Source organism: Pseudomonas paraveronii (assembly GCF_963681955.1).
GTDB classification, from domain to species: domain Bacteria; phylum Pseudomonadota; class Gammaproteobacteria; order Pseudomonadales; family Pseudomonadaceae; genus Aquipseudomonas; species Aquipseudomonas paraveronii.
Genome location: NZ_OY817130.1, coordinates 1825470 through 1878791, shown reverse-complemented (window position 1 = coordinate 1878791; position 53322 = coordinate 1825470). Strand labels below are relative to the sequence as shown.

The following is a 53322-nucleotide window of genomic DNA, read 5'->3' as shown; positions in this document are numbered from 1 at the left end:
TAGGCAATCAACTTTACTTTCTGACCTTGAGCCGATTTATTCGAGGATCGAATCGTCTAGGGATTGCTGATGCGTCTGCCGCAATTCGACACTAGAAGTGTCTCGATCGACGAGCGAGGGATGATGCTGAACCTCGACTGCAGGTAGACATAACGCGCCCTATGTTCAATAGCCCCCCACATCAAGGCCCGCTCCGGCGGGCTTTTTTGCATCCGATGGAAACCAGACTCCGGCAGGCTGGTCTACCATCACCGCTGCGCTTGGTCTGAGCGTGCTTGCTAAGAAAAGAGACTTGTCGATACCCATCACCGCACGGCAGATGAATGCGCTAAAGGCGCTGCAGCGCCTTGGTCGGGCCGACAAAAACCATATCCGCATGGTTGCGCCACGGTACTTATCGCCATTGCCTGTCGCCCCCAATCCCAACCCCCCATGTAAACGTCAATGTCTGACGCTGTGTGAGTGAGAGTGCGGGCGCGTGAACGTAAAGGTCGTAAGTACTGCGTAATTTCGCACGAAGGCTCAAAAACGGCCCGCCCTAGGCACCTCTCGCGTTTTCATGTTGACCCACGGGAAAGAGGTTAGGAGGGTTAGTTTTTTGCAGAGCGCCCTGAAAGCCTTGTTTGTTATGGCTTTTCGAGGGGTTGACAAGGTTAGCTTTTCGGTTAGGTCTGGTTATTTCCTAACCTTTATTAGTGTTAATTATTCAATATGTAAATTCCTTTAAAAACATGTACTTACGAATTACTAACCTTTAACCTAACCCAACCTAACCCATCAAAGTTAGGTCTCAAGCCCAACAAACACGGGCCTTCCAAGTCACAACACCCCCCTCAAAAAAAAACTAACCTTTTTCCCGAGGCACCTACTGAATTCAGTAGGTCTGTGCGTGCTTATAATCGTTGCGAAAAACATCAACCCTCGCAGCGTTCCGCAGGTTTCTACCCCCTCCAAAACGCCAAGCACGCGCCCAGCCTGAGCCGCCGAGAGTGGTGCGCAGGGGCGCAGAAAAAACGACCCATTTAGCCCGCAGGCGAGGTGGGGGGACGACGGCGCGCGCCAGATTAGAAAGAAGACAGCACCGGCTGAAGCGCACCAATACGGTGCGCCGCGATACCAAAAAGCGTGGGGATGATTGAAGGGTATAGGGAAGAAAAGTTCTAGGCAGGTATCCATTGATTCACCCACTACCGTATCCTCTGGGTGGAAGTGGCAGGCATTAGTCTTACATTCCTTGCGACATTGATTTAAAAGACAATCACTAAGAATCTTCTTTAAAGGACTAACTATGAAACCTGAAGAGGCTTGTACTAGTAGAAATATCCCGCTACCTATACAGAGGGAAGTTAGGCAGCGATGTGGGTTTGGCTGTGTAATTTGCGGTCTACCGCTTTACGAATATGAACATATGGAGGAATGGGCAACGGTAAAAAGGCACATCGCAGACGAAATAACACTTCTATGTGATCAGCACCACCGTGAAAAGACTGCTGGCTTGCTACCTAAATCAGTAGTAACAGCCGCAAACCAAAACCCATACAACTTTAAAGATGGAGTAAAGAAGCCCTACAATCTTCACTTTTCTGACAAGGAGGCCGAAATAATTGTAGGCGGCAATTCATTTACTTGCCAGGACGCGGGGCACGGCACGGTCATGATACCGGTGATGGTAGATAAGATCCCCCTAGTAGGTTTTATACTTACTGACGGCCACCTACTATTGAATCTAGTGTTATTTGATGAATTCAATCAAAAAATACTACACATAAAAAATAATCAACTTTTTTACACAACCATCCCATGGGACATTCAGCTCATAGGCACTACATTAACCATCAGAGAGGCACACAGAAAAATACTATTAGAAGTTGAGTTCTCCCCACCAAATAAAGTAAAAATCAACAAAGGTCGTTTTCTTTGCAATGGAGTTGAAATACTTATCCGGCCCGGCAACCTCCTGATCACAAATAATTTATTTAATATTAGTAACTGTCACGCGCACAACTGCCACGGAGGACTGATAATCGGCCAAGCCGACGTCGGACTCTCAGGATTTATGGCAATAAATTCTATTTCCCGATACAACTTCGATAGAGCTGAAGCGTTAGCCTTCGAAAGAGAGTGTCAAATATCCGACCAAGAAAAAGAGCTATAAGCATCTAACCCTGTTAAGCGGGGCCACACCCCGCTGAGGACAAATAAATATAATGATACTACCTAGTATCAGCGCAGCTCGTCAGATCTCCCCCGCAAGTTCATAGGGTTTAAACCTAACCACTTCCTCCCCGAGCCAGTCATTCACCTGCGCCATACGAGCCTGAATCGGCTCCAGCTCATTGGCCGCATAGATCTGCGCCGCCTCCCTGATCGACCCAAACCCGCCCGCGTTCTGCGGCACGATGCCCATCAGTTGCGGCGGAATACGCAAGCTGGCCAACACGTCGTCGCGGGTCTGGTTTTTGATCGAGTTGAATTCGTCCTTGGCCGTCACTTCGCTGACCGGGATGATCTGCAACCCGTCCTTTTTGCCGTTCGGCGAGTACACGAACAGGTTGCGGAAGTTGCCAGGCCCCTTGGAATCCTTGAGCGCTTTTCGCAAGGAGTCGACGTCCGCTTCGTTCTGCGCGGCGTCGGTCATGTAGAGGATGAAGCCAGCATGACTGCCGTTCTCGTAATACTTGCGCCGAAAGAGCGTGGCCGACTCGTTCAGCAATGCCGACTGCAAGGCGCTGATCCACTCAGGCAGGCCGTACACTTCCTGGTGCAGATCCGCCTCCCGCAGATGGAAAACGGTGCCCGGTTCAAATTCGTGCTCTTCCTTCCAGCCCTGGACCATGAACTGCCGGCCATCCTTGCCCGAGCGCATGTACTTCGCCAGCGGAGGCACCAGCTCGCGCACCGGGCCGAGCATCGAGCGCCGCCCTTCCAGATAGCCGTTGCCCAGGCACAGAAAGTCCAGGGCGAACTGTTCGAACGCCGCGCGCGACAACAGCCGGTGCGGGATAAAGGTCTTGCTCAACAGGTTGCGTTTGAACATCAGCCCCGAATGCAGATGCACGCTGGACCCGACCGACCGCGCCAGACCGTCCAGCGACAGCGGCGGCTCGTACCAGCGCCCGTTAAACCAGCACTCGAGATAATCGAACACCTCCCGGCCGCTCAGCACCGGTGACGGGTCGCCAAAACTGAACGCCTCCATCTTGGTGTCACTGCGCGGGATAAATTCCTGCGTCGCCACGACGGGCGCCTGGGCCAACTGCTTGGTATTTCTGCGGCGGTTCGACATCAAAAAATCTCCATTCGCCCGGTGTTGGCAGTGGTCTGCCCCTCCAGCGGTTCGTTGTGCAATGCGTGAAAGAGCGCCCATGCCAGGTCGGCGTGGCCGGTGTTGTCGTTGCGGCCGGCGGTGTAGGTGAATTGGCGGCCGCCTGCGGTGATGGTTTTGCGGATCGCCATCAGCGACTGCGCCATGTCGGTCCAGCCGGCGTCAAACTCCAGCCGGCCCCGGTGGATCACGTCGTAGGCCTTCAGCACCAGGCGGGTCTTAACCTCGGGCGAGTAGCTGAACGTGGTGACGTTGGGGAAAAATTGGCGCACCAGCTGCGCCACGCCGCTGCCCAGGCCGGTGACGTCGATCCCGATGTACGTCACCCAGTAGCGGTCGCAGACGGCCTTGATCACGCTGGCCTGCGCCGCGAAGTCCATGCCTCGGAACTGGTGACGTTCCAACACTCGGAACTTGCCCCCTGGCACCAGCGGCGGCGCGACCACCACCAGGCCCGAGCAATCGCCGGTTTCCGCCGGGTCATAGCCCACCCACACCTGACGGTCGCCAAACGGCCGCATGGCAAACGGCTTGTAGTCCTCGGCCCACTCGACCCAACTGTCGACCATGCACGGCTGCAACACCGTCAACGGAAAGATGCTCGCACCGTCGTCGACGAACTCGCACATCAGCAGGTTGGCGAACGCCTCGGGGCTGTACTCGCGGCGCAGCTCTTCAATGTCGAACAGGTCGCAACCACCCTGCTCCGCGTCGAGGATGGTGACGATCTGGCGCCACAACCGGTCCTCGCAGAACCGGCCTTGCTGGAGTGCGCCATGGGAAACATCGACCTTGGTGTGTTGCGCCGCCGGTTTGCCCTTGTTGAAGCGCTCACCCGTCCAGAATGTGTAGGCTTCGTGAGCCATGGTCGAGGGCGTGGAGAAGTAGGTTTTTCTCCACTTCTTGTGCATCGCCATCCCCGACGCAACCTTGTTCAGCTCCTCAAACTTGAACGTCCAGAAGAACTCGTCGAAGTAGAAATTGCCGTGGTAGCCCTGGGCGGTGCGCGCATTGGTCCCGAGGAAGAACAGCTCGGCGCCGTTCGGCAGGACGATGGGATCACCGGTCAGCTCGACGCCGATGACCTCGCGGGCAAACGCCTGGATGTACCCGCGAAACAGATAAGCCTGGTTCTTCGACGCCGACAGGAAGATCTGATTGCGCCCGGTCTCCAGCGCATCAATGAACGCCTCGCGGGCAAAATAGTAAGTGGCGCCGATCTGTCGGCTCTTGAGGATGACGCGGGTGCGCTGATTGCCCGCCCGGTGCCAGTCTTTCTGGTAGTCGAAGCACCCGTCGATAAACGCTTCGCGCAGCAGCTCGATCTGGTCTTCGCTGATGTCATTTTTCGGCGTTTTCTTCTTCGGCCCCTCGTTGCGCTTGGCAAGGTTGGGGTTGAGTTCGGTTTCGGTACCGCCGCCTTGAAAGCGCTGGATTCTGGCCTGGCGCTCCAACTGCCGGTGCAGCAGGTCGATCTCTTTGAAATCGCCGCCGCTCTTGCCTTCCTTGAGGATCAGTTGCACCAGCCGCGCTTCCAACGCCCCGCCGATTCGCTCGACGTTATCTGCCCGGTCCCACTCGTCGCGGGCCTTCCAGCTGTGTAGCGTTTTTTCCTTTTCGCCCGTAGCCTCGGCAATCTCGCAGATGCGCCAACCCATCCAATACAGAAACTTGGATTGTCGTCGGGGATCGATTGGGAGCAGTTCAGTCGTAGTCATGGCCGCGATGCTGCCGCCCGCGCTTGCGAGTCAGTAGCGCCGCCCCTTGTAGTCCCGCTCTCTACAATCCCGCCCCGTTGCCGCAACTCGCGCGCGTCACGACCATGCCCCTCATTGCAACGCACTTAGCGCCCAACGCATTGAGGATTCCCGGCATGAAGAAATTTCGCAGCAATTGGTTCCGCGTCGCCGTCGAGGGCGCTACCTCCGACAAGCGCACCATCAAACGCAGCTGGCTGGAACAGGCCGCGAAGAACTTCAACCCGTCCACCTATGGCGCCCGTATCTGGCTGGAGCATTTCCGCAGCCTGCTGCCCGACAGCCCCTTCAAAGCCTACGGCGACGTGCTCGCGGTCAAGACCGAAGAAGTGGAAATCAACGGTGCGAAAAAACTGGCCCTGTTCGCCCAGGTCGAACCGACGCCCGATCTGATCGCCATGAACAAGGCCAAGCAGAAGATTTATACCTCGATCGAAATCGACGACAGCTTCTCGGACACCGGCGAGGCCTACATCGTCGGCCTGGCGGTGACCGACTCCCCGGCCAGCCTGGGCACCGACGTACTGTCTTTCTCTGCGCAGAAGCCCGAATCCAGCCCATTCAAAGACCGCCACTATTCCGCGACGTCGATGTTCACCGAGGCGGTGGAAACCGAGCTGCAGTTTGAGGAAATCGAGGACAAGCCCAGCCTCGGCGCCCAGCTTTTCAGCAAGGTGCAGGCGCTCTTGGGCGGCAAACAGGCGAAGGACGATGCCGAATTCGCTCAGATGGGCCAGGCCGTGGAAGCGATTGCCGACCACGTCAAAGACCTGCCCGACCAACTGGCCGCTGAGAAGAAATTCTTCGGCGAGCTGAATACCAAGGTTGAGCAGCTCAGCAAAGACTTGGTCGATCTGAAAACCACCCTCGGCAAGACCCAAGACCACTCCCAAACCCAGCGCCCACCGGTAACCGGCGGCGGCAAACAAGCCCTGGCTGAGTTCTGACCTGCGGCCTTCACGCCCAGCCCAATATCGGAGATACCCATGCGTAACGACACTCGAAAACTCTTCACTGGCTACCTCACACAGGTTGCACAGCTCAACGGCATCGAATCGGCAACCGCCACGTTCAGCGTTGACCCAACTATCCAGCAACGCTTGGAAACCAAGATTCAGGAATCGAGCGAGTTCCTGACCAAGGTCAACGTCATCGGCGTCGACGAACAGGAAGGCGACAAAGTCGGCTTGGGCGTTGGAGGTACCGTTGCCAGCCGTACCAACACCAAGGTCAAGAAGCGTGAACCGAGCAGCATTGGCACCCTGTCCAGCGACAAATACCGGGCCGAACAAACCGACTTCGATACCTTCGTCAGCTACAAACAACTCGACGCCTGGGCCAAGTTCCCGGACTTCCAAACCCGCCTGTCCAGCGCCATTGCTCAACGCCAGGCGCTCGACCGCATCCAGATTGGTTTCTATGGCGTTTCGGCGGCAGAGCAAACCGACCGCACGGCGCACCCGCTGTTGGAAGACGTCAACATCGGCTGGCTCCAGCAGTACCGCACCCACGCACCCGACCGCGTGCTGAAGGAAGGCGCGGTCGCCGGCAAGATCACCATCGGCAAAACCGGCGACTTCAAAAACATCGACGCCCTGGTCTACGACGCCATCCAATTGCTCGACCCTTGGTATCGCCGCAACCCTGGCCTGGTGGTGATGACCGGCCGCGAGCTGGTCCACGACAAGTTCTTGGCCCTGGTCAACAAGGACCAGGACGCGACCAACACCCTGGCAAGCGACCTGATCATCTCGCAACGCCGCGTCGGTGGCCTGCCGCTGTATGAGGTGCCGTACATCCCTGAAGGCACGATCCTCATCACTACTTTCGCCAACCTGTCGGTGTACTGGCAGATCGGCGCCCGTCGCCGCTACCTCAAGGAAGAACCGGAGTGGAACCGCGTCTCCAACTTCGAATCGTCGAACGAGGCCTATGTGGTTGAGGAATACGGCCTCGGATGCCTGCTGGAAAACATCACTCCGGTCGAGGGTTAACCCATGGCACTCAGCATCGCCCAAGCCCACCAACGCCGCGCTCGCGCGGCAATGGAAGCGGCCAAAACGGCGCCGCAGCAGTCTATGGCCGGTGCCACCGCCTACGAGCATCAGTTGAATCAGTTGCTGCAGGACCGGCTGCGCTTGAAAGCCATCCAGTCCAACGAAGGCAAGGCCGCGCTCAAGCTGCAACTGCTGCCCGAGTACATCCCGTATGTCGAGGGTGTGCTTGAAGCCGGCAACGGTGCCCAAGACGACGTCATGACCACCGTCATGGTCTGGCGCATTGACGTCGAGGATTACAGCGGCGCCCTGGATATTGCCGACTACGTGCTCAAGCACAAGCTGATCATGCCCGACCGTTTTGAGCGCACCACCGGTTGCCTGGTGGCGGAGGAAATTGCGACCGCTGCACTGAAAGCCCAGAAGGCCAACGGCAGTTTCGACCTGGGCATCTTGCACCGCACCGTCGAGCTGACCGAAGCCGAAGACATGCCGGATCAGGCCCGCGCCAAGCTGTTCCTGGCAACGGGCCGCGCGACATTGCATGGCATCACCGCCGAAGAGCCAGGCCAGCCCGGACAGATTCAAGCCGGTATCGACCTGCTCAAACGCGCCATCGAGTTACACGACGGCTGCGGCGGCAAGAAGGATTTGGACGGCGCCGAACGCCTCCTGAAAAAACACGCTGCCCCCAGCAGCTAACCGAGCGTCCCCACGCACCCCGCCGGCTCGGGGCGGATCGGCCAGGCCGCTCCTCCTGAACGTGAAGCCCCGACCACCGGCGACCTATTTTCGAGTGCAGTCATGAACACCGCCTTTGCCAGCCTCTACCAGAGTGATTTCACTCCTACGGAATCCGAAAGGCGCCTGTCTGCTGCGGCTGAACGGTACATAGCCGAGACAGAGGCTTATGACCGCACCGTCTGCACTGGCCCAATCAAACACGGCGCCATCATGCCGGCCAATGCGCATGAGCATAGCCTTGCAAATCGCAACGCCATGCGCGCAATGGACCGTCTCTGTACGCAACACCCCGAATTCACCAGGAAGCAGATCCTGCGCGAAGTTTCCAAAGCAGAAAGCAGAGGACTTTCCCTGTGAGCGCATTTGTAGCCAGCGGCACCGTCGACAGCGGCCATATCAACACCGACCCGTTTTGGCCGTCGATTGACCTAGACGGCTTGCGCGCCACCCTGCGCATCGACGGCAGCGTCACCCCGGCCCGCCTGGAAACCGCCGTGATCGCCGCCGCAATCAACCTCAACAACGAACTGAGCGAATGGCGAACCGCGCAACAAGCCGCTGGCTACGCCACCCTGGTCGAGGTGCCGGGTGATCGCATCAAGGACGTGTCGGTAAAGGTCCACCTCTACCGCCGCGCGATCGAGGCCGGAACCGGTGCCGAAGTCTGCGAGCGCTACCGCGACTACAGCGCGACCAACACCGGCAGCGACAAAGCGGAAGCCCTCACCCCGAACATCGACGATTACCGCCGCGACCTGCGCTGGGCTGTGCGCGACTTCCTCGGCCGCACCCGCACCACCGTGGAGCTGATCTGATGTCCGTCGCCGTCCGCGCCAATCAAAACGACACCGTCGACGCCCTCTGCTGGCGGCACTACGGCCGCACCGCTGGCGTCACCGAGGCCGTGCTTGAAGCCAACCCCGGCCTGGCCGACCACGGTCCAATCTTGCCGCAAGGCCTTGTCGTCAACATGCCCGAAGCCCAAACCAGCGCGCCCCAACGGCAGATGGTGAACCTATGGGACTGACACCGCAGCACCAAGCCCTTGAACCCACCAACCCTGGACAACGGAATGAAGCGCATGCCTGAACGTCCCGACACCTGGGCCTGGCTCGCCGCCTGGCTCGAACAGAACTGGCCGACTCTTTACGCCGGAGTCCTCGCCTTGATCATCGCGGCCCTGCGGATCATGTACGGCGGCGGCACCCTGCGCCGCATGCTGATCGAGGCCCCGCTGTGCGGCACGCTGGCCCTGGCCGCGAGCCATGGCCTGGCCCTGCTTGGCATTCCGACATCCACCGCGCCGTTTTTCGGTGGGGTCATCGGGCTGCTCGGCGTTGAAGGTACCCGCGCGGCGGCCAAGAGGTTTTTCAACCGTAAGGTGGAGCAGCTATGACCACTCTTCGCCACGGCGACCGCTCGCAAGCGGTGCTGATCCTGCAAAAAAACCTCAACCGGCACGGCGCCAACCTCGTGCCGGACGGTGATTACGGCGACACCACTGAAGCCGCCGTCCGCGCCTATCAGGTCAAAGTCGGCCTGGTAGCCGATGGCATCGCCGGCACCAAGACCCAAACCAGTCTGGCCGGTGGCGACTGCGCCGCTCTGTTGCGCAACCACGATCTGGTGGTCGCTGCCGAACGCCTCGGCATAACGCTTGCGGCCATCTACGCGGTCAACGAAGTGGAATCCAAGGGCAAGGGCTTTCTCGACAACGGCAAGCCGGTGATCCTGTTCGAACGGCACATCATGTACCGCCAGCTCGCCACGGCCCGAAACGCAGGCGATAACACGGCCGAACTCAAGCGACACGCCGACCAGCTCGCCACCGCCAACCCTGCCCTGGTCAACCCAAAACCCGGCGGATACATCGGCGGTACCGCCGAACACCAGCGCCTGGCCATGGCCCGCTTGATCGACGACACCGCCGCGCTGGAGTCGGCTTCCTGGGGCGCGTTCCAGATCATGGGCTTCCACTGGAAGCACCTCGGCTATGCCAGTGTGCAGGCGTTCGTGGCCGCGATGAGTGCCGGCGAATCGCAGCAGTTCGACGCCTTCACTCGCTTTATCGAGACCGACCCAGCGCTACACAAGGCCCTGAAAGCCCGCAAGTGGGCCGAATTCGCCAAGCTCTACAACGGGCCTGACTATCTGCGGAATCTCTACGACACCAAGCTCCAGCGCGCCTACGAGCGGCACGCCGGCTGCGAGTGCGGACAAGGGGTGGCGGCATGATCGACTTCGAAGCGTTGCAAAAACTACGGGTGCAGGACGGTGACCTGCTGGTGGTGCCGGAGTCGACCGAACAGGACGACATGGAGCTGTTGGCTGAGGCCATCCAGTTGATGAACGGCGCGAGGGCCGTGATCGTGCGTGGGCCCATCAAGCAGCTCGACTCCGCAGCGATGAACAAACTCGGCTGGTACCGCGCGTGAGTACCTTGCGCCAGGCCCTGTACGGCATGGCCCTGCTCGGCGCCCTGGCGCTGCTGATCTGGGGCCAGCAACAGCGCATCGACGTCGCCGAAAGCCAAGCCGAGCTGGCAAACGCTACGGCCAAGACCGCCCGCGAAGACGCCGACCGCAACCTGCGGACCGCTAACACCCTCACTGCCACCCTGAAACAGGAACGCGACGCACAGAGCACCCTGCGCGCCCAGCAGGATCAACTGCACCAGAGCCTGGCGAAACGCGAGCGAACCATAGAGGAGCTGAAACGTGAAAACGACGAACTACGCAACTGGGCTGCTCAGCCTTTGCCTGACGCTGCTCGCCGGCTGCGCGAGCGCCCCGCCCTCACCGGCGCCGCAGCTTACCGTGACTGGCTGTCCGGCCGTGGTGCCGTGCCACCTGCCAGCGACCAGCCCCCTAAACAACGGTGACCTACTGACCGACGAAGACCACGTCGAAGCCGCCTGGGCTGACTGCGCGGCGCAGGTCGACATGGTCTACAAACACCAGCAGGCCACCCCATGAACAAGCCCGAAAGTCTGCGCGCTCACCTTCTGGCCACAGTGGCCGAGTTCAAGCACAACCCCGACCGCCTGCTGATCTTCATCGACAACGGCAAGGTCCGTTGCACCGCTGCCCACACCCTGTCGTTTGAATACAGCTTTGATCTGCAGATCATCCTCACCGAGTTCGCCGGCCATCCCGACAGTGTAATCCTGCCGATCCTTGGCTGGCTCAGCGTCAACCAATCCGAACTGCTGGAGAACCTCGACAAGGTCAAGGCCGGCATCCAGTTCGAAGCCGACATCCTCGACAAGAACAAAGTGGACCTCAGCCTAACCCTGCCGCTCACAGAGCGGGTGGTGGTCGGAAAAGATGACCAGGGCAACACCACTGTCAAACACCCGAACGAACCGCAGCGAGTAGCGGGCTACCTCGATCCGAACTGGAAGCCCGGTGCCCTGGGCAATACCAGTGAATGGATAGTGCCTGATGGCAAATAGCCTAGAAGCGCTGGAGACCTGGGCGGCGGTGCTACTGGATCGGCTGGAGCCAGGGGAGCGCAGCAAACTTGCCCGGAGTATTGGGCAGGAGTTGCGGCGCAGTCAGCAAAAGCGAGTAATTGCGCAGGAAAATCCGGACGGGAGCAAATTTGCGCCGCGTAAGCAGCGGAACCTGCGGGGGAAACAGGGGCGTATTCGGCGAAAGCTGGCGATGTTCAAGAAGCTGCGGACCGCTTCATACCTGAAGCTCCGTGGGGATAGCAACTCGGTTACGGTGGGGTTTACCGGGCGTATCGCCCGGATTGCAAGGGTTCATCAGTATGGTTTGAAGGATCGGGCGGAGCATGGTGCTCCCGATGTACGTTATGAACAGCGGGAGGTGCTGGGCTTTACGGATTCAGACCTCGATATGATTCGAGACAGCTTGCTCAGTCATTTATCTGCGTAGACGCCAAAGCATTACAGGTGTAAAAACGCATCAAAAGTTCAGCTCACAGCAGGACAAGACTTAAGCCGGATAGAATGGAGTTTTTCAGATGACAGATACTTTCCGTGCACACTGCCCTAGATGTGATGGAGAAAGAGTCTGCATCATTCATGGTGCGTTCGATCAGCCATGGCATGTGAAAGACGCTAGAAACTATACGGAAGGGCAAGTAGATCACAAGCTAGTCCAGTGCGCCGGTTGCGAAACGGTCTTTTATCACAAAAGCAGTTGGGACTCTGAAGATTGCGACTACGACTATCATCCTGTAACTGGAGAACCCATTTCTGCTCATCCAAGAACAATTGAAACCTACCCAATTCCAGAAAAGAAAAGCCAAAAGCCTGACTGGATCTGGAGCATTGGACAAATAGACCCGCAGCTCTACAGAATTCTGGATGAAACCTATAAGGCTCATGAAGTTAATTCTTTCATACTTGCTTCGGTCGGACTGAGGACTGCCTTTGATCGAGTTACTGATTTTCTAAAAATAGATGCAAGTCTTTCGCTAGAAGAAAAAGTAGCAGAATTACTAGCAAATGGTTTTATTGGTGAGACCGAAGCTAATACTCTGCGTGTTGTCACCGACGCAGGAAGTGCTGCGGCTCATCGCGGGTGGGCACCAGATCAAAAGGCGTTCAAAGTATTAATTGCAACTCTTGAGCAATTTATATATCGCGTAGTCGTCACAGGCAAAGCCGCTCTTGATTTGACCGGCGAAATTCCTGCTCGTCCGCGCCGCCCCAAAAAGCAACCAAAACCAACGACGTAATCAACTTGTACTGCCCCGCATTACAACCCGCTTGAGCTGCACTCCCACGCGCGTGGCGCCACCATCGGCGCCATGAACGATCTAGCCGCCCTCTCCCGCATGCTCGAAAACCTAATCCGCTTCGGCGTCATCGCCGCCGTGCAGATGGAGCCCCCGCGCGTGCAGGTTAAAACCGGAACACTGACCACCGCCTGGCTGCCATGGCTGGCCCTGCGCACCGGGTCTGACCGCGAATGGGACCCGCCCACCGTGGACGAACAGGTGATCCTGTTCAGCCCATCCGGCCAGCTCGCCAACGGCGTCGTCCTAACCGGTCTGTTCAGCGACCACATCCCCGCCAACGGCAACCGCGCCGGCCTGCACCGTCGCACCTACGCCGACGGCGCGGTGATCGAGTACGACAGCGTCGCCCATCACCTGAACGCCACCCTGCCGGACATCGGCACCACCAGCCTCGTGAGCAAGGGCGGGATCAACATCATCGGCCCGATCAATCACCAGGGCGATTACAACCAAACCGGCAACCAGAACGTGGTCGGCCTCGTGACCGTCTCCGAAGACGTGATCGCGGCCAACATCAGCCTGGTCAAGCACCCGCATGGCGGCGTGCTGGTGGGCGGTGCGAAGACGGGGAAACCAGAATGAACCGAGAAACCGGCGCCGCCATCGGAGACCTGGCCCACATCGGTCAGAGCATCACCGACATCCTCACCAACCGCATCGGCACCCGAGTGATGCGCCGCGAATACGGCAGCCTGCTGCCCGAGCTGGTGGACCATCCGTTCAACGATGCCACGCGCCTGCGTGTGTACGCGGGCACAGTCATGGCGCTGATGCGCTGGGAAACCCGTATCAGCCTCAGCCGCGTGCAGTTCGTCGGCGCGAACCTGCAAGGTCAGTCGGTGCTGGAGCTGGAAGGCACCATCGTCGACACCAATGAAGCGCTGAGCCTGAGCCTTCCGCTGCAACTGGGGGGCAGTGTATGAATTCCTTTGCCGCGATTGACCTCAGTCAGCTCCCCGCGCCGCAGATCGTCGAGCAGATCGACTTCGAACTGATCCTGGCCGAGCGCAAGGCCTACATGATCAGCCTCTGGCCGATCGAGGAACAGGAACAGATTGCCGAGCGCCTCGACATGGATTCGGAGCCCCTGGCCAAGCTGCTGCAGGAGAACGCCTACCGCGAGACCATATGGCGTCAGCGGGTTAATGAAGCGTCCATGGCTAACCTACTGGCCTTTGCCAAAGGCCCCGATCTGGAACAACTGGCGGGCAACTACAATGTGAAAAAGTTGGTCATCCAGGAAGGCAGCGCATTAGCGGTACCGCCTGTGCCAAGGCTCATGGAGAGCGACGACAGCCTACGCGAACGGGCGCAGATGGCCTGGGAAGGACTGAGCACCGCCGGTCCGCGCAACAGCTACATCTTCCACGCCCGAGCATCTGATGGGCGGGTCGCCGACGCCACCGCTGAAAGCCCTTCACCTGCCGTTGCTGTGGTCACCGTGCAATCGCTGCTCGGCGATGGCACCGCCTCGGCTGACTTGCTCGCCCTGGTCAAGACCTACCTCAGCGACGAAGACCGCCGGCCGGTGGCGGACCGCTTGCTTGTCCAGGGTGCGCAGATTCTCAACTACCAGGTCAAAGCCCAGCTCTTCTTGCTCTCCAGCGGGCCAGAGTCGGAACCGGTCCTTGCAGCCGCCGAGCAGCGTTTATTGGCCTACGTCCACCAACGGCGTCGTCTGGGCATGGAAGTTTCAGAGTCAGCCCTGCATGCGGCGTTGCATGTCGAGGGCGTGCGCAAGGTCGAGCTGGAAGGCTGGGTCGATATCGTCGCGACCAAAGCCCAGGCGCCGTTCTGCACCAAAGTCACCGTCACCCGAGGTGTCGAATAATGGCCGCCCAGCAACTGCTACCGGGGAACTCCACGCTGCTGGAACGCCAAGCGGCACAGGCGCTCGCGCAAATTCAGCGCGTGCCCATTCCCCTGCGACAGCTCTGCAACCCAGACACCTGCCCACTTGAAATATTGCCGTACCTGGCCTGGGCCTTTTCGGTGGACCGCTGGGACAGCAAATGGACCGAAGCCGCGAAACGATCTGCCATCCGGTCATCCCACTTCATCCATTCGCGCAAGGGAACCATCGGCGCCCTGCGGCGAGTGGTCGAGCCTTTGGGCTACCTGATCGAAGTTCTTGAATGGTGGCAAACCAATCCTCTGGGTGTGCCAGGCACCTTTGCCATCAAGGTCGGCGTGCTGGAAACCGGCATCACCGAAGAGATGTATCAGGAACTGACCTGGTTGATCGATGACGCCAGGCCCGTCACCCGTCACCTCACTGGCCTGGCTATCAGCCTTGAAACCACGGGCGCGATCAACATCTTCGCCAGCGTTTATGAAGGCGATGAAATCGACGTTTATCCGCCGGTCATGCGTGACATTGAGGTCACCGGTTCCTTTGGCGTGGTCGGGCGTGAACACTCCATAGACACCCTGGACGTTTATTATGATTGATGTGAATTCACAGTTTTTCGCCATCCTCACTAAAGTAGGGAGAGCCAAGCAGGCAAACGCCGACGCGCTCGGTATCCCCTGGAAAATCACTGAAATGGGCGTGGGTGATGCAAATGACACTGACCCCATTCCAAACGAGGCGCAAACCCGCCTGATCAACGAATGGCGCCGACGCCCACTCAATCAGCTCCGGGTTGACCCAGCTAACTCTGCAGTGATCATCGCAGAGCAGATTATCCCGGCCGACGAGGGCGGGCGCTGGATTCGCGAGATCGGTCTGTATGACGCGGACGGCGATCTGGTGGCTGTGGCCAACTGCGCGCCGAGCTTCAAGCCGTTGTTGTCGCAGGGCTCCGGCCGCACGCAAGTGGTGCGGATGAATTTCATTGTGTCCAGCTCCGGCAACATCACGCTAAAGATCGACCCGGCGGTGGTGTTGGCGACTCGCGAGTATGTTGATCAGCGGATTCTGGAGGAACTTTACAAGCTCGACAGCAAGCAATCGGTACGTGTGGCCACCACGGGCGACATCCCGTTGGCCGGACTTCAGACGGTCGACGGGGTGGCCCTGGTAGCCGGTGACCGCGTGCTGGTGAAAAACCAGGCAGTGACCAAGGACAATGGTATTTACCTGGCGGCATCGGCAGTCTGGACCCGGTCGGCGGATGCAGACACCAATGCCGAGGTGACCTCGGCGCTGCTGACGTCGGTCGAGCAGGGCGCGACCCTGGCCGACACCCGTTGGCAGTTGGTCACGGATGGGGTGATTGTCCTGGGCACTACGGCCCTGACGTTCCAGAACGTGACCCAAGGCTTTGCGCCTATTAATTCGCCGGCCTTGATTAGCCCCACGGCGACGAGCACACCGGCTCTGTTCAATAACAGCAAGTTGCTGGCCACGACCGAGTTTGTGAATGACGCTATGGGCGGGCTTCGCCGCACGGTCTATAGCCTGACACAAGGCCAAGTGATAACCCCGGCCATGGTTAACTCGATGATTTATGCGGGGGGCACGGTAAACAGCGCGACGCTGCCGCTTTTGTCGAGCGTGCCTGTGGGTTCTACCCTGACGTTTGCTGCCATGTCCTCAGGTATTACCTTGCAGCGACAGGGCGCCGATACGATTTGGGTGACATCTGTGAACCCTACGATTAATTCGGTCAACATTAATTTGGGTGACACACTGACGCTGACAGCTTCGCCCTTCGGCTGGGCGGTCACGGGCGGCTCTGCAATGTTCGCCTATCAGGGATCTATCGGCGCTTTCGGGGCTTCGCTCGGCTCCCCAGGATTTCAAAAGCTGCCGAGCGGCGACATTGAAATGTGGGGTTTGACAGGATCCACGGCGGCGGGGGTGATCACACCGATTACGTTCATGAACGCCTTCCCGAACGCCTGCACGAATATCCAACTGACCTACGTTGATGCGGGGGTGCAGTTGCCTGCCTCGCGCGGATGTCCTCATCAGGTCGGTGCTTTTTCGAAGACGGGGTTTAACTATTCCCACTCGGGAAGTGGTGGGGCAGCCCAATTCTTTTGGCGCGCTAAGGGTAACTAAGGGGGATTTATGAATCATTACTGTGCGGCGGATGGTGGCTTTTACAGTTTGGCGTTTCACGGCTTCATTCCAGACGGATCGGTTGAGGTCGCTGATGAGGACTATGAAGCGCTTAAGGCAGGCCAAGAGCAAGGCAAGTGGTTGGTAGCAAATGATCAAGGCTATCCGGTGCTGATTGATCCGCCGCAGCCATCGCCTGAAGTGTTGGCCGCCATTGAGCGGCAGTGGCGTGACGAGCGCTTGTTGGCGACTGATGGTGTCGTTTCACGGCATCGCGACGAGGTGGATGAAGGTTCGCCACTCACGCTAACCCTGGGGCAATACGCCGAGTTGCAGGCCTACCGGCGCGCGCTGCGCAACTGGCCAGAAGCTGGCGAGTTCCCCCTGAGTGAGCACCGCCCCCCAGCGCCGGATTGGCTAGCCGGCGAGTCTCAGTGAATTCAGCCAGGTGGCACTCACCACTTGGCCCTGTAAACACCTCCCCTACAAGTCCCGCCGCTCGCCCATTCGGCGCGCGCGCGGCAGCCTGTGTACTGTCATTCCATCACAGCGCAGGCAACCACCCATGGCCGGTTCAGACTATCTCCACGGCGTGCGGGTCATCGAACTCAACGACGGCACCCGCCCCATTCGTACCATCCCCACCGCAGTCATCGGCCTGGTTTGCACGGCTGAAGATGCGGACCCGCTTGTATTCCCGTTCGACACACCTGTCCTTCTGACCAGCGTGCAAAGCGCCATCGCCAAAGCCGGTGTCAAAGGCACCCTGGCCAGCAGCCTGCAAGCCATCGCAGACCAGACCAAGCCCTACACCATCGTCGTGCGGGTCAAGGAAGGCGCAGACGAAGCCGCTACCACCAGCGCCCTGATCGGCACCACCACCGCCGACGGCAAATACACCGGCATGAAAGCCCTGCTGGCCGCCAAGGCCCGGGTGGGTATGACGCCGCGCATCATCGGTGTGCCTGGCTACGACAGCCAGCCGGTAGCCACCGCCCTCGTTTCGATTCTTCAGGACCTGCGAGCCTTCGGCTACGTGAGCGCCTGGAACTGCAAAACCAAGGAAGAGGTGGTCGCCTACCGCGAAAACTTCGGCGCCCGTGAACTGATGTTGATCTGGCCGGACTTCCTGAACTGGGACACCGTAACCAGCAAGACCGTTACCGCCTATGCCACGGCTCGCGCCCTCGGCCTGCGGGCAAAGATCGACCAGGAAACCGGCTGGCACAAGACCCTCTCCAACGTCGCCGTCAACGGCGTGACCGGCATCAGCGCCGACGTGTTCTGGGATCTGCAAAACCCGGCCACCGACGCCAACTACCTCAACAGCAACGAGGTCACCACGCTGATCAACGAGGGCGGCTTTCGTTTCTGGGGTAGCCGCACCTGCAGCGACGATCCGTTGTTTGCCTTCGAAAACTACACCCGCACCGCGCAGATCCTTGCCGACACGATGGCCGAAGCGCAGATGTGGGCCATGGACAAGCCCATGCACGCATCGCTGGTGCGAGACATCATCGGAGGCATCAACGCCAAGTTCCGCGAGTTGGTTGCCCAGGGCTATCTGATCGGCGGGAGCTGCTGGTACCCGGAAGACATCAACGACAAGGACACCCTCAAGGCCGGCAAGCTGACGATCGATTACGACTACACGCCTGTGCCGCCACTGGAAAACCTCACCCTGCGCCAGCGCATCACCGACAGCTACCTGATGCAGTTCGCAACCGCTGTAAACGCTTAAACCGGGCCTCCCCGCAAGGGGAGTTAACCCCGTGCCATAACCCCGGAGAACACCGCCATGGCCCTGCCACACAAACTGAAAAACATGATGCTGTTCAACGACGGCGGCAGCTACAGAGGCAAAGCCAAGACCGTCACCCTGCCCGCTCTGGGCCGCAAGATGGAAGCCTATCGTGCCGCCGGTATGAATGGACCGGTCAAGGCCGATCTGGGCTTCTCCGACGATGGCATCCAGCTGGAGTGGAAGCTCGGCGGTCTCGATCTGATCGTGCTCAAGCAGTTCGGTGCGGTAAATGCGTCGGGTGTGGCACTGCGTTTCGCAGGGGCTTACGAACAGGACGACACCGGGGAAGTCAGTGCGGTGGAAGTCACCGTGCGCGGCCGTCACGAAACCATCGAAATGGGTGACGCCACCCCTGGTGAGGACACCGAGCACTCCATCACCACCACCTGCAGCTACTACAAGCTGACCGTCGACAACGAAGACATCATCGAAATCGACCTGCTCAACTTCATCGAGAAGGTCGGCGGCGTCGACATGCTGGAGAAACAGCGCTCCGCCATCGGCCTTTGATCCACGTTCTCGATCGCTAATCGTACCCTCTCATCAACAGGACCTTTTCCATGAAAAACGCAGATACCGAACAACCCGAAGTTAAACCCCTGGCCGACGACAACACCGTCATCCTCGACACCCCAATCCGTCGTGGCACCACCACCATCGGCAGCATCACCCTGCGCAAACCCAACGCGGGCGAGCTGCGCGGTGTGAGTCTGGCCGAACTGCTGCAAATCGACGTCAACAGCCTGGTGAAGGTCGTGCCGCGCATCAGTAACCCGACACTCACTGCCGTCGAAGTCACGTCGATGGACCCTGCCGATCTGTTCGCACTCGGCACCAAGGTGTGCGGTTTTTTGCTACAGAAATCGATGAAGACGGACGCATCCCTCGTTGCGTAGACGACGCCATGGCAGACCTGGCGGTGGTTTTTCACTGGGCACCGGCTGATATGGATCAGTTGGGCCTGCAAGAGCTGATGGAATGGCGCGAGCGCGCCCGGGTGCGGAGTTCGACCGATGGCAAATGATCTGCGACTACAGGTGCTGCTCAGTACCATCGACAAGGCCACCCGCCCGCTGAAGCACATCAGCGAAGGGGGCATTGAGACCGCACGCGCCCTTAAGGCCGCTCGCGACCGCCTGAAAGAACTCACCTCCCAGCAAAAAGACGTCAGCGCCTGGCGGGCTCAGCGGGCAGCGGCTGAACAAACCGGCGCGTCACTCACCGCTGCACGCGATCGAGTCAAATCTCTCAGCCAGGAACTCGCCGCGACCGACGCGCCGACCAGGGCGATGACCAGGAGCTTTCAAGCAGCGGTGCGCGAGGCCCAGCGGCTCAAGCAGCAGCACCAACAGCAGAACGTGCAGTTGCAAGGGCTGCGATCGAAGCTCTACGACGCCGGCATCAGCACTAAAAATCTCGGCCCCCATGAGCGCCAGCTGCGCGAGCAAATCAACGCTACCAACGCCAGCATCAGCACGCAAGGCAAGCGCATGGCCGAGCTGAGCGCCCAGCACAAGCGCGCGGCGTTGGCTCGTAGCCAGATGGAAAAGTCCCAGCGCGCCGCCGGCAACCTCGCCGTGAACGGCGCCGCAGGGCTGGGCGTGGGCTACGCGACGACCCGACCGATTGCCGCCGCAGTCAAAGCCTTCGCGCCCAATGAGGATTCCGCCACACAGCTCAAGGTGTCGATGATGGACGACACCGGCAAGGTCTCGGAGGACTTCCAGAAAATCACCGACCTGGCCACCAAGCTGGGCGACCGCTTGCCAGGCACCACGGCTGACTTCCAGAACATGATGACCATGCTTCGGCGTCAGGGTCTGAGCGCGCAAAGCATCCTCGGCGGCACGGGTGAGGCGGCCGCGTACCTGGGCGTTCAGTTGAAGATGGAGGCCACTGAGGCGGCGGAATTTGCCGCCAAGATGCAGGACGCCACGCGCACCACTGAAAAAGACATGATGGGCCTGATGGACACCATCCAGCGCGGGTTCTATGCCGGTGTTGACCCAGGCAACATGCTCCAGGGCTTCAGCAAAATCGCCCCGGTGATGGACGTCATCAAGAAGTCAGGGATCGATGCAGCCAAGGAACTCGCGCCGCTGCTGATCATGATGGACCAGGCTGCTATGGACGGTGGTTCCGCAGGCAACGCTTTCCGCAAAATTTTCCAGGCTGGATTGAACCAAGACAAAGTCGACAAAGCGAACAGAATGCTCGCGAAGTCAAACAAGGGGATATCGTTCAACTTTACGGATGACAAAGGCAACTTTGCCGGTCTGGAAAATTTGTATGCGCAAATTGAGAAGCTGAAAGCCCTGAACGATATCGACCGAACAGAAGTTAAGCAAACGCTGTTCGGGGATGATGCGGAGACGATGTCGACCCTCGACGCCATGATGAACAAGGGCCTGGCCGGGTATCGGGAAGTCCAGCAGAAGCTGCAAACCCAGGCAGACCTTCGCACTCGCGTTAACGAACAGCTCAGCACACTTTCCAATGTCATGGAGGCCGCCGAGGGCAGCTTCACCAACGCCATGGCAGAGTTCGGCGCAGCCGTTGCGCCGGACCTGAAGGACCTGATCAAAACCCTGGGCGAGATCGCAAACAGCATCGGCGCCTGGGCCCGGGAGAACCCGAAGTTGGCTGGAGGCCTGGTCAAAGTCGTGGCCGCGATCGCTGGGCTGGCATTCGTGTTCGGTGGCCTGGCGTTGACCATGGCGAGCATGCTGGGACCGTTCGCCGTGCTGCGCTACGGCATGACAATTTTCGGTCTCCAAGGTGGCGGCATCACCAAAATGCTCGGCCGGTTGCTCCCCACGCTGACCGGTCTGGCTCGTAACGTGTTCCCTATGTTGGCCCAGGGTGCCCGTCTGTTCGCTACCACACTGGGTGGTGCTGTCAGCACAATCGGCACTGCGATACTCGCAACACCTATTGGATGGTTGATGGCAGCAATTGCAGCCCTCATCGCTGCTGGTTTCCTTGTTTACAAATACTGGAAGCCGATAAAAGGTTTCTTCCTCGGCTTCTGGCAAGGGCTTACCGCAGCCCTGCAACCCGTACTCAGTGGATTCAGTAAATTTGGCGGGCTGTTGAGCAGTCTGGCGAAAGCCGCCTATTCCATACCTGTTGTGGGGACTGCGTTGCGGCTGCTTGGCAGCATCGTAAAACCACTGTTCGACATGATATCCGCCGGCATCAGCGGTCTGATTGGTTGGTTCAGTGACCTGTTGAAACCGGTCGACGACGTCGGCGGTGCGGCCCAATCGATGGGGCAGCGGTTCGGCGCAGCCTTCGGCAGCATGATCATGACGCTGCTGCAGAGCATCAGCTCAATCGCCACTGGTGCCGTCAACCTATGGGCAAACATCAAGACCAGCTTTGACCAGGGCCTCTCTGGCATTCTTCAGTTGATCACTAACTTCAGCCCGCTTGGCTTGTTCTACCAGGCCTTTTCCGGGGTTATGAACTACTTCGGCGTGGAACTGCCTGGGAAATTCACCGAGTTCGGCAGCATGATCGTGAATGGTCTGGTCAATGGGCTGACAGCCGGTCTCGGCGCCGTCAAAGACACCATCAGCTCGATCGGCGACGCCAGCATCGGTTGGTTCAAGGAAAAGCTCGGTATCCACAGCCCGTCACGGGTGTTCGCGGAGCTGGGTGGATTCACCATGGCCGGCCTCACCCAAGGCCTGGAGGGTGGGCAGAAAGGCCCGCTGAACGCGCTGACCAGCATGAGCAAACAGCTGACCGCAGCCGGCACCTTGGCCCTGGGCGCCACCGCCATGCCGGCGTTTGCCGTGGATAACACGCCACCTATCAGCAGTGCGCCCGCCGCAGCCGTTTACGACAGCCACGACACCTACGAATTCTCCATCACCGCCGGGCCTGGGACAGACCTGCAAAGCCTGGAAAAGACCGTGCGCGCCATGCTGGCCCGCATCGAAAACGAAAAGAAAGCGCGTCAGCGCAGCAAACTTTCGGACCTGGAATAACCACCATGATGATGGCCCTCGGCATGTTCGTGTTCAGCCTCAGAACCGCCGCCTACCAGGAGCTGCAACGCCAAACCGATTGGCGTCACGCCAGCAACAACCGCATCGGCGCCGCTCCCGCGCGGCAATTCGTCGGCCGTGGCGAAGACACTATCACCCTCCCCGGCATCATCCTGCCGGAGCTGGCCGGCAGCGCCCTCAGCCTCGACGCCCTGCGCCTGATGGCAAACACCGGCAAGGCCTGGCCCATGGTCGAAGGCAGTGGCCGGATCTACGGCCTGTGGGTGATCGAAAGCATGAGCGAGACCAAGACTATCTTTTTCAGCGACGGCACCCCACGGCGCATCGAGTTCACCCTGAGCCTGAAGCGCACCGACGACGACCGCATCGACCTGCTCGGTGCGGCTACCAGTACTGGCGTCAACATCCTGCGAGGCCTGCTGTGATCGAATCGGTCATCTCCAAAGTCACCGGCTACGTGCGCAGCACCGCCGAGCAGTATGTCCGTGACGCGGCCTATCCCGTGCCAGCCTTCAGGCTCACCGTCGACGGCCTGGACATCGCGCAACTGGTCAGCCCGCGCCTGATGAGCCTGGAGCTGACCGACAACCGCGGAGTCGAGGCCGACCAGCTCAGCATTACCCTCAGTGACCATGACGGCCTGCTGTCGATCCCGCCAAAGGGCGCGGTGCTGCGGTTGTGGCTGGGCTGGAGCGATACCGGCCTGGTGGACAAGGGCACCTATACCGTCGACGAAACCGAACACACCGGCGCTCCAGACGTGCTGAGCATCCGCGCTCGATCGGCAGACCTGCGCAAGGGCCTGAAAACCAAACGCGAGCGCAGCTGGAGCAACACCACCCTCGGCAAAGTCCTGGGCGATATCGCCATCGGCAACGGCCTCACCGCCACCATCGCAGGCGCGCTCGACGGTTTGCCCATCCTGCAGCTCGACCAGGCCAACGAATCCGACGCCAACCTGATCAGCCGCCTGGGCGAAGAATTCGATGCGGTGGCCAGTGTCAAAGCCGGTTGCCTGCTGTGCCTACCGGCTGGCGGAGGCAAGACCGCCAGCGGCCTGGATCTGCCACACATCACCCTCACCCGCGCCGACGGTGACCAACACCGATACCTGCAGGCCGACCGCGACAGCTACGACGGCGTGCGTGCGTACTACTACGACGTGAACAGTGCAAAAAAACAGGAAGCCATTGCCGGCGGCGGCGACAACCTCAAAGACCTGCGCCACACATACAGCGACCAGCAGTCAGCCCTGCGCGCTGCCCGGTCTGAGTTCCGACGCCTGCAACGCGGTAGTGCCACGCTCAGTTACAACCTGGCCATGGGCCGGCCGGATCTGATCCCTGAGCTGACGTACACGTTCCAGGGCGTGAAAGCGGAAATCGACGAGATCATCTGGTACGGCGGCAACGTACAGCACAGCCTGAGTGCGGACGGCGGGTATACGGTGAGCCTGGAGCTGGAGAGCAAGCTGCCGGAGGACAATGTCGAAGACTTGGCAGAAGAGAACAAAGGGGATTACACGGGGATCATCGCGTACTACCGCGACCAGAAAACCGGGAAGGAAAAGACGATTACGGCGGGGGATCAGTCCAAGCCGAGACGGTTGCGGTGGCTGTACGCGAGCGAGAAGACGGCCAAGCGGGCGGTGGATCGGGAATTTAGAAGGTTAAGTAAATTTAAAGCATAAAACACTTACTCTTTTGAACTCTGCTTCGAATATCCTTCAAGTAGCCTTTTGCGCTCATCCTCTCTATCGGTCATAGTCTTTATGACATCAGCCGGCACCAAGGTTAGAACAATAGTCCAAAGTTGCCACAGTGTTAAAGCCACAAGCGCGCCATATGAAAGTCCGCGCAGCAAGTCTTTATACTCTAAAGCGAATGGAAATATTTTTATCAGCGGCGCCACCACACCTATAACTAAAATAATGCACAAAATTGCGGTTGAATGAACGACAGGAGAGAACAACCTACTCAATCCAGTTTGGCTACCTTCACCTGACGCCTTTTCGTCTACAAATGATAACTTTAGCCTTTCTGGATAGACTATCGCAATCCACGCACCAACAACCGCAAAAATAATAGACGCAGTGGTACGCAGAGCCTCAAAAAGAGGCCACTGCTTTTCGAAAGGAACTTCCCTTCCCAGCCAGCAAGACACCCCAACAAAAGAAACTGAGGTTATCCAAGCCACAACCTTTAGCAACTTTCTCATAGTAACATTTTAAGTATTGCTGCTTTACGCTTATCTAGTGCAGCCAACAAAGAGTCCGTATTAAACACCTCATCATTATCCTTCTCAACATCCAATTCAAATTCTCCTCTAGCTGTAGCGTGACTTAACCAGTGAGTTTTCGGATCACCTTTTATTTTAAACCCATAATCGTCCCATTGTCTTTCGGTATTTTCTTTGTACTCATCAATAATTCCGCTCATATCACTTTCGGTTATATGAGTACCAATCTCATATTGCAAATTAATAAAATCAGCCGGCTTTTTTTCTGGTTCCGAAATTTTCGTCCAGCGCAGAACCTGCTGCCAGACCTTAAGATCATCTTTACGATTAAGCTGAAGTCTAGTTTTGCGAATAGCACGAGATATTTTTTCGACATTTTTGAGTAAAAAATCAAACTCTCCCGATTTACGGTACAAGCCCGTCTGAAATTTCGGGTAAAGCTTTTGCGGCCTATCCTTTTCGCTTTCCCTATAGCCAAGCAATTCAATATCAGCCCCAGCACTAGCATTTTTTGCATGCACTACAAATTTCGAAAAAAGCTCCATATAAGACTTAATGTATTGCTGAAAAGCCGGCTGACCGGTAATAAGATGCTGGAAGCCAATACTTGCAAAAACATTTTTATCAGGCACCACCCAGAAATACGTTGCAAAACCAGGAATACTTCCCTTCTGGATTTTGTTAGCAATTACTGTAGGATGACCAACACTGGAACTCCCCACGACAGAATGAACGCTTCCTTCTGACGCGGGAGTCTCATTCCATATTTTAACAAGCCAATTACCGTTCTTCTTTTTTATATCCAAAATATATGCAGGGCACAACTCAGTAAACTCGGACTGCTGATAAGTCTTAGTTTGACTTAACGGCTTATCCTTACTCCAACCCCCAAGATCTTGCAGAATTTCCTCTATGCTTCCAAATTCAGAATCTGCGCCACGCCAAGTATAATACCCACACTTCGATATATCATAAATTCCGACTCTAGCCTTTTGCACCGGCATACTAACGCTCCCCAAACCCCAAAATTTTAAACCACCAAAAACATTGCAAATCAGTTAAAACCCATCAATCTCAAAAATACCAGACGCTTTGAGAGATCAAGCGCTTACAAATCACTTAAATGTCAGCAAACAAGTACTCATAACACAAGCCCCACTTAAAGAAAGACCATTCGCAAAAGTGCGGCTTTTATAAATCGCCCCATCCATAACCCTTTCAACTTCGACACCGCTCCCCTGCGTCAATGCAATCACCGCCCTTTGCGCGAGCTGCGCAGCATATTGGCTACGTGAAACATTCTGAGGCTCCCTTGAACCATTCCATGCGACATTGATTCGGTCGCACTTGAACTCAAGTTTCATCGCAAAGATCTCGTCGCCAAATGTATATCGAGTTGCTATGCAGCCTGGCGCGTCTTCTTCGTGGGCCTTTTTGAGTACTGGATCACCGACGGCATTAACAAGGAGGCCCTCGTCTATCTGGCGGATATCAGCAGACGCGATCGAAATTAACGTAATGAACAGACAGACAAAGGCCGATATTGCTTTGAACATGGACCACATCCTTATGTTGATTCAAGACAGCGCCGGTCGGCGGGCCTGTTAGCTCTGTTTGTCGAGCTTTAGCGGCGACGATCATCAGCGTCCCTGCGCAATTGATACGTTCTTAATAGGTACAGATTATGCTGGCCGTTTGGTATCAGCAAGGGCTTCCGTCAAATCCTTTAGGCGCTGCTCTATGTCCCTTATGCGTTTCTTTTCTTCAGCAGCGCTCTGTATCTCCCGCCTATCGGTCTCTTCTAATGAACGGAATAGCGCCAGGATTGCGTCCTCTTGCGGGCTAATAGGAGGCGATACGGCCGGCACCACTGACATACCTCGCAACATTGCCCCCTCCCCCGTGAGCAACCAATCCAGAGAAACGCCTTCAGCCTCGCTCACGTTTACGCATAACGCATAAGGAATGGATTGCCGGCTGCGCCAACTCCCCAGCGTCTGTCGATTCACGTCCAGCTTACGTGCCAACTCACTGTCGCTATCAACGGCAAAGACCGTCATCAAGCGGTCAAGCACGGCGTCCAAAGACTTTTTCTGCATTTTGAGTAAATACCGCTTGATTTATTTAAATAGAATAAATAGGCTTATGCGCAATGAGTACATCTTAACCAACTAGGAACACATCAACCATGAGCCAAGCCATGGAAAAGCGCCACATCCAAGCACGGCTGATTGAGCGCGGCAGCAACTTCCGTCAGTTCGCCCTGAGCCACGGCTATGAGGTCCGCACGGTGACGCAAGTGGTTCAGCGCTGGGCAGGGCACGACAAGCTGCCCCGTGGCCGGTTGACGTTCCAAATCCTGCGCGACCTTTCTCGGGCAATCGGCAAGGAAGTGCTGCCGGGAATCCTTGCGGAAAGCGCCGAGCAAATCACAGCACAGGCTGTATGAAATGACTGTAGGGGCGATGACTCCAGGGAGAAACCAGAAGATGAAACGCCCAGTTCTAGCGACCAAGCGCCAGGTAATGAGCGCAGTGATCAACGACTACGAAGGTGGCCGGGAATGCGCAGCTGCGCGCCTGGGGTACGAACTCAAGAAGTTCGATAACCACATCTACGAAAACGCCGGCAGCCGGCCTCTGAGCGATGAGCAGATCCATCTGCTAGAGCAAGACATGGGCACCACCTACCTGCCGGAATACATCGCGGCCATGTATGGCGGCATGTTCGTGCCCCTGGCCAAACCTGAAACGCTGGACAACATCGACCTCTACAACCGTTCGGTAAGGGCCGCAGCCAAGCGCGGTGTGGTCGATCAGATCATTGCAAAGGCGTTGGACGACGGCGTTATTGAGCGGGACGAAGCGGAGGCAATTCTGCGCGCTCACAGCCATTACATGGCGGCTCGCCACTCCGAGGTCCTGGCAACGATTCTGCTGCACAGCCGGGGGAAAAAACAGTGAGCGCCTGCAGTCAGCCCTTGCCTAGACGTGCCTTGATCTCTTTCAGCGCGGTGGCTACGTCGTCGACAGCAAAGCGGATGTCTTCGGCACTGACTACCAGTCCGGGCTCTTCCCTGTCAGTCAGCTTTGTCGCATCACGACCACGCATGACTTTCGCTAGTGCTTCATGCCGCTCCTGCAAACGTTGCAGCAAGCGTTCGACCTCTTTTTTTGAGTGATTACCCATGACCTACATCCTTGAAGAAGAAAGGAAACATCTATCGGATCTGCTGGTGATAGCTCAACAGCGACTGAACACATTAAAAGAAATCGTCGCCACCACCAATCACGACTGTTCTGGCACTGACATCCGCCTGGCCATCGGTGACGCAATCACACCGCTGAACATTGCCCACGAAGCTGCGGAAGCGTTGTAAAGGACACTGTTTATGAGCACTTACAAGCTGGTTTGCCCTCACTGTCACGGCCGCATGCGTATTCGCACCAGCGAAGGCCAACATATTTTCCTGCGCATCACCTACCTGCAATGCACGAACGAAGCATGCGGCTGGGCTGGCCGCGCCGAATTTCAAATGACCCACGAACTGAGCCCCAGCGGCATGCCCAACCCGGCGGTAAAGCTGCCGATTGCGGACGTAGTCATTCGTCGCCAGGCAATGAAAACAGCCAACGATCAACCCGATCTGTTGGACCAGCTGGAAATGGAGGCCACAACCGTATGAAAACTATCGCCCTCACTACAAACCCCACCAGTGACTACCGCGCTGCGATGCAACAAGCAGCAGTGGCCTACCTCTACCGCCACCGTTGCGAGCATCTGGCCGGTGACAGCCAATTGCTCGACAATTGCGCCCGGTACCTGACGCTGTCTCTTGAAGTCCCTCAGCATCTGGTGCAGCGCATCGCTGAGTTGGCCGTCTCTGAGTTCGAGAGCATGACCTGCAAGCGTATTGCCTGGCTTGGCGTTCACCCCAACAGCGGCGCGTACCGCCCGGTCATCTGGCTGCTCGATAACTGCACCCAACAGCGACACCCCGTTTCAGCACGTTTGCTCCCCACACGGCTGCTGCTTACTCGCAACCTCCCGCACTAATCCGAACCCCACTCCTGATTGATGCCCGCACCGCGTGGGTAGGGGAAATTTGCAACTTACTGGTGGCCGAAATGAGCAAAATCACCATAAAACTGGAGCTGGACGAACAGCAGGCGCAGCAATACCTGCTGTGGTTGACCACTCAGTACGAAGTCACCATGGCTGATATTTGGTACTCCGATCGCTACCGGAATGTGCCGAGCGGTCAGCGGGCACCGAAGGTGCTTGAGGACTTGCCCTACCTGGCCGGCATCTGCAAGACGCGCAGCGAGCTGAAAAAGCAGCTCGTCGTGGCTGTTGCGGAGCATGCGCAGTGAATCGCAAGCCCATGGAGCAACAGATCCGCGCTGATGTACTTCAGCGCCTGGAATCTGATTACGGCCTGCAGCACATGGTCGGCACGCACTACATGCGCAAGGGCACCTGCCCGCAGTGCAATCAGAAACGCCTGTTTTCCCGCCACGACGAACCTTGGTTCATACGCTGTGGCCGCGAGGAAAAATGCCGGTATATGGCTCCGACCAAGGAGCTGTACCCGGACCTGTTCGACGACTGGAGCAAGCGTGCGCCGGCCACCAGTGATCAGCCTGCTGCCAGTGCCAAGGCGTACCTGTCGTTTGCCCGAGGTTTTCGCGTCGAGCTGATTGAGGGCTGGTACACCCAGGAGAGCTACTTCGATCGCGACCTGAACATCGGCTCAGCAACCGTCCGCTTTCCCCTGGAGCATGGTGGGTACTGGGAGCGCTTGATTGACCAGCCTTCCCGCTTCGGCAAGAAGAAGGCCCGCTTCCAGCCTCTCAAGAGCTACAGGGGGCATTGGTGGTGCCCCCCGTGCCTGGACCTGCTGGAGGTAGACGATCTGTGGATTGTTGAAGGCATTTTCGATGCCATCGCGCTCGTTCAGAACGGTATATCTGCTGTTGCCGCCCTGTCGTCAAACGCGTTTCCAGAAGAGTCGCTGAAGGCACTCGTCACCGCGCGCGGCGGTAAAACACCCAAGTTGGTTTGGGCCTTGGACAACGAGCCAGGCGCTCACAAATACACACGTAGTTGGGTGAAACGTGCCCGCGAACTCGGCTTCACCTGCGACGCCGCCCAGGTATCGCAGCCGGATGCGCGCAAGGTCGACTGGAACGATCTGCATCAGCGATGGGCGTTTATCGACGACGAGAAAGCCCGTGCCGAGCGTATCGACAAAGACCTGAAAGAAGCCCGTCACCAGGGCGCCCTGCTCATTGCTGAGAGTGCTAGCGACAAGGCATTGCTCATGTACCAGTGGCGAGAGCGGGAGGAGTTTCACTTCTGTTTCGACTCCCGCCTGTATTGGTGGAAATTGGATCTCGCGAAATACAACAGCGCCAAACAAGCGCTGGAGAAAAGCGATGACCAGGAAGCCCAAGTGCTGAACGAAAAGCAGCTCAGGGAGAAAGCGCTGAACGTGGCCGGCTGCGTCGTCGAAATCGCCAACTGCTACCCCAAGGCCCTCTATTTCCAACGCAACGAGATCACCGACGAGTCCTGGTACTTCTTCCGCGTCGACTTCCCGCACGACGGTGGTTCCGTGAAAAACACCTTCACCGGCGGTCAGGTCGCCGCCGCCAGCGAGTTCAAAAAGACTTCTCGGCATGGGCGCTGGGGCCGTGTTCACCGGCAGTGGACAACAGTTGGACAAACTCATGAAAGACCAGCTTTTCGGCATCAAGACCGTTCAGACCATCGACTACGTGGGCTACAGCAAGGAATACCACTGCTACGTGTTCAACGACGTCGCCGTCCGCGAGGGCCAGGTCATCCACATCAACGAAGAGGAGTTTTTTGAGATGGGCAAGCTGAAACTCAAGACCCTGCAAAAGGGCGTGAAGATCGATCTGGAGAAGGATGGCAAAAAATACGATCAGCAGTGGTTGGGACTTCTGTGGCAGTGCTTCGGCGCGCAGGGCATCGTCGCACTGACTTTCTGGTTTGGCTCACTGTTCGCCGAACAGATCCGCGCTCGGTACCAGTCGTTTCCGTTTCTTGAAGCCACGGGCGAAGCCGGCGCCGGCAAGACCACCTTGCTCACCCTGCTCTGGAAACTGGCGGGACGGGACGGTTACGAAGGGTTCGACCCGTCCAAATCCACCAAGGCCGGCCGCAGCCGCTTGATGGGCCAGGTCTCCGGCATGCCCATCGTACTGCTGGAATCTGACCGCAGCGGCGACGACAAGGCCCACGCCAAGACCTTTGAGTGGGACGAACTTAAGGACTACTACGGCGGCGGGACGCTCGCGACCAAGGGCGTTAAAACCGCCGGCAACGAGACCTACGAGCCCCCATTTCGCGGCACGATCGCCATCAGCCAGAACGCCCCTGTCGTGGCGTCTGAAGCGATCATGACCCGGATCGTGAAACTGCATTTTGTGCGCCCGAACGTGACGCCTGAGAGCCGCGCGGCGGCAGACCGACTAAACGCCCTGGAAGGCTCGACACTCAGCAATTTTGTTCTACAGGCCGTTCGCAAAGAGCTGGAAGTGATGGACCTATTCGCCCAGCGCATCCCTGGCTACGAGGCGAAATTGCGCAATCTGCATTCGCATTGCTTCGCCTGCGAGACCCCGTTTCACGACGAGCAAAGCGATTGCCACCAGTGCGGCAACAAGCTGCGCGGTTACATCCGCGTGGAGCGGATCAACAAGAACCACGCCCAGTTGCTCGCCCTGCTCGACTGCCTGTGCATGGTGGTCCCTCTGACTGAACCGCAGATCAGCCACACCCGCACGCAGATTATTCGCATGGCGATCGAGCGCCAGTCTTCGATCAGCTCCGACCACCCGGTAGTGGCTGAATTCTGGGAAGTGTACGAGTACCTCGAAGGTCTCGACGCCGACGGCCCGGTGGTCAACCACAGCAAGAAAGACAACATCATCGCCATCAACCTCAACGACTTTGTGAAGTGCGCGGCCGAGCATCGCCAGAAGATCGCCGACGTCAGCGAGCTGCGCGAGCGCCTGAAAGACTCCCGCTCCCGGAAGCTGCTCGACATCAACAAAGCCACTGACAGCGCGGTACGGGCTCACCAGGCCAAGACCAGCAACGCAGTCATCACCAAGCAACCCATCGTGAAGTGCTGGCACTTCCAGGCCTGACCAATCAACAGCAACACCCGCCAGGCGCTGCAACGCCGGCCACCACCCAAAGGAGAAGCACCATGCACGTACAAGTCATCACCGGCGACGGCGAAAAGGGGAAACCAACCGCCTACGACATCTTAAAGAGCTGAAGGCCTGGTTCAACGAGTCCGGGAAGATTGTTCACGCCGAAGCCTACGACCCCGCTGGGTTGGTCGCGATCCTGGAGGTTCGTGCGGCAAGCGATAAAGAAATCCTCGTGCTGGAGTGCAGCCGGGAACAGATCCAGGCAGTCCTGGAATGGCAGTCAGCAACTGATGAGGTTGTTGAGTTTGAGAACCTGCTGCTGCACCTGGTGCGCAAGCAAAACCCAACCGGCGAAAGCCGATAAGAAGGTGGTGTCGAGGGGCTGCAACCCCTCGACACCGACCACCCAAAGGAGAAGCACCATGCAAGTGAATCAACCCCAAGGCGGCGCTGTAGAGGCTACCACAACCCCGCTGGCTATCGGCGACACGGTCAGCTACGTCGCAATGAGCGGCGGCGGTCGGGAATATCGTTTGAGCGCTCGTACAGGCGTGATCGTCGCCATCGACGGCAATGTTGCAACTCTGCGCGCCGGGAACGGCCGCAGTGTCACACAACCACTCGACAAGCTGACTCCAGATGGCCAGCCCAATGCACTGACGCGCATGCTCATGGGAGGGAACTGATGGACCCAAGAATCCGAACCCGCCCCGCTATGGCGAGCCACCGGTTGGACTTGCCCAGCCGCTGCGACATCTGCGGCAAGGCACGCTCCACCCGCAAGCATGGTGCCTGTAGCCGCATCCGTCAGCAGAGCAAATCGGCGGAATGGGCTGCATTCATGGCCGAGCGCGAAGCAGCCAAACAAAACAAACCGCGTCGATACGCGCGCTGATACCCAACACAAACGGGACACGGGGAGCTGCAACTCCCCAACCGCCAGAAAGGAGAAGCACCATGCATTCAAATCAAAATTCGAGCGACACCCGCACTTTTTACTCTTTTGAGCCAGTGACACCAGTATCGGCACCATTGGAACTGACCGCTGACCTGCGCTACATCCTTGGTATTCCTCACACCAAATTAGCCAGTACAGCCCAGCTACTGCGGCAGCAAGGGCACTGTATTGGGGAGCGTAGTGAAGATGAGCAAGCCGCTGTCATCCATTGGATGCTCGGCCACTACCTTCGTCGCGGTATCCATTGGAGGGTGTTCGCTTACGCAGAACTCGACGCCAACGATGACTTTCCAGGGTTTCCGGGAGACGAGTCATGACCGTATTCCTGCTGCTGTACCTGTGCGCGGATGCGTCACGAACGGATTGCCAGGTGGTGAAGGCTGATAGCTGGAGCGGCCCCCACGCCTACGAGCAATGCACCGACGTCGTGCCTAGCTTGACCGAGGCGCTGACTGCGCCCAACCAAAAGCGGCATCAGTTCGTTTTCGAAATCCAGGGCGCCATGGCGAAACCCGCAGAACATAAGGCTCAGCCGGTGTTCATTCACCAATCGTTTCGGATGTGAGGGGGTCCATCATGAACACAGCCTTTATCCTGATGGCCCAATACGACGGCCAGGCAATCATCTCGCTGGAGCAGGTTTGCCGGGATTACTTCACGCACCTTACGCCGGAAATGTTCCAGCGCAAGGTGATGAGTGGTCAGATCAAGATTCCCATCACACGCCTGGAGCCGAGCCAGAAGTCGGCCAAGGGCGTTCATCTCACTGACCTGGCCGCATATCTAGATCGACAGCGCGCCGCCGCGGTTAAAGAGCACAACCAGCTCAACGGGTTAAAACACGCCTTTTAAGCCACTTCTGTGATGCGGCGCCCAGTTGGACGGGCGCCCTCAGGATTTTCTCGTGCCATTCCCAGCCCACATAGCGGTCACCCTTGCCGCGCAGGTGGGTGTATCGACGCATCGAATTCCAATCCCTGTGGCCGGAAACACTAGCCACACGCGGAATGTCCCAGTCCATCTCAAACAGGCGGCTGACGCCTTCATGTCGAAGGTCGTGAAAGTGCAGGTCCGCGATGTTCAAAAACTTGCAGGCTTTCGCCCAGGAGGTGGATATAGATTCAGGGCTGTAGGGGAATATGTCTTCGCCGGCCTTCGGCATTGTTTGGAGGATCTGCCACGCCTCATCCGGCAGGTAGCACCAAACGTCGTTGCCGATCTTCTGCCCGGGGTTCTTCATGTCGCGCACCAGCACCCGCTGGCCAGGCTCGTCGACGTCCGCCCAACGGATACGGGTTATTTCATCCAGCCGTCGCGTGGAGAACAGGGCAAAACCCACGACCTTCAGCATATTAGTGACGCTCGGGCGCCTCGCCTGCATGGCTTGGTAGTGCGTCAGCACCATTCCCAGTTCGTCCAACGTCGGCCGGCGGTCACGCTCGCGGCTTTTGAGGTTGTAGCCGAGTTTCCGTAGCACTCGTCGGGCGCCGCTCATCGCGAGTGGATCGACCTGGTAACCCCATGCGTCTTTGGCAATCGCCAGAACAGCGCCGAGGTGCGCCAGGTCGTTGCCGGCGGTCTGGGGTTGGACCCCGCCGCCCGCCTTGCTCATGCGCCAAAGGGCAAAGTCGACCAGGCGTTGGGTATTGATGTCTGTATCGTTCAGCTTGCCGATGTCCATCTTGCCGATGGCTTCGAGCGTGGCCTTCTTGGTTTTGCCCAGCGGACGGGCCTTCTCCACTTCCAACAGATACTGCTCGATCATTTCTTTGACGGTGACGTCCTTACGGTTTGCCCGCTCGATCGCACCAGGCTCATCCAGCTCAGACTCGCGCTTACGCGCCCAGGCCTGGGCGGCCTGTTTTCGGGCGAAGGTCTGGCTCTCTTGGTAGACTTGCACTCCGTCGCGCTTGATGCGGATCTGAGCCGTGTAGCTCACAGTCCCATCCGCCAGTTTTCTTGCCCTGATAGTCGCCATATCGAAAGTGGTACGCGTCAGTTTTTGGGTGGTACATCGTACCACCGAGCCTTAAAAAAGGCCTGAAAACGCCCTAAAACCTGCCGAATACACGTTGAGTAAAATGATTCAAAAACAGAGCTTTAGCCCAGCAGAATCAAGCCCCGCACTGTCTCGGCGCTTTAGCGTTGCACCCATGATGGACTGGACCGACCGCCACTGCCGGTTCTTCCTACGCCTGCTCTCCAAACACGCCCTGCTCTACACCGAGATGGTCACCACCGGCGCGATCCTCCACGGCGATCACGAGCGCTTCCTGCGCCACAGCGAGGCCGAGCACCCGCTCGCCCTCCAACTGGGCGGCAGTGTTCCCGCCGATCTGGCCGCCTGTGCCCGTATGGCCGAGGCGGCCGGTTACGATGAAGTGAACCTCAACGTCGGCTGCCCCAGCGATCGGGTGCAGAACAATATGATCGGCGCGTGCCTGATGGGCCATCCGGCGTTGGTCGCCGATTGTGTGAAGGCGATGCGCGATGCGGTGTCGATTCCGGTGACGGTGAAGCACCGGATCGGGATCAATGGGCGGGACAGTTATGCGCAACTGTGCGATTTCGTCGGGCAGGTGAAGGACGCGGGGTGTACCAGTTTTACCGTGCATGCGCGGATTGCGATTCTGGAGGGGTTGTCGCCGAAGGAGAATCGCGACATTCCGCCGTTGCGTTATGACGTGGCGGCGCAGTTGAAGCGGGATTTTGCCGAGCTGGAGATTATTCTCAACGGCGGGATCAAGACGCTGGAACAATGCCAAGAGCATCTGCAGACGTTTGACGGGGTGATGCTGGGCCGGGAGGCTTATCACAATCCGTATGTGCTGGCGGAGGTGGATCAGCAGTTGTTCGGCAGTGCACGGCCGGTGATCAGTCGGGCAGAGGCGTTGGCGCAGTTGCGGCCTTATATCGCGGAGCATTTGGCGAGCGGTGGCTCGATGCATCACATTACGCGGCATGTGCTGGGGTTGGGCACGGGTTTCCCTGGGGCGCGCAAGTTCAGGCAGTTGTTGTCGGTGGATATTCATAAAGCGAGTGATCCGTTGGCGTTGCTGGATCAGGCGGCCGGGTTGCTGGAGGGCCGGTAAAACCGGCGCCCACGTGTTTATCGCGGTGTTCATTGGGCTGTTGGGTTGAACCTGCGGGCGATCTTGCCCTCCTATTTAGCAGCAAGGCCAGTCATTCAAACGGCTGTTTTCAGGTTGTTGCCCTCGCAAACGATCGAACGCATTTGCGCCCTTGAGCGCCTGCCAGCGCTCGGGTAATGTCATCAGACCCATAGGACAGAGCACGCCCATGACTTCCAAGCTGGAACAACTCAAACAGTTCACCACCGTCGTCGCCGATACCGGCGATTTCGCGGCCCTCGCCAATCTCAAGCCGCAAGATGCCACCACTAACCCTTCCCTGCTGCTCAAAGCCGCGTCGATTCCGGGCTATGCCAAGTTGCTGGATGAATGCGTGAAGGACTGCAACGGTGATGTTGGCCTGGCCAGTGACCGTTTTGCGGTGGCGGTGGGTCAAGAAATCTTGAAAGTGGTGCCCGGCCGTATCTCTACCGAGGTGGATGCACGCCTGTCGTTCGACACTGACGCCGTACTCAAGCGTGCGCACCGTCTGATCGACCTGTATGACAAAGCCGGGGTTGGCCGTGATCGCGTACTGATCAAGATCGCGTCCACCTGGGAAGGTATCCGCGCGGCGGAGAAGCTGGAAAAAGAAGGCATCCAGACCAACCTGACCCTGCTGTTCTCCTTCGCCCAGGCCGTGGCCTGTGCCGAAGCGGGTGTGTTCCTGATTTCGCCGTTCGTGGGCCGTATCTACGACTGGTACAAGAAAGCCAACGGCAACGACTACACCGGCGCCGATGATCCCGGCGTGCAGTCGGTGACGCGCATCTACAACTACTACAAGGCCAATGACTACAAGACCGTGGTGATGGGTGCAAGCTTCCGCAACCTGAGCCAAATCGAAGAGCTGGCCGGCTGTGATCGCCTGACGATCAGCCCGGACCTGCTGGAGAAACTGGCGGCCGATACCGGCAAGCTGGAGCGCAAGCTGTCGCCAGGCCATGCCGGTGAAGCGCGGATGCATCTGACTGAAGCGCAGTTCCGTTGGGAGTCCAACGAAGATGCGATGGCGACTGAGAAGCTGGCCGAGGGGATTCGTCAGTTTGCTCGGGATCAAGAGAAGCTCGAAGCGTTGTTGTCTGCCAAGCTGTAACAGCGGCGGCAGCAAAAAGGGCGGCACCTGTGAGGGTGCCGCCCTTTTTTTCAGTGTCAAATGTGGGAGGGGGCTTGCCCCCGATGGCGGTGCATCAGTCAGCAAATCTGTAGCTGGCCCACCGGCATCGGGAGCAAGCCCCCTCCCACACTTGGAGAGTGAGGTCAGTGACGTTCGAGGGCGTTGACGAGGTCGTGGAAGGCTTCGCGATTGGACTCGTTCAAACCCATCAGGATTTTGTGCGCTTCCAGCACCTTGATCCGCACGATTTCCTCGGACTGATCCTGGGACGGCAGGTCGGTCAGGCATTCCGGGCAGGGGATCGGGCGGTCAACGATGTTGAACACTTGATCGAAGCCCATGGACTGCAGCAGACGGGTGATGTCTTCGTGGGTGGTGACGACGGTGGGCAACAGGCCGACCTTCTGCCGAGACAGAATGGACAACTTGGCCAACAACCCAAGGGTGGTGCTATCGATGCTGCGGGTTTCGGTCAGATCGATCACGATCGCCGAGAAATTCAGTGCTGTGAAAATCCGCTCAATCGTTGCATCCAGCGCCGAACACAAGGTCAGGCGCACTTCACCGACAAACTTCAGGACGAAGGTCCCGTCTTGCTCGGCGAATTGGATTCTTCCGGTACTCATCAAAGATTCCTGCTCAACACCAATAGGGCGATATCATCCGGCATCTCCCCTAGCGTGGCCAATCCAAAAACCTGCCGCAGGCCATCCAGGCTGCCGCCCGCCGACTTGACCCGTTGGGGCAAGGCGGCTTCTTTCTCTTTGAGTGTAGGCTCTGGAAGAAGGTCGAGGATGCCATCGGACATCAGCGTCAGGCTGAAGGTCGGCGGCAGCTCCAGGATGTGGTCTTCGTAGGTGGCTTCATTGAACAAGCCGACGGGCAGACCACGCCCTTCCAGGTAGCGCACACTGTCAGGAGTGTACAAAACCGGCATCGGCAGGTGACCGCCGATGCTGTAGGTCAAAAGACCGGTTTCTTCATCAATCACGCCACCCACCATCGTCACGTGCTTGCCCAGCTTGCAGCTGATCAGACCTCGGTTGATGTGGCCCAGCACCTCGGAGGGGGTGAACTCCGGCAAGGTGCCATTGCGCTTGGATTCGAACAACAGCCGTGTGGTCATGAACTTCAACAACACGGTGACAAATGCCGAGGATGCGCCGTGGCCGGACACGTCGGCCAGATAAAACGCCACCCGCCGCTCATCTACGCGGAAATAGTCGACAAAATCACCCGACAGGTACAGCGACGGGATGATCTGGTGCGCAAACTTGAACTCATCGATGGTCCACGGGCTGACCGGCAGCATGTTCATCTGCACCTGGCGACCGGCGTTCTGGTCTTCCTGGAGCAGGTTCAGGCTGGCTTCGAGTTCGCGGTTGGCGGTTTCGAGCTTTTCGCGGTAGCGCTGGTTTTCCACCAGTAGGCGTGCACGATCCAGGGCTCGGCGCACCGAGTGCTCCAGCACCGCCAGGTCTTGCAGGGGCTTGATCAGGTAGTCGGCGGCGCCCAGGCGCAGGGCCTCGACGGCATCGTTCATCACCCCGGCACCAGACACGACGATCACCGGCGTCTGCGGAGCAAGCTCGGTCACCTGGCGAATCAGCTCGAGGCCGCCCATCTGGGGCATGCGCAGATCGCAGATCACGAGGTCGGGCTTATCGCGCTCGAATACCTGAAGACCCTGTTGGCCATTGCTGGCCTGCAGGACGCTGAAGCCACTGTCTTCCAAATAGGCCGCAAGGCTTGCGCGCACTACTTCGTCGTCATCGATTATCAGCAGCGTGGCACTGGTTTTTGGCATGTGGGCAAACGGCGCCAGAATTAGGTTGGCGTAGGCGGCTCGGCAATGGCCGTGCTCACGCTACTGGATTCGCTTTCTAGCCTCTCTGTCCTACAAAGCATAGGCTTTTTGCCCACGCACAACGGTAAAGCAGAGGTGCCCTTCTAAGGCGCAGACGGTACTCCCATCCGCCAGGGGTTTCAAGCTCATGCCGATGGTCGCCGGGCGTCTTTACATCGCAAATCACAGGGAGTTATAAGAACAGCCATCACCACAACACAAAGTAAGGATGGAAGCTGTGAGCGAACACGAGCGCGACTACGCTGAAAAGCGCGATTTCATCCGCATGCGAGTGAATGCCGATGTCTCTTTGATCCACGCCGGGCAGGAAATTGACGGGGTTTGCGTGGACCTTTCCAGCTCCGGCATGCAAGTGCAGGCACCTCGCCAGTTCACGGTGGGCGATCTGCTGACCGTGCGCATCGAGTCGGAACATGCCGCCCTCACGGGCCTGGAAGCGGACACCCAGGTGGTATGGGCGAAGAACGAGGGCGAAAAACAACATTTGGGGCTGAAGATCCTGAAAATGCGCTAATACCCGCGCACAAAAAAGGCGACCACGCGGTCGCCTTTTTTCGTTTCAAGACGTCTGGACTTAGAAGTCGTCGACGACCTTCCCATCCTTGACCTTGAACTCGCGGTTCTGCAGGTAGGCGTTGCGGATGAAGGTGTACTTGTCGCCGGTGATCAGCTTCTCGCTGTCGAGCAGGCTGGCACGGGTGTCGACGATGTTCAGGCCGAAGGTGCTGTTGCGCCAGCCGATGTCGTTCATGTAGCGGTACGGTTGGGTGTAGCTGTCCACGTATTTGGACGGCGCGTCGCGCAAGGTGCTTGGACCCAGCAGCGGCAGCATCACGTAAGGACCGCTGCCGACGCCCCAGTAACCAAGGGTCTGGCCGAAGTCTTCATCGCTGCGTTGCAGCCCCATTTTGGTGCCTACGTCGACGAAGCCCAGCACGCCGAAGGTGGTGTTCATCAACAGGCGGGCTGTATCCACACCGGCGGCGTGCGGCTTGAGTTGCAGCACGTTGTTGGCCAGGTTGCCGACATCGCCGATATTGCGGAAGAAGTTGTGAACGCCGTCCTGCACGAATTGCGGGGTCACAAACTGATAGCCTTGGGCCAATGGTTTGAGGGCGTAGGTATCAACGGTGTCGTTGAAGGTGAAGATCGGGCGGTTGACGCTTTCCCATGGATCATCTTCCGACGCGGCCTGTGCGGCGAAAGGGGTCATCAGGATAGCGGCACACACCGAAAACTGAGCGAAGTAGTGGCTCCAGCGCATAGCTTTTGCTCCTTGAATAGTCTGTCATGGGCGCTATGCCCTGAATAAGGCGCCAGTATATGACGGAAGTGTCCTTCTTGGGCAGATGCTAAGAAACGACATACAGAGAATGTACAAAAACCCTACAAAGTGTCATGGACTTGTCACGCCACTCCGATAGCGTCACAGCTATTTCAGGGATGTCGAAATGCCTCATGCCGAGATAGCCATCGCCACTGCCCCCACCTTGACCGCCGTGTTGTTTGGCCTGAGTGGCTGCCTGGTGGATTTTGGTTCCCAGGCGCGCACCGATTCACCCTCCCCGCATTCCGAAGCCACGCCAGGAGCATTGAAGATCCTGCGCAGCCTCAAGGAACAAGGCGTGCCCTGCGCCTGGCTGGATGAGCTGCCGCCCTCGGTGACAACCCCGCTGGCCGCTGCGCTGCCCGATTGGCTCAAGGCGGCGTCGCCGTCTTCCATCCGCTGGCCCGCCCCCCATGCGTGCTGGCAAGCCTTGATGGAATTGAACATCGAACGCCTGGAAGGCTGCGTACTGGTCAGCGGCGAGCCGCGCCTGCTGCAATCGGGCCTGAACGCTGGGCTGTGGACTATCGGCCTGGCGTCCTGCGGTTCGCTGTGCGGCCTGGCGCCAGAGCAATGGCAGGCATTGACCGAGCAACAGCGCGAATACAAACGCGGCAAGGCCACCGTGGCGCTGTATGGGTTGGGGGTGCATTCGGTGATCGATCACCTCGGCGAGCTCGGTACCTGCCTGGCGGACATCAGCCTGCGCCAGCTCAAAGGCGAAAAGCCCTGATTGAGATCATGCACAGACGGCGCCGGTAGATTAATCTACAGCTCCTCTCGTAGACCTTTCTCGGCGTGCCGTGGTCTACGCCAGTGCCTATCGATAAAAGGAAGAACACCATGCCTGCCCGCGAAAAACTGCAAGAACAGGTCAACATCCTGCGCGAGCAACTGGAACAAGAACCACCGCTGCCGTCCGAAAAACGTGAAGCGCTGGAAGCCTTGCTTGCCAAGTTTGAAGTGCAACTTGAACTGGAACCGGCCACTCAGCCGCCGAGCATCGCTGATGATGTGAACCGGGCGGTAGAAAGTTTCGAGTTGGACCATCCGGGCATTGCCGGGACATTGCGCAATATTGTGATCACCTTGGGCAACATCGGCATTTAACCCGAGCCCAAGCCAAGCAGAGAACCAAAATGTGGGAGGGGGCTTGCCCCCGATAGCGGAGTGTCAGTCACAGTCTCTGTGCCTGACCCACTGCAATCGGGAGCAAGCCCCCTCCCACATTTTGGTTTGTGTACAAGGTTACTGGCGCGCCAGGCGCAGGTTTTGGAACTGCACATCCTCAGTACTGCGATACGGGTTGATATCCAGCCCACCCCGCCGCACATAACGCGCAAACACCGTCAACTTCTCCGGTTTCAGCAAGCGCTGCAAGTCCAGGAAGATCCGTTCCACGCACTGTTCATGGAAGTCCGAGTGCTGGCGAAAGCTCACCAGGTATTCCAGCAGGCTGGCGTGATCCAGCTGTGCGCCGCGGTATTGCACCGCCACGCTGCCCCAGTCGGGCTGGCTGGTGACCGGGCAGTTGGATTTGAGCAGGTGGCTGTGCACGCTCTCCTCGACAATCCGCGAGTCATCGCAACGCAGCAGTTCCGGACGCGGGTGTTCGTAGTTGCTGACGCTGATATCCAGGTCATCGATGCACACACCCGGCAACGCCATCACGCCTTCGGCCTCAACCTCGGCCAGGCTGCGGATGCGCACACCCACCGGCTTGCCGGCAGCAGCGCTGAGGTCGTTGCGCAACGTCGCCTCCAGGCTTTGCGTATCGGCAAACGCAGTCTGGTTCAGCGAGTTGAGGTACAGTTTGAAGGACTTGGACTCGATGATATTCGGCGAGTCGGCCGCAATGCTGAACTCACCGATGGCCACCACCGGCTTGCCCGACGGCAGCAGCCAGGACAGTTCGAAGCAGTTCCAGAAATCCACGCCCGTGTACGGCAGGGTCTCGGCGCTCAGGCCCAGTTCGGCCCATTTCGCGGCGCGCGGGATCGGGAACAGCAACGAGGGGTGTAGGTGCTGATGTATTCACTGGACTTGCCCAGCGGCGAATGTTCGGCTGCGGGATGCATGGCGGAAACCTGGCTAAATAAACCCGAGCATTCTACCAGCCTTTGCCCCCGCCCCTAAGAAACACAGCACGCGCCCTCTCGCAGGCTCAATGGACGTTGAGCTTGCCGACCATACCCGCCTGGTAATGCCCGGGAATATTGCAGGCAAACTCAAGGCCGGAAGCCTTGGTGAACGTCCAGGTCAACTCGGCGGTTTTACCGGGTTCTACCAGTACGCTGTTGGGGTCATCGTGCTTCATCCCGCCCATATTGCCCATATTGCCCATATTGCCCATATTGCCCATAGCATCGTGGTCCATAGCGCCGTGGTCCATCTTGCCCATACCGGTGGCGTTCAGCATGCCGCTCGACTGCATCTGCATCATTTGCTTCTGATGCTCAGCATGCATGGCCGCATCGCCCAGGTTGAACTCGTGGAGCAACTGGCCTTTGTTGACCAGCACAAAACGCACGGTCTCACCGGCCTTTACATCCAGGGACTTGGGCGAAAAGGACATATCCTGCAGCACCACTTCCACGGTGCGCGTGGCCTTATCGGCAGATGCCGGCTGGCCGAATGCATAGGTGTGGGCCGTGTCAGCCATTGCCCCGACACTCAACGCCAACAGGCAGCCTGCCAACAACAGGGGGTACGCAATGCCATCTCAATTCTCCAAAGGTGTGGGATCAGTCTGAGGACAACTCTAAGATTGCCCCCTGCCAGCTAGCTGACTGCTAGATTACAACTTTGTCAGGTTGCGCCCCTCCCCTGGCCACCACGGTATAAAGCCCGACGTGACCCGCTGCCAAGAGCTGCCCATGAAACTGCTGATCGTCGAAGACCAACCCAAAACCGGCCAGTACCTGCGCCAAGGCCTGGCCGAGGCCGGCTTTACCACTGAACTGGTGGCCGACGGCACCAGCGGCCAACACTTGGCGCTGACCGGCGACTACGACCTGCTGATCCTCGATGTGATGCTGCCCGGCCGCGATGGCTGGCAGATCCTCCAGGCCGTGCGCAGCGCCGGACTCGACATCCCGGTGCTGTTTCTCACCGCCCGCGACGCCGTGGAAGACCGCGTACACGGCCTGGAACTGGGCGCCGACGATTACCTGGTCAAGCCGTTCGCCTTTTCCGAACTGCTCGCACGGGTGCGCAGCCTGTTGCGCCGTGGCAGCAGCGCACCGCAGGAAACCGCCCTGCAACTGGCCGACCTGCGCCTGGACCTGATCCGCCGCCGCGTCGAACGCGACGGCCAGCGCATTGACCTCACCGCCAAGGAATTCGCCTTGCTCGAACTGCTGCTGCGGCGCCAGGGCGAAGTGCTGCCCAAGTCGCTGATCGCGTCCCAGGTGTGGGACATGAACTTCGACAGCGACACCAACATCATCGAAGTGGCGATCCGCCGACTGCGCCTGAAAGTCGACGACAACTTCCCCAATAAGCTGATCCACACCGTGCGCGGTATGGGTTATGTGCTGGAGGAACGATGCAGTTGATCAAGCACCTGTCCCTGAGCAGCCGCCTGGCCCTGCTGTTTGCGGCCTGCACCGCCGTGGTCTCGTTGCTCGCCGGCGTGCTGTTCAACCGGGCCAGCGAGGCGCATTTTGTCGAACTGGACCAGCAACTGCTCGAAAGCAAACTGGTGGCGCTGCGCAGCACCTTGCAGGGCGTCGACTCGCTGCAGTTATTCGCCCAACGCGAAGCGCAACTGCGCGCCGAGCTCAATCGCCAGCCTGACCTCGCATTACGCATCACCGCCGCCGGCCAACGCTGGTTTGACGGCGCACCGAACATCAGCCTGCCCGAATCGCCTGGCCTGCACGGCCTGCAGAACGCCGGCACCGAGTACCGCGTGTACAACGCGCCGTTAAGGCCGGGCCAACCCGACTCGCCGCAACTGAGCCTGATGCTCGACATCACCCACCACCAACACTTCCTGCAACGTATGCAGCATTTGATCTGGCTCACGGTCAGCCTCTCGGCCCTGGCCACCGCGCTGCTCGGCGCCTGGGCGGCGCGCAGCGGGCTGCGACCGTTGCGGCGCATGGGTGAAGTGGCGGCCGGCGTGTCGGCCCATTCCCTGACCCAGCGTTTGCCCGAGCAGGGTATGCCGGTGGAACTGGCGGAACTGGCCCAAGCCTTCAACGCCATGCTGGGCCGACTGGACGACGCGTTCCAGCGCCTCTCGGCGTTCTCCGCCGATATCGCCCACGAACTGCGCACGCCCCTGTCGAACCTGTTGACCCACACCCAAGTCATCCTCACCCAACCGCGCCCGCTGGAGGATTACCGCGAGGCGCTGCACAGCAACCTGGAAGAGCTGCAATGGATGGCGCAACTGGTGAACGACATGTTGTACCTGGCCAAGGCCGATCACGGGCTGCTGGCGCCCACGCGCGAACCGTTGAAGCTGGCGGATGAAGTCGACGCGCTACTGGAGTTCTTCGTCTTGCTGGCGGAAGACGCGCACGTCAGCCTGGTGCGCGAGGGTATGGCCCACACCACCGGCGACCGCGGCATGTTGCGCCGGGCATTGTCGAACCTGTTGGATAACGCGCTGCGCTTTACCCCGGCGGGCGGCGAGGTGCGGGTGCATCTGACAGAAGGCGCACACGGCGTGACGCTGACGGTGGAGAACAGCGGGGAAGGCATCCCGGCGGAGGTGTTACCGCGGTTGTTCGACCGTTTCTACCGGGCGGACCCGGCGCGGCATGAAGGCAGCAGTGAACACGCAGGGCTGGGGCTGGCGATTACCCAGTCGATTGTGCGGGCGCATGGGGGGCGGATTTATTGCGAGTCTGAGCCGGGGTGGACGCGGTTTGTGATCGAGTTGCCACAGGGAGTTTGATGCAAGCAGTGCCGGCGCTATCGGGAGCAAGCTCCCTCCCACATTTTGAATGTATTCACAGATCAAAATGTGCGAGGGAGCTGCTCCCGATAGCGGTCTTAAATCCTACGAATACCTGAGGGCATGCGCCGGCTCAATCTTCGCCGCCCGATACGCCGGATAAATAGTCGCCAAAAAGCTCAACACAAACCCGGCCGAGCAAATCAGCAGCACATCCCCACCCTGCAATTGCGAGGGCAGGTTGCTGACGAAGTACACGTCCGAACTGAAGATATGCTGCCCGCTCACCCGCTCCAGCCACCCCACCAGCTCACTGACGTTCAGCGCCGCAATCACGCCCAGCACGCCGCCGATCAGGGTGCCGACGATACCGATCACCGTGCCCTGCACCATGAAGATCGCCATGATCTGCCGTGGCGTGGCGCCGATGGTACGCAGGATCGCGATGTCCGCGCCCTTGTCGTTCACCACCATGATCAGCGTGGCGATGATGTTGAACGCCGCCACCGCGACGATCATCAGCAACAGCAGGCCGATCATGGTTTTTTCCATCTTCATCGCGCTGAACAGGCTGCCCTGGGTGTGGGTCCAGTCATCCGCCTTGTAGGCCGCACCGAGGCTGGCAGCGATATCCGCCGAAACCTTGGGCGCCGCGTACAAGTCTTTCACCGCCAGGCGCACGCTCTGCACCTGGCTCGGCTGCCAATGCTGAATTTCTGCGGCGTCGGCCATATGGATCAACGCCATGGAGCCGTCCAGCTCGGCGCCGACCTTGAAGATACCGACCACGTTCAATCGCTGCATACGCGGGGTGATGCCACCCGGCGCGCTGCTGATTTCCGGGACGATCAGGGTCAGCTTGTCGCCCACGTTCAGGCGAAAGCGCCGCGCGGTGATTTCGCCGACCACCACGCCGAACTCGCCGGGCTTCAAGTCTTCGAGTTTGCCCTGGACGATATGCTGGGCCACGATCGACACCTTGCCTTCCTGGGCCGGGTCGACGCCGCTGATCTCGATCGGCTGCATCGCGCCCTTGTAGGAGAACATGCCGTCCATCTGCGTGAACGGTACTGCGGCGGTCACTTCGGGATTCTTCATCGCCGCCGCGGCTACCGGCTGCCAATCGTCGATCGGGTTCACACCGACGATGGTAGCGTGAGGCACCATGCCGAGGATGCGCGAGCTCATTTCGCGTTGAAAGCCATTCATCACCGACAACACCACGATCATCGCCAGCACGCCCAGGGCGAGGCCGATCATCGAGGTCATCGAGATAAACGAAACAAAACGGTTACGGCGCTTGGCGCGGGTATAGCGCATGCCGATGAAAATCGATAACGGTCTGAACATTCGCGTGCACCGCCTGAAAAAATGAAAAAGCCCGGCGTCATGCCCCGGGCTTGAAACAGGTCAGATGGCGACCAGATGACCTTCCTGCAGGTGCAATACGCGGTCCATCTGCCGGGCCATGCTCATGTCATGGGTCACCACCAGGAACGCGGTGCGCATCTGGGTGCTCAGTTCCAGCATCAAGTCCTTGATGCCCTGGGCGGTGTGGGAATCGAGGTTGCCGGTCGGTTCGTCGAGCATCACCAGGCCCGGGTTGTTCACCAGCGCGCGGGCAATCGCCACACGCTGGCGCTCACCGCCGGACAATTCGGCCGGTTTGTGCTCCAGGCGGTGACCGAGGCCGACGCGCTCCAGCAAGGCTTTGGCACGCTGGCGCGCCTCCGGGATCGCGGTCTTGCCGATCAGCAGCGGCATGCACACGTTTTCCAGGGCGGTGAACTCCGGCAACAGGTGGTGGAACTGGTACACGAAACCCAACGAACGGTTGCGCAGTTGGCCACGGGCCTTTTCACCGAGGGCCGACAGTTCTTCGCCCGCCAGCCACACGCTGCCCTGGGACGGCGTATCGAGGCCGCCCAACAGGTTGAGCAAGGTACTTTTGCCGGAACCGGAACTGCCGACGATCGCCACGCGCTCGCCGGGGTGCAGCTCAAGTTGCAGGTTGGACAACACCACTACCGATTCCGGGCCTTCCTCGTAGGATTTGCCCAGGTTGCGGCAGCTCAGGATTGCTTTTTCACTCATGCCCGATTCACTCATAACGTAAGGCCTGTGCTGGCTGGGTACGTGCCGCGCGCCAGGCTGGATACAGGGTGGCAAGGAAACTCAGGACCAACGCGGCGCCGCCCACCATCAGCACGTCCTGGGCCTGAACCTGGGACGGCAAGTAGTCGATGAAGTAGACGTCGGCGTTGAGAAACTTGTGGCCGATCAGGGTTTCGAGGCCAGCGATGGCCGCGCTGACATTGAGCGCAGCCAGAATGCCCACTGCGGTGCCGATCAAGGTGCCGACCACGCCGATCACCGTCCCCTGCACCATGAAGATCGCCATGATCTGCCCAGGCGTAGCACCCAGGGTGCGCAGGATGGCGATGTCACCCTTCTTGTCGTTCACCACCATTACCAGCGTGGAAATGATATTGAAGGCCGCCACCGCGACGATCAGCAACAACAGCAGGCCGATCATGGCTTTTTCCATGCGGATGGCCTGGTACAGGTTGCCGTGGGTACGGGTCCAGTCGCGGGCGTAGAACTGGCTTTCACCCAGGTGCTGGGCGATTTCCCAGGCGCCGCGCGGGGCGTCGAACAAGTCGTTGAACTTCAGGCGCAGGCCCTGCACCTGGTCCGGCTTCCAGCGATGCAGGCGCGCGAGGTCGGTGAGGTTGGTCAGGCCAAGGTAGCCGTCGATCTCGCCGGCGCCGACGTGGAAGGTGCCGACCACGGTAAAGCGTTTCATGCGCGGGAACATGCCGGCCGGGGTCACGGTGACTTCCGGGGCGACGAAGGTCAGCTTGTCGCCGATGCCCACGCCGAGCTTGGCCGCGGCTTTGTCGCCGATCACGATGCCAAAGCTGCCGGGCGCCAGAGCGTCGAGTTTGCCCTGCAGCATGAACTTGTCGATGATCGAGACCTTGCGCTCCTGGACCGGGTCGATGGCATTGAGCAGGATTTTCTGCACCTTGCCGTCATGGGTCAGCAACCCTTGCATCTGGGTGAACGGCGCTACAGCCACGACCTTGGGGTTGTGCTTGACCTTGTCGGCCAGGCTTTGCCAGTCGCTGATCGGTTCACCCGACTCGATGGTCGCGTGGGGCACCATGCCCAGCACGCGGGTGCGCATCTCATGATCGAAGCCGTTCATCACCGACAGCACCACGATCATCACGACCACGCCAAGGGCGAGACCGATCATCGAGGTCAAGGAAATGAACGACACAAAATGATTGCGACGCTTTGCACGGGTATAACGCGTGCCAATAAATACGAAGAGAGGTCTGAACATGTCGGGGCTTGTTCGGAGGAAAAGAAGACGTCCCGGTGGCGGGGTCTGGTAAGCAGCCTTACACTCAGACCATTACCGCTACTTTGGGTTCGCCATGTCGACATTAGATGAAGAAGAACGCCGCGAATACTACCGTATCGACGACATGATCGCACTTCAAATCAAAAGCCTGTCCGCCCCCGAAGCGGCGAGCAAGGAAGTGCTACTGGATGATTCGCCGCTGTTCAACCTGCTCAGTGAACTGCACCTGAGCGAATTCGAAGCCCAGCACCTGTTGCGCCAGCTCAGCGAGAAAGATCGCAGCCTGGCAGCCCTCCTCAGAGTCCAGAACAAACGCCTGGATCTGCTCAGCCAGATCATGGCGCGCGGCCTGCTGGACGAAGTCGGCGCCCCGCAGCCGGTGATCATTTCCGAAGGTGGCATCGACTTCCAGCACCCAACCGCCCTGGCACTTGGCGCCCACCTGGCGGTCAAGCTGGTGCTGATGCCCCAGGCGCTGGGCCTGTTGCTGCGGGCCCGGGTCACCCATTGCGATGCCAAGGGCGCCGCGTTTGCCATCGGCACGGAATTCGAATCCATGACCGACGCCCAACGCCAATTGCTGGCGCGCTACATCCTGCAGAAACAGGCGCAGGAACGGCGTCTGGCGCGGGAACAGAGCGACGCCCCAGACACCTGAATTCGTATTCACCCCGCCAGACGACCTGGCGTAAAGGAGCAACTGTGACCCTGATCTACGGCCACCGCGGTGCCAAAGGCGAAGCACCGGAAAACACCCTGACCAGCTTCCAGCAGTGCCTCAAGCACGGTGTACGCCGTTGCGAACTGGATTTGCACCTGTCCATGGACGGCGAACTGATGGTCATCCACGACCCGACCCTCAAGCGCACCGCCGACCGGCGCGGCAAAGTCGTCGAGTATTCGGCAGCGGACCTGATGAAGATGGACGCACGCAAGGGCGGCCCTGGCTGGGTCAACCCCTGCCCGATCCCGCGCCTGGAAGAGCTGTTCGAAAAGTGCGACTTCGATCACTGGCAACTGGAAGTCAAAAGCGCCTCGCGCACCCGCGCCGCGACCACCGTGCTGGCGATTCGGGAAATGGCCGTGCGTTTCGGCATCATGGACAAGGTCACAGTGACCTCAAGCTCACGGGAAGTGTTGAAAGCGGCCGTGGAACTCACCCCGGACCTGTCGCGCGGGCTGGTAGCCGAATACGCCTGGCTCGACCCGCTGAAGGTCGCGCAAAACTATGGCTGTGAGTATCTGGCGTTGAACTGGACGCTGTGTACCCCCGAGCGTCTGGAAAAAGCCCAGCGCCAGGGATTGCACGTGTCGGTGTGGACAGTCAACGAACCTGCACTGATGCGCAGGCTCGCCGACTTCGGCGTAGATAGCCTGATTACAGACTTTCCCGGTTTGGCCACTGCCACCCTCGAGAATTACTGAAATCGGTCTCCCCGGCCGGCTCAGGCCACCGGCCGGAGCCGCTCAAAAAAGCCGGTTGAGGCCGTCGTAGGCCGCGACCCGATAGGCTTCCGCCATGGTCGGGTAGTTGAACGTGGTGTTGACGAAATACTTGAGGGTATTTTGCTCGCCCGGCTGGTTCATGATGGCCTGGCCGATGTGGACGATCTCCGAAGCCTGGTAGCCGAAGCAATGCACGCCGAGGACTTCCAGAGTTTCACGGTGGAACAGAATCTTCAGCATGCCTTGCGGCTCACCGGCGATCTGCGCACGCGCCATGCTCTTGAAGAACGCCTTGCCCACTTCGTAAGGCACCTTGGCCTTGGTCAGTTCGTGTTCGTTCTTACCGATCGAGCTGATCTCCGGAATCGTATAGATACCGGTCGGCACGTCGTTCACATAGCGCCAGCTGCCATTGTCGACAATGCTGCCAGCGGCCGAACGGCCCTGGTCATGAGCAGCGCTGGCCAGGCTTGGCCAGCCGATCACGTCACCGGCACCGTAGATATTCGGCACACAGGTACGATAGTTCTCGTCCACTTCGATCTGGCCACGGCTGTTGACCTTGACCCCGACATTTTCCATACCCAGCTTGTCGGTGTTACCGGTACGGCCGTTGCACCACAGCAAGGCATCGGCCTTGATCTTCTTGCCGGACTTGAGGTGCAGGATCACACCGTTGTCCAGGCCTTCGACGCGCTCGTACTCTTCGTTGTGGCGCACGGTGATGTTGTTGTTACTGAAGTGGTAACTCAACGCCTGGGAAATTTCCGAGTCGAGGAAACTCAGCAACTGCTCGCGATTGTCCACCAGCTCTACCAGCACACCCAGGCCGCTGAAGATCGAGGCGTATTCGCAGCCGATCACGCCGGCGCCATAGATGATCAGTTTGCGCGGGGTGTGGCCCAGGCTGAGGATGGTATCGCTATCGTAGATACGCGGGTGGTGGAAATCGAGATCCACCGGGCGATACGGGCGCGACCCGGTGGCGATGATGATGTGCTTGGCCACCAGCTTCTCGACCACACCGTTGGGGCAGACCACTTCGATGGTTTGCTCGTCGGCGAAGCTGCCGGTGCCGAAGAACAGGTCGACACGGTTACGGGCGTAATAGCCGGTCCGCGACGCCACCTGTTTGGAGATGACTTTTTCCGCGCTTTTCAGCACGTCCGGGAACGAAAACCAACGCGGCTCGCCAATGGCCCGGAACATCGGGTTGGTGTTGAACTGCATGATCTGGCGTACTGAGTGACGCAAGGCCTTGGACGGGATGGTACCCAGGTGGGTGCAGTTACCGCCGACCTGACGACGGCTATCGACCATCGCCACCTTGCGCCCTGCCTTCGCGGCATTCATCGCCGCACCTTCTCCAGCCGGGCCGGAACCCAGTACTACCACGTCGTAGTTGTAGACAGCCATGCATACTCCTCAGAACAGGCCAGGCCCACGGTTGGACGCCTGGCTAAATCATGCCGCGGCCAGCGGTCATGAAGGACAATTTGGCTCAAGTGTGTGAACCGGGGCACAGTCTATATAAGGCTCAACGCCGCGCACATTAACCCTTGGTCGCGTCGTAGGCCAGTTTTGCCTTTACTACACGGCGCGGATTACGGTTTCACCGCAGTCAGTTGCTCGAACGCCTGATTACTGCGTGTGACGAAAGCATCGCCCTCGCGCAGCACAAAAAACGCAGCGATCTGGTGCTGCTCAGCGTAATCCCAGCCTTGCTCCGGCCCAAGGATCAACAGCAACGTCGACACCCCATCAGCCATCAGCGCCGACGGATGCAACACCGTCACCGATGCCAACTGATGAGTAATCGGCGCACCGGTCCGCGCATCCAGGGTGTGGGAATAGCGCCGACCATCCTGCTGGAAATAATTACGATAGTCACCCGATGTGGACACACCAAAGCCGTCGACGTTGATGACTCTTTCGGCGACCCGTTGATCGTCACGGGGTTCTTCCAACGCCACGCGCCAGGGCGAACCGTCAGGTTTGTGACCGGCAGCCTTGAGTTCGCCGGTGGCTTCGGCGAGGTAGTGGTGGATACCCAGGCCGGTCAACAGTTCGGCGATGCGATCCACCGCGTAACCGGCAGCAATGCTGTTGAAATCGACTTCGACGGCGGCGTCCTTGCACAGTTGCTCACCGTCGATACGCAGATGCTGGTGACCGACCCGCTGACGCACCTGCGCCAGCGTCGCGGCGTCCGGCACCCTGAGTTGCCGGGCCTGGGGCCCGAACCCCCACAGGTTCAGCAGCGGTTCCACCGTCAGGTCAAACGCACCCGCGCTGGCCTCGGACAGTTGCTCGCCGGTACGCACCAGTTGCAGAACCGGCGCCGGCATCGGCTGGCAACTGTTGGCCGGCAGGTTATTGAAACGTTCGATATCGGAGTCGCTGCGGTAGGTCGACATCTGTCGGTCGACGTCGCCCAGGATATTTTCCACCTGGCGTTGGAGCTCTTTCGGCGCGGGTGCCGTCGAGCTTCTGACATACTGAATTGAATAGGTGCTGCCCATGGTCGGGCCACCAAACTGCTCCAACGTATCGCCGCCACAGCCGGCCAGCGCCGCAAAACCGCACACCATCGCTATCTGTCGCAGGTTGCTCATAAACCTAATCGCCGTCGAAAATTGAATTAACCTGTAGGCACACACCTTGGCAGGCCCCACCATTATGCGGCATGCGGTTGTCTGTTTATGGCTGATGTTCTCGGTGCCGGCATTCGCCAATGAGGTGGATCGTCTCACCCAGGCGAATTTCCCGGCGCAATCCCAGCAGTTGGCGCTGAAAAACCAAGCGCTGCTGACTTACCTCTGGGCGGATGTGTATGCAGCGGCGCTGTATGCCCCGGCCGAGGTCAGCGCGAAGCAGTCCTGGGATCGGCAAAAAGACCTGCGCCTGGTGCTGTATTACTTTCGCGATATCGACCGCAACGATGTGATTAAAGCCGCGAACACCACCCTTGAACGCCAGCAGACCAGCGCCCGCCTGAAACCAGAGCTTGCGCAACTGCATGGGCGTTTTCGCAACATCCGCAACGGTGATCGCTACGCCCTGGATTTTCGTCCAGGACGCGGCCTGAATCTGGAGATCAATGGCCAGGTGGTGTTCAGCAGTCGCGATGAGGAACTGGCGAGGGCGTACCTGGGCCTCTGGCTGGCGCCGAAGGGGCTGTCCGATAGTTTGCGTGACGAGTTGCTGGATTGAGGGTGTCGGGGCCGCGGCAAAGGCGGCGACTGATCCAGCGCTATCGCGGGCAAGCCCGCTCCCACATTTGACAGCGTACCGCCTGACGCCCCTGTGGGAGCGGGCTTGCCCGCGATGAAGCCGGCGCA

The 53322-nt window shown here is 58.9% G+C and carries 67 protein-coding genes and 3 pseudogenes (1 of these 70 cut by a window edge); 52 read left to right on the top strand and 18 right to left on the bottom strand.

Features of this window, described 5'->3' with window-relative positions:
* Positions 1-70, top strand: the end of a protein-coding gene (locus U5A08_RS08565) for a DUF2971 domain-containing protein (RefSeq protein ID WP_321851173.1). 731 nt of this gene lie to the left of the window's left edge; only the last 70 of its 801 coding nucleotides appear in the window; the start codon falls outside the window, past its left edge; it ends in the stop codon at positions 68-70.
* A 1218-nt stretch (positions 71-1288) separates the two neighbouring features.
* On the top strand, positions 1289-2155 hold the full coding sequence (locus tag U5A08_RS08560) for a hypothetical protein (protein WP_321851172.1): 867 nt from the start codon (positions 1289-1291) through the stop codon (positions 2153-2155).
* A gap of 81 nt (positions 2156-2236) precedes the next feature.
* Here the strand turns inward: U5A08_RS08560 and U5A08_RS08555 are convergent, their stop codons facing one another.
* A complete protein-coding gene (locus U5A08_RS08555; RefSeq protein WP_321851171.1) occupies positions 2237-3286 on the bottom strand; it encodes a phage portal protein in 1050 nt (349 codons plus the stop codon).
* Positions 3286-5043: a terminase ATPase subunit family protein gene (locus U5A08_RS08550; RefSeq protein ID WP_046035102.1), complete on the bottom strand. Its 1758-nt coding sequence runs from the start codon at positions 5041-5043 to the stop codon at positions 3286-3288. The genes U5A08_RS08555 and U5A08_RS08550 overlap by 1 nt, the downstream gene beginning before the upstream one ends.
* Before the next feature lie 155 nt (positions 5044-5198).
* On the opposite strand from U5A08_RS08550, the gene U5A08_RS08545 reads away from it, so the two are divergent.
* From U5A08_RS08545 to U5A08_RS08415, 27 genes and pseudogenes are all read left to right on the top strand, one after another.
* The gene (locus U5A08_RS08545) at positions 5199-6029 is read left to right on the top strand and encodes a GPO family capsid scaffolding protein (RefSeq protein ID WP_321851169.1); all 831 of its coding nucleotides are present in this window, start codon (positions 5199-5201) and stop codon (positions 6027-6029) included.
* Between the two features lie 39 nt (positions 6030-6068).
* Positions 6069-7076 (top strand): phage major capsid protein, P2 family, encoded by a 1008-nt coding sequence (locus tag U5A08_RS08540; RefSeq protein ID WP_321851167.1) that lies wholly within the window; start codon positions 6069-6071, stop codon positions 7074-7076.
* Positions 7077-7079: 3 nt separating this feature from the next.
* Entirely contained in the window at positions 7080-7781 is a 702-nt protein-coding gene (locus U5A08_RS08535) for a phage terminase small subunit (RefSeq protein WP_321851165.1), read from the top strand.
* 102 nt (positions 7782-7883) lie between these two features.
* Positions 7884-8180: a hypothetical protein gene (locus U5A08_RS08530; RefSeq protein WP_321851163.1), complete on the top strand. Its 297-nt coding sequence runs from the start codon at positions 7884-7886 to the stop codon at positions 8178-8180.
* Complete coding sequence (locus U5A08_RS08525; RefSeq protein WP_321851161.1) at positions 8177-8638, top strand: head completion/stabilization protein; 462 nt, start codon at positions 8177-8179, stop codon at positions 8636-8638. Before U5A08_RS08530 ends, U5A08_RS08525 begins: the two co-directional genes overlap by 4 nt.
* Complete coding sequence (locus U5A08_RS08520; protein ID WP_321851160.1) at positions 8638-8850, top strand: tail protein X; 213 nt, start codon at positions 8638-8640, stop codon at positions 8848-8850. The genes U5A08_RS08525 and U5A08_RS08520 overlap by 1 nt, the downstream gene beginning before the upstream one ends.
* Positions 8851-8895: 45 nt before the next feature.
* The gene (locus U5A08_RS08515) at positions 8896-9219 is read left to right on the top strand and encodes a phage holin, lambda family (RefSeq protein WP_174630454.1); all 324 of its coding nucleotides are present in this window, start codon (positions 8896-8898) and stop codon (positions 9217-9219) included.
* On the top strand, positions 9216-10058 hold the full coding sequence (locus tag U5A08_RS08510) for an N-acetylmuramidase domain-containing protein (RefSeq protein WP_321851158.1): 843 nt from the start codon (positions 9216-9218) through the stop codon (positions 10056-10058). Before U5A08_RS08515 ends, U5A08_RS08510 begins: the two co-directional genes overlap by 4 nt.
* Positions 10055-10258: a hypothetical protein gene (locus U5A08_RS08505; RefSeq protein ID WP_321851157.1), complete on the top strand. Its 204-nt coding sequence runs from the start codon at positions 10055-10057 to the stop codon at positions 10256-10258. Before U5A08_RS08510 ends, U5A08_RS08505 begins: the two co-directional genes overlap by 4 nt.
* Positions 10255-10689: pseudogene (gene lysB, locus U5A08_RS08500) on the top strand (Rz-like lysis system protein LysB); the annotation flags it as partial. The gene U5A08_RS08505 and the pseudogene lysB, both read left to right, overlap by 4 nt.
* Positions 10589-10798 (top strand): Rz1-like lysis system protein LysC, encoded by a 210-nt coding sequence (gene lysC, locus U5A08_RS08495; protein ID WP_425262845.1) that lies wholly within the window; start codon positions 10589-10591, stop codon positions 10796-10798. The pseudogene lysB and the gene lysC, both read left to right, overlap by 101 nt.
* Complete coding sequence (locus U5A08_RS08490) at positions 10795-11277, top strand: phage tail protein (protein ID WP_321851154.1); 483 nt, start codon at positions 10795-10797, stop codon at positions 11275-11277. The genes lysC and U5A08_RS08490 overlap by 4 nt, the downstream gene beginning before the upstream one ends.
* Positions 11267-11725 carry a phage virion morphogenesis protein gene (locus U5A08_RS08485; protein WP_321851152.1) on the top strand — a complete coding sequence of 153 codons (459 nt, stop codon included), beginning with the start codon at positions 11267-11269 and terminating at the stop codon, positions 11723-11725. Before U5A08_RS08490 ends, U5A08_RS08485 begins: the two co-directional genes overlap by 11 nt.
* An 88-nt stretch (positions 11726-11813) precedes the next feature.
* Positions 11814-12533, top strand: a complete 720-nt coding sequence (locus U5A08_RS08480) for a DUF4145 domain-containing protein (protein WP_321851150.1) — start codon at positions 11814-11816, stop codon at positions 12531-12533.
* A 72-nt stretch (positions 12534-12605) separates the two neighbouring features.
* Positions 12606-13178 (top strand): phage baseplate assembly protein V, encoded by a 573-nt coding sequence (locus U5A08_RS08475; RefSeq protein ID WP_321851149.1) that lies wholly within the window; start codon positions 12606-12608, stop codon positions 13176-13178.
* Positions 13175-13519 (top strand): GPW/gp25 family protein, encoded by a 345-nt coding sequence (locus U5A08_RS08470; RefSeq protein WP_321851148.1) that lies wholly within the window; start codon positions 13175-13177, stop codon positions 13517-13519. Before U5A08_RS08475 ends, U5A08_RS08470 begins: the two co-directional genes overlap by 4 nt.
* Entirely contained in the window at positions 13516-14427 is a 912-nt protein-coding gene (locus tag U5A08_RS08465) for a baseplate J/gp47 family protein (protein WP_321851147.1), read from the top strand. Before U5A08_RS08470 ends, U5A08_RS08465 begins: the two co-directional genes overlap by 4 nt.
* A complete protein-coding gene (locus U5A08_RS08460; RefSeq protein ID WP_321851146.1) occupies positions 14427-15047 on the top strand; it encodes a phage tail protein I in 621 nt (206 codons plus the stop codon). The genes U5A08_RS08465 and U5A08_RS08460 overlap by 1 nt, the downstream gene beginning before the upstream one ends.
* Positions 15040-16605: a phage tail protein gene (locus U5A08_RS08455; protein WP_321851144.1), complete on the top strand. Its 1566-nt coding sequence runs from the start codon at positions 15040-15042 to the stop codon at positions 16603-16605. Before U5A08_RS08460 ends, U5A08_RS08455 begins: the two co-directional genes overlap by 8 nt.
* Before the next feature lie 9 nt (positions 16606-16614).
* Positions 16615-17043 carry a phage tail assembly chaperone gene (locus tag U5A08_RS08450; protein WP_321851143.1) on the top strand — a complete coding sequence of 143 codons (429 nt, stop codon included), beginning with the start codon at positions 16615-16617 and terminating at the stop codon, positions 17041-17043.
* 127 nt (positions 17044-17170) lie between these two features.
* Positions 17171-18346 carry a phage tail sheath protein gene (locus tag U5A08_RS08445; RefSeq protein WP_321851142.1) on the top strand — a complete coding sequence of 392 codons (1176 nt, stop codon included), beginning with the start codon at positions 17171-17173 and terminating at the stop codon, positions 18344-18346.
* 57 nt (positions 18347-18403) lie between these two features.
* Complete coding sequence (locus tag U5A08_RS08440; RefSeq protein ID WP_321851140.1) at positions 18404-18919, top strand: phage major tail tube protein; 516 nt, start codon at positions 18404-18406, stop codon at positions 18917-18919.
* Between the two features lie 50 nt (positions 18920-18969).
* Positions 18970-19305 (top strand): phage tail assembly protein, encoded by a 336-nt coding sequence (locus U5A08_RS08435; RefSeq protein WP_321851138.1) that lies wholly within the window; start codon positions 18970-18972, stop codon positions 19303-19305.
* 8 nt (positions 19306-19313) lie between these two features.
* Positions 19314-19433 (top strand): GpE family phage tail protein, encoded by a 120-nt coding sequence (locus U5A08_RS08430; RefSeq protein ID WP_078049802.1) that lies wholly within the window; start codon positions 19314-19316, stop codon positions 19431-19433.
* The gene (locus tag U5A08_RS08425) at positions 19423-22404 is read left to right on the top strand and encodes a phage tail tape measure protein (protein ID WP_321851135.1); all 2982 of its coding nucleotides are present in this window, start codon (positions 19423-19425) and stop codon (positions 22402-22404) included. Before U5A08_RS08430 ends, U5A08_RS08425 begins: the two co-directional genes overlap by 11 nt.
* A 5-nt stretch (positions 22405-22409) precedes the next feature.
* Positions 22410-22850 (top strand): phage tail protein, encoded by a 441-nt coding sequence (locus U5A08_RS08420; RefSeq protein ID WP_321851134.1) that lies wholly within the window; start codon positions 22410-22412, stop codon positions 22848-22850.
* Positions 22847-24115 carry a phage late control D family protein gene (locus tag U5A08_RS08415; protein WP_321851133.1) on the top strand — a complete coding sequence of 423 codons (1269 nt, stop codon included), beginning with the start codon at positions 22847-22849 and terminating at the stop codon, positions 24113-24115. Before U5A08_RS08420 ends, U5A08_RS08415 begins: the two co-directional genes overlap by 4 nt.
* Positions 24116-24120: 5 nt before the next feature.
* Here the strand turns inward: U5A08_RS08415 and U5A08_RS08410 are convergent, their stop codons facing one another.
* From U5A08_RS08410 to U5A08_RS08395, 4 genes are all read right to left on the bottom strand, one after another.
* On the bottom strand, positions 24121-24642 hold the full coding sequence (locus U5A08_RS08410; protein ID WP_321851127.1) for a hypothetical protein: 522 nt from the start codon (positions 24640-24642) through the stop codon (positions 24121-24123).
* Entirely contained in the window at positions 24639-25667 is a 1029-nt protein-coding gene (locus U5A08_RS08405) for a hypothetical protein (RefSeq protein ID WP_321851125.1), read from the bottom strand. The genes U5A08_RS08410 and U5A08_RS08405 overlap by 4 nt, the downstream gene beginning before the upstream one ends.
* 111 nt (positions 25668-25778) lie before the next feature.
* Complete coding sequence (locus tag U5A08_RS08400; protein ID WP_321851123.1) at positions 25779-26219, bottom strand: hypothetical protein; 441 nt, start codon at positions 26217-26219, stop codon at positions 25779-25781.
* 126 nt (positions 26220-26345) lie between these two features.
* Positions 26346-26762 (bottom strand): helix-turn-helix domain-containing protein, encoded by a 417-nt coding sequence (locus tag U5A08_RS08395; protein ID WP_321851122.1) that lies wholly within the window; start codon positions 26760-26762, stop codon positions 26346-26348.
* 101 nt (positions 26763-26863) lie between these two features.
* On the opposite strand from U5A08_RS08395, the gene U5A08_RS08390 reads away from it, so the two are divergent.
* Together U5A08_RS08390 and U5A08_RS08385 are read left to right on the top strand one after the other, a co-directional pair.
* Entirely contained in the window at positions 26864-27112 is a 249-nt protein-coding gene (locus U5A08_RS08390; RefSeq protein ID WP_321852193.1) for a hypothetical protein, read from the top strand.
* A gap of 40 nt (positions 27113-27152) precedes the next feature.
* Entirely contained in the window at positions 27153-27626 is a 474-nt protein-coding gene (locus tag U5A08_RS08385) for a YmfL family putative regulatory protein (protein ID WP_321851121.1), read from the top strand.
* Between the two features lie 10 nt (positions 27627-27636).
* Here U5A08_RS08385 and U5A08_RS08380 read toward each other — a convergent pair whose 3' ends face one another.
* Positions 27637-27852, bottom strand: coding sequence for a hypothetical protein (locus U5A08_RS08380; RefSeq protein WP_321851120.1), 216 nt, complete (start codon positions 27850-27852; stop codon positions 27637-27639).
* On the opposite strand from U5A08_RS08380, the gene U5A08_RS08375 reads away from it, so the two are divergent.
* From U5A08_RS08375 to U5A08_RS08325, 11 genes and pseudogenes are all read left to right on the top strand, one after another.
* Positions 27851-28042 (top strand): hypothetical protein, encoded by a 192-nt coding sequence (locus tag U5A08_RS08375; RefSeq protein WP_169921912.1) that lies wholly within the window; start codon positions 27851-27853, stop codon positions 28040-28042. The genes U5A08_RS08380 and U5A08_RS08375 overlap by 2 nt on opposite strands.
* Positions 28043-28054: 12 nt before the next feature.
* Positions 28055-28348 carry an Ogr/Delta-like zinc finger protein gene (locus U5A08_RS08370; protein ID WP_141605783.1) on the top strand — a complete coding sequence of 98 codons (294 nt, stop codon included), beginning with the start codon at positions 28055-28057 and terminating at the stop codon, positions 28346-28348.
* A complete protein-coding gene (locus U5A08_RS08365; RefSeq protein WP_321851113.1) occupies positions 28345-28719 on the top strand; it encodes a hypothetical protein in 375 nt (124 codons plus the stop codon). Before U5A08_RS08370 ends, U5A08_RS08365 begins: the two co-directional genes overlap by 4 nt.
* Positions 28720-28790: 71 nt before the next feature.
* On the top strand, positions 28791-29036 hold the full coding sequence (locus tag U5A08_RS08360; RefSeq protein WP_079443088.1) for a hypothetical protein: 246 nt from the start codon (positions 28791-28793) through the stop codon (positions 29034-29036).
* A gap of 11 nt (positions 29037-29047) precedes the next feature.
* A pseudogene (locus U5A08_RS08355) lies at positions 29048-31844 on the top strand (toprim domain-containing protein).
* A gap of 193 nt (positions 31845-32037) precedes the next feature.
* A complete protein-coding gene (locus tag U5A08_RS08350) occupies positions 32038-32217 on the top strand; it encodes a hypothetical protein (RefSeq protein WP_321851131.1) in 180 nt (59 codons plus the stop codon).
* Between the two features lie 58 nt (positions 32218-32275).
* The gene (locus tag U5A08_RS08345; protein WP_321851109.1) at positions 32276-32539 is read left to right on the top strand and encodes a hypothetical protein; all 264 of its coding nucleotides are present in this window, start codon (positions 32276-32278) and stop codon (positions 32537-32539) included.
* A complete protein-coding gene (locus tag U5A08_RS08340) occupies positions 32539-32748 on the top strand; it encodes a hypothetical protein (RefSeq protein ID WP_321851107.1) in 210 nt (69 codons plus the stop codon). Before U5A08_RS08345 ends, U5A08_RS08340 begins: the two co-directional genes overlap by 1 nt.
* A 62-nt stretch (positions 32749-32810) precedes the next feature.
* Positions 32811-33128 (top strand): hypothetical protein, encoded by a 318-nt coding sequence (locus U5A08_RS08335; RefSeq protein ID WP_321851106.1) that lies wholly within the window; start codon positions 32811-32813, stop codon positions 33126-33128.
* On the top strand, positions 33125-33376 hold the full coding sequence (locus U5A08_RS08330) for a hypothetical protein (protein WP_321851105.1): 252 nt from the start codon (positions 33125-33127) through the stop codon (positions 33374-33376). The genes U5A08_RS08335 and U5A08_RS08330 overlap by 4 nt, the downstream gene beginning before the upstream one ends.
* A gap of 11 nt (positions 33377-33387) precedes the next feature.
* Entirely contained in the window at positions 33388-33663 is a 276-nt protein-coding gene (locus U5A08_RS08325; RefSeq protein WP_126589590.1) for a pyocin activator PrtN family protein, read from the top strand.
* Here U5A08_RS08325 and U5A08_RS08320 read toward each other — a convergent pair.
* Complete coding sequence (locus U5A08_RS08320) at positions 33638-34789, bottom strand: tyrosine-type recombinase/integrase (protein WP_321851102.1); 1152 nt, start codon at positions 34787-34789, stop codon at positions 33638-33640. The genes U5A08_RS08325 and U5A08_RS08320 overlap by 26 nt on opposite strands.
* Positions 34790-34892: 103 nt before the next feature.
* On the opposite strand from U5A08_RS08320, the gene dusA reads away from it, so the two are divergent.
* The gene (gene dusA / locus U5A08_RS08315; protein ID WP_321851101.1) at positions 34893-35903 is read left to right on the top strand and encodes a tRNA dihydrouridine(20/20a) synthase DusA; all 1011 of its coding nucleotides are present in this window, start codon (positions 34893-34895) and stop codon (positions 35901-35903) included.
* A 208-nt stretch (positions 35904-36111) separates the two neighbouring features.
* Positions 36112-37038: a transaldolase gene (tal, locus tag U5A08_RS08310; RefSeq protein ID WP_253394150.1), complete on the top strand. Its 927-nt coding sequence runs from the start codon at positions 36112-36114 to the stop codon at positions 37036-37038.
* Between the two features lie 164 nt (positions 37039-37202).
* Here tal and rssC read toward each other — a convergent pair whose 3' ends face one another.
* Both rssC and rssB read right to left on the bottom strand, forming a co-directional pair.
* Complete coding sequence (rssC, locus tag U5A08_RS08305) at positions 37203-37685, bottom strand: anti-sigma factor antagonist RssC (protein WP_017848891.1); 483 nt, start codon at positions 37683-37685, stop codon at positions 37203-37205.
* On the bottom strand, positions 37685-38866 hold the full coding sequence (rssB, locus tag U5A08_RS08300; RefSeq protein WP_253394149.1) for a two-component system response regulator RssB: 1182 nt from the start codon (positions 38864-38866) through the stop codon (positions 37685-37687). The genes rssC and rssB overlap by 1 nt, the downstream gene beginning before the upstream one ends.
* 277 nt (positions 38867-39143) lie before the next feature.
* Between rssB and U5A08_RS08295 the strand changes: the two genes are divergently transcribed.
* Entirely contained in the window at positions 39144-39440 is a 297-nt protein-coding gene (locus U5A08_RS08295; protein ID WP_253394148.1) for a PilZ domain-containing protein, read from the top strand.
* 60 nt (positions 39441-39500) lie between these two features.
* Here the strand turns inward: U5A08_RS08295 and U5A08_RS08290 are convergent, their stop codons facing one another.
* On the bottom strand, positions 39501-40139 hold the full coding sequence (locus tag U5A08_RS08290) for an MlaA family lipoprotein (protein ID WP_425262844.1): 639 nt from the start codon (positions 40137-40139) through the stop codon (positions 39501-39503).
* Between the two features lie 238 nt (positions 40140-40377).
* Here U5A08_RS08290 and pcrP point away from each other — a divergent pair, with 238 nt between their 5' ends.
* Positions 40378-40986 carry an HAD superfamily inactivated hydrolase PcrP gene (gene pcrP / locus U5A08_RS08285; RefSeq protein WP_247402239.1) on the top strand — a complete coding sequence of 203 codons (609 nt, stop codon included), beginning with the start codon at positions 40378-40380 and terminating at the stop codon, positions 40984-40986.
* 110 nt (positions 40987-41096) lie between these two features.
* Entirely contained in the window at positions 41097-41363 is a 267-nt protein-coding gene (locus U5A08_RS08280; protein WP_247402236.1) for a DUF4404 family protein, read from the top strand.
* Between the two features lie 138 nt (positions 41364-41501).
* Here the strand turns inward: U5A08_RS08280 and queF are convergent.
* Positions 41502-42331: pseudogene (gene queF / locus U5A08_RS08275) on the bottom strand (NADPH-dependent 7-cyano-7-deazaguanine reductase QueF).
* A gap of 86 nt (positions 42332-42417) precedes the next feature.
* Positions 42418-42915 carry a copper-resistant cuproprotein CopI gene (copI, locus tag U5A08_RS08270; protein WP_321851129.1) on the bottom strand — a complete coding sequence of 166 codons (498 nt, stop codon included), beginning with the start codon at positions 42913-42915 and terminating at the stop codon, positions 42418-42420.
* Positions 42916-43129: 214 nt separating this feature from the next.
* Here copI and U5A08_RS08265 point away from each other — a divergent pair, with 214 nt between their 5' ends.
* A complete protein-coding gene (locus U5A08_RS08265; RefSeq protein ID WP_253394144.1) occupies positions 43130-43810 on the top strand; it encodes a heavy metal response regulator transcription factor in 681 nt (226 codons plus the stop codon).
* Positions 43807-45162, top strand: coding sequence for a heavy metal sensor histidine kinase (locus U5A08_RS08260; RefSeq protein ID WP_321852191.1), 1356 nt, complete (start codon positions 43807-43809; stop codon positions 45160-45162). Before U5A08_RS08265 ends, U5A08_RS08260 begins: the two co-directional genes overlap by 4 nt.
* Positions 45163-45267: 105 nt before the next feature.
* Here U5A08_RS08260 and U5A08_RS08255 read toward each other — a convergent pair whose 3' ends face one another.
* The 3 genes from U5A08_RS08255 to U5A08_RS08245 are packed head-to-tail and all read right to left on the bottom strand — an operon-like array spanning position 45268 to position 48514.
* Positions 45268-46512 (bottom strand): lipoprotein-releasing ABC transporter permease subunit, encoded by a 1245-nt coding sequence (locus U5A08_RS08255; protein WP_321851093.1) that lies wholly within the window; start codon positions 46510-46512, stop codon positions 45268-45270.
* 60 nt (positions 46513-46572) lie between these two features.
* Entirely contained in the window at positions 46573-47256 is a 684-nt protein-coding gene (gene lolD, locus U5A08_RS08250) for a lipoprotein-releasing ABC transporter ATP-binding protein LolD (protein ID WP_017477213.1), read from the bottom strand.
* Between the two features lie 7 nt (positions 47257-47263).
* Entirely contained in the window at positions 47264-48514 is a 1251-nt protein-coding gene (locus tag U5A08_RS08245; RefSeq protein WP_321851092.1) for a lipoprotein-releasing ABC transporter permease subunit, read from the bottom strand.
* A 94-nt stretch (positions 48515-48608) separates the two neighbouring features.
* On the opposite strand from U5A08_RS08245, the gene U5A08_RS08240 reads away from it, so the two are divergent.
* Positions 48609-49193 carry a PilZ domain-containing protein gene (locus U5A08_RS08240; protein WP_253394140.1) on the top strand — a complete coding sequence of 195 codons (585 nt, stop codon included), beginning with the start codon at positions 48609-48611 and terminating at the stop codon, positions 49191-49193.
* Between the two features lie 44 nt (positions 49194-49237).
* The gene (locus U5A08_RS08235; protein ID WP_247399974.1) at positions 49238-49960 is read left to right on the top strand and encodes a glycerophosphodiester phosphodiesterase; all 723 of its coding nucleotides are present in this window, start codon (positions 49238-49240) and stop codon (positions 49958-49960) included.
* Positions 49961-50002: 42 nt separating this feature from the next.
* Here the strand turns inward: U5A08_RS08235 and sthA are convergent, their stop codons facing one another.
* A complete protein-coding gene (sthA, locus tag U5A08_RS08230; protein WP_247399972.1) occupies positions 50003-51397 on the bottom strand; it encodes a Si-specific NAD(P)(+) transhydrogenase in 1395 nt (464 codons plus the stop codon).
* 188 nt (positions 51398-51585) lie between these two features.
* The gene (locus tag U5A08_RS08225) at positions 51586-52596 is read right to left on the bottom strand and encodes an FAD:protein FMN transferase (protein ID WP_253394138.1); all 1011 of its coding nucleotides are present in this window, start codon (positions 52594-52596) and stop codon (positions 51586-51588) included.
* Positions 52597-52660: 64 nt separating this feature from the next.
* On the opposite strand from U5A08_RS08225, the gene U5A08_RS08220 reads away from it, so the two are divergent.
* Positions 52661-53194 (top strand): chalcone isomerase family protein, encoded by a 534-nt coding sequence (locus U5A08_RS08220; RefSeq protein WP_253394137.1) that lies wholly within the window; start codon positions 52661-52663, stop codon positions 53192-53194.
* Positions 53195-53322 lie beyond the last annotated feature (128 nt).

Bases quoted from the DNA above. Each gene is read 5' to 3' on its own strand.
- U5A08_RS08560 (WP_321851172.1), top strand. From the start codon at position 1,289: ATGAAACCTGAAGAGGCTTGTACTAGTAGAAATATCCCGCTACCTATA.
- U5A08_RS08555 (WP_321851171.1), bottom strand. From the start codon at position 3,286: ATGTCGAACCGCCGCAGAAATACCAAGCAGTTGGCCCAGGCGCCCGTC.
- U5A08_RS08550 (WP_046035102.1), bottom strand. From the start codon at position 5,043: ATGACTACGACTGAACTGCTCCCAATCGATCCCCGACGACAATCCAAG.
- U5A08_RS08545 (WP_321851169.1), top strand. From the start codon at position 5,199: ATGAAGAAATTTCGCAGCAATTGGTTCCGCGTCGCCGTCGAGGGCGCT.
- U5A08_RS08540 (WP_321851167.1), top strand. From the start codon at position 6,069: ATGCGTAACGACACTCGAAAACTCTTCACTGGCTACCTCACACAGGTT.
- U5A08_RS08535 (WP_321851165.1), top strand. From the start codon at position 7,080: ATGGCACTCAGCATCGCCCAAGCCCACCAACGCCGCGCTCGCGCGGCA.
- U5A08_RS08530 (WP_321851163.1), top strand. From the start codon at position 7,884: ATGAACACCGCCTTTGCCAGCCTCTACCAGAGTGATTTCACTCCTACG.
- U5A08_RS08520 (WP_321851160.1), top strand. From the start codon at position 8,638: ATGTCCGTCGCCGTCCGCGCCAATCAAAACGACACCGTCGACGCCCTC.
- U5A08_RS08515 (WP_174630454.1), top strand. From the start codon at position 8,896: ATGAAGCGCATGCCTGAACGTCCCGACACCTGGGCCTGGCTCGCCGCC.
- U5A08_RS08510 (WP_321851158.1), top strand. From the start codon at position 9,216: ATGACCACTCTTCGCCACGGCGACCGCTCGCAAGCGGTGCTGATCCTG.
- U5A08_RS08505 (WP_321851157.1), top strand. From the start codon at position 10,055: ATGATCGACTTCGAAGCGTTGCAAAAACTACGGGTGCAGGACGGTGAC.
- U5A08_RS08490 (WP_321851154.1), top strand. From the start codon at position 10,795: ATGAACAAGCCCGAAAGTCTGCGCGCTCACCTTCTGGCCACAGTGGCC.
- U5A08_RS08485 (WP_321851152.1), top strand. From the start codon at position 11,267: ATGGCAAATAGCCTAGAAGCGCTGGAGACCTGGGCGGCGGTGCTACTG.
- U5A08_RS08480 (WP_321851150.1), top strand. From the start codon at position 11,814: ATGACAGATACTTTCCGTGCACACTGCCCTAGATGTGATGGAGAAAGA.
- U5A08_RS08475 (WP_321851149.1), top strand. From the start codon at position 12,606: ATGAACGATCTAGCCGCCCTCTCCCGCATGCTCGAAAACCTAATCCGC.
- U5A08_RS08470 (WP_321851148.1), top strand. From the start codon at position 13,175: ATGAACCGAGAAACCGGCGCCGCCATCGGAGACCTGGCCCACATCGGT.
- U5A08_RS08465 (WP_321851147.1), top strand. From the start codon at position 13,516: ATGAATTCCTTTGCCGCGATTGACCTCAGTCAGCTCCCCGCGCCGCAG.
- U5A08_RS08460 (WP_321851146.1), top strand. From the start codon at position 14,427: ATGGCCGCCCAGCAACTGCTACCGGGGAACTCCACGCTGCTGGAACGC.
- U5A08_RS08455 (WP_321851144.1), top strand. From the start codon at position 15,040: ATGATTGATGTGAATTCACAGTTTTTCGCCATCCTCACTAAAGTAGGG.
- U5A08_RS08450 (WP_321851143.1), top strand. From the start codon at position 16,615: ATGAATCATTACTGTGCGGCGGATGGTGGCTTTTACAGTTTGGCGTTT.
- U5A08_RS08445 (WP_321851142.1), top strand. From the start codon at position 17,171: ATGGCCGGTTCAGACTATCTCCACGGCGTGCGGGTCATCGAACTCAAC.
- U5A08_RS08440 (WP_321851140.1), top strand. From the start codon at position 18,404: ATGGCCCTGCCACACAAACTGAAAAACATGATGCTGTTCAACGACGGC.
- U5A08_RS08435 (WP_321851138.1), top strand. From the start codon at position 18,970: ATGAAAAACGCAGATACCGAACAACCCGAAGTTAAACCCCTGGCCGAC.
- U5A08_RS08430 (WP_078049802.1), top strand. From the start codon at position 19,314: ATGGCAGACCTGGCGGTGGTTTTTCACTGGGCACCGGCTGATATGGAT.
- U5A08_RS08425 (WP_321851135.1), top strand. From the start codon at position 19,423: ATGGCAAATGATCTGCGACTACAGGTGCTGCTCAGTACCATCGACAAG.
- U5A08_RS08420 (WP_321851134.1), top strand. From the start codon at position 22,410: ATGATGATGGCCCTCGGCATGTTCGTGTTCAGCCTCAGAACCGCCGCC.
- U5A08_RS08410 (WP_321851127.1), bottom strand. From the start codon at position 24,642: ATGAGAAAGTTGCTAAAGGTTGTGGCTTGGATAACCTCAGTTTCTTTT.
- U5A08_RS08405 (WP_321851125.1), bottom strand. From the start codon at position 25,667: ATGCCGGTGCAAAAGGCTAGAGTCGGAATTTATGATATATCGAAGTGT.
- U5A08_RS08400 (WP_321851123.1), bottom strand. From the start codon at position 26,219: ATGTTCAAAGCAATATCGGCCTTTGTCTGTCTGTTCATTACGTTAATT.
- U5A08_RS08395 (WP_321851122.1), bottom strand. From the start codon at position 26,762: ATGCAGAAAAAGTCTTTGGACGCCGTGCTTGACCGCTTGATGACGGTC.
- U5A08_RS08390 (WP_321852193.1), top strand. From the start codon at position 26,864: ATGGAAAAGCGCCACATCCAAGCACGGCTGATTGAGCGCGGCAGCAAC.
- U5A08_RS08385 (WP_321851121.1), top strand. From the start codon at position 27,153: ATGAAACGCCCAGTTCTAGCGACCAAGCGCCAGGTAATGAGCGCAGTG.
- U5A08_RS08375 (WP_169921912.1), top strand. From the start codon at position 27,851: ATGACCTACATCCTTGAAGAAGAAAGGAAACATCTATCGGATCTGCTG.
- U5A08_RS08380 (WP_321851120.1), bottom strand. From the start codon at position 27,852: ATGGGTAATCACTCAAAAAAAGAGGTCGAACGCTTGCTGCAACGTTTG.
- U5A08_RS08370 (WP_141605783.1), top strand. From the start codon at position 28,055: ATGAGCACTTACAAGCTGGTTTGCCCTCACTGTCACGGCCGCATGCGT.
- U5A08_RS08365 (WP_321851113.1), top strand. From the start codon at position 28,345: ATGAAAACTATCGCCCTCACTACAAACCCCACCAGTGACTACCGCGCT.
- U5A08_RS08360 (WP_079443088.1), top strand. From the start codon at position 28,791: ATGAGCAAAATCACCATAAAACTGGAGCTGGACGAACAGCAGGCGCAG.
- U5A08_RS08345 (WP_321851109.1), top strand. From the start codon at position 32,276: ATGCAAGTGAATCAACCCCAAGGCGGCGCTGTAGAGGCTACCACAACC.
- U5A08_RS08340 (WP_321851107.1), top strand. From the start codon at position 32,539: ATGGACCCAAGAATCCGAACCCGCCCCGCTATGGCGAGCCACCGGTTG.
- U5A08_RS08335 (WP_321851106.1), top strand. From the start codon at position 32,811: ATGCATTCAAATCAAAATTCGAGCGACACCCGCACTTTTTACTCTTTT.
- U5A08_RS08330 (WP_321851105.1), top strand. From the start codon at position 33,125: ATGACCGTATTCCTGCTGCTGTACCTGTGCGCGGATGCGTCACGAACG.
- U5A08_RS08325 (WP_126589590.1), top strand. From the start codon at position 33,388: ATGAACACAGCCTTTATCCTGATGGCCCAATACGACGGCCAGGCAATC.
- U5A08_RS08320 (WP_321851102.1), bottom strand. From the start codon at position 34,789: ATGGCGACTATCAGGGCAAGAAAACTGGCGGATGGGACTGTGAGCTAC.
- dusA (WP_321851101.1), top strand. From the start codon at position 34,893: ATGATTCAAAAACAGAGCTTTAGCCCAGCAGAATCAAGCCCCGCACTG.
- tal (WP_253394150.1), top strand. From the start codon at position 36,112: ATGACTTCCAAGCTGGAACAACTCAAACAGTTCACCACCGTCGTCGCC.
- rssC (WP_017848891.1), bottom strand. From the start codon at position 37,685: ATGAGTACCGGAAGAATCCAATTCGCCGAGCAAGACGGGACCTTCGTC.
- rssB (WP_253394149.1), bottom strand. From the start codon at position 38,866: ATGCCAAAAACCAGTGCCACGCTGCTGATAATCGATGACGACGAAGTA.
- U5A08_RS08290 (WP_425262844.1), bottom strand. From the start codon at position 40,139: ATGACCCCTTTCGCCGCACAGGCCGCGTCGGAAGATGATCCATGGGAA.
- pcrP (WP_247402239.1), top strand. From the start codon at position 40,378: ATGCCTCATGCCGAGATAGCCATCGCCACTGCCCCCACCTTGACCGCC.
- U5A08_RS08280 (WP_247402236.1), top strand. From the start codon at position 41,097: ATGCCTGCCCGCGAAAAACTGCAAGAACAGGTCAACATCCTGCGCGAG.
- copI (WP_321851129.1), bottom strand. From the start codon at position 42,915: ATGGCTGACACGGCCCACACCTATGCATTCGGCCAGCCGGCATCTGCC.
- U5A08_RS08265 (WP_253394144.1), top strand. From the start codon at position 43,130: ATGAAACTGCTGATCGTCGAAGACCAACCCAAAACCGGCCAGTACCTG.
- U5A08_RS08255 (WP_321851093.1), bottom strand. From the start codon at position 46,512: ATGTTCAGACCGTTATCGATTTTCATCGGCATGCGCTATACCCGCGCC.
- lolD (WP_017477213.1), bottom strand. From the start codon at position 47,256: ATGAGTGAAAAAGCAATCCTGAGCTGCCGCAACCTGGGCAAATCCTAC.
- U5A08_RS08245 (WP_321851092.1), bottom strand. From the start codon at position 48,514: ATGTTCAGACCTCTCTTCGTATTTATTGGCACGCGTTATACCCGTGCA.
- U5A08_RS08240 (WP_253394140.1), top strand. From the start codon at position 48,609: ATGTCGACATTAGATGAAGAAGAACGCCGCGAATACTACCGTATCGAC.
- sthA (WP_247399972.1), bottom strand. From the start codon at position 51,397: ATGGCTGTCTACAACTACGACGTGGTAGTACTGGGTTCCGGCCCGGCT.
- U5A08_RS08225 (WP_253394138.1), bottom strand. From the start codon at position 52,596: ATGAGCAACCTGCGACAGATAGCGATGGTGTGCGGTTTTGCGGCGCTG.
- U5A08_RS08220 (WP_253394137.1), top strand. From the start codon at position 52,661: ATGCGGCATGCGGTTGTCTGTTTATGGCTGATGTTCTCGGTGCCGGCA.